The organism is Arthrobacter silvisoli (assembly GCF_003369445.1).
In the GTDB taxonomy this organism is placed as follows: domain Bacteria; phylum Actinomycetota; class Actinomycetes; order Actinomycetales; family Micrococcaceae; genus Arthrobacter; species Arthrobacter silvisoli.
The window spans coordinates 55668-113338 of sequence record NZ_QRCU01000032.1 but is presented as its reverse complement, the minus strand read 5'-3'; the positions used below and the strand labels follow the sequence as shown (position 1 = coordinate 113338).

At 65.1% G+C, this 57671-nt stretch carries 50 protein-coding genes and 2 tRNA genes (2 of these 52 cut by a window edge); 27 read left to right on the top strand and 25 right to left on the bottom strand.

Features of this window, described 5'->3' with window-relative positions:
* Together DWV11_RS08195 and DWV11_RS08190 are read right to left on the bottom strand one after the other, a co-directional pair.
* A protein-coding gene (locus DWV11_RS08195; RefSeq protein WP_115788391.1) for a rhomboid family intramembrane serine protease crosses the window boundary here: on the bottom strand, positions 1-490 show its 5' portion. It extends 386 nt beyond the left edge of the window; 490 of the gene's 876 nt are visible here — the first part of the coding sequence; the start codon lies at positions 488-490; the stop codon falls past the left edge of the window.
* A gap of 21 nt (positions 491-511) precedes the next feature.
* The gene (locus tag DWV11_RS08190) at positions 512-1054 is read right to left on the bottom strand and encodes a peptidylprolyl isomerase (RefSeq protein WP_115788390.1); all 543 of its coding nucleotides are present in this window, start codon (positions 1052-1054) and stop codon (positions 512-514) included.
* A gap of 153 nt (positions 1055-1207) precedes the next feature.
* Here DWV11_RS08190 and DWV11_RS08185 point away from each other — a divergent pair, with 153 nt between their 5' ends.
* The gene (locus tag DWV11_RS08185; protein WP_115788389.1) at positions 1208-2158 is read left to right on the top strand and encodes a hypothetical protein; all 951 of its coding nucleotides are present in this window, start codon (positions 1208-1210) and stop codon (positions 2156-2158) included.
* A 116-nt stretch (positions 2159-2274) separates the two neighbouring features.
* Positions 2275-3150 carry a glycosyltransferase family 2 protein gene (locus DWV11_RS08180; protein WP_115788388.1) on the top strand — a complete coding sequence of 292 codons (876 nt, stop codon included), beginning with the start codon at positions 2275-2277 and terminating at the stop codon, positions 3148-3150.
* Between the two features lie 307 nt (positions 3151-3457).
* Here DWV11_RS08180 and DWV11_RS08175 read toward each other — a convergent pair.
* The 11 genes from DWV11_RS08175 to dnaA form a co-directional block, all read right to left on the bottom strand.
* Positions 3458-3533, bottom strand: a tRNA-Ala gene (locus tag DWV11_RS08175).
* Positions 3534-3605: 72 nt separating this feature from the next.
* Positions 3606-3728, bottom strand: a complete 123-nt coding sequence (locus DWV11_RS20240; protein ID WP_245953502.1) for a DLW-39 family protein — start codon at positions 3726-3728, stop codon at positions 3606-3608.
* A 48-nt stretch (positions 3729-3776) separates the two neighbouring features.
* Positions 3777-3850, bottom strand: a tRNA-Ile gene (locus tag DWV11_RS08170).
* 112 nt (positions 3851-3962) lie between these two features.
* Positions 3963-4613, bottom strand: coding sequence for a DUF3566 domain-containing protein (locus DWV11_RS08165; RefSeq protein WP_115788387.1), 651 nt, complete (start codon positions 4611-4613; stop codon positions 3963-3965).
* Positions 4606-7290 carry a DNA gyrase subunit A gene (gene gyrA, locus DWV11_RS08160; RefSeq protein WP_115788386.1) on the bottom strand — a complete coding sequence of 895 codons (2685 nt, stop codon included), beginning with the start codon at positions 7288-7290 and terminating at the stop codon, positions 4606-4608. The genes DWV11_RS08165 and gyrA overlap by 8 nt, the downstream gene beginning before the upstream one ends.
* 58 nt (positions 7291-7348) lie before the next feature.
* Complete coding sequence (gene gyrB / locus DWV11_RS08155; RefSeq protein ID WP_115788385.1) at positions 7349-9424, bottom strand: DNA topoisomerase (ATP-hydrolyzing) subunit B; 2076 nt, start codon at positions 9422-9424, stop codon at positions 7349-7351.
* A gap of 400 nt (positions 9425-9824) precedes the next feature.
* Positions 9825-10373 carry a DciA family protein gene (locus DWV11_RS08150; protein ID WP_115788384.1) on the bottom strand — a complete coding sequence of 183 codons (549 nt, stop codon included), beginning with the start codon at positions 10371-10373 and terminating at the stop codon, positions 9825-9827.
* Positions 10360-11553 (bottom strand): DNA replication/repair protein RecF, encoded by a 1194-nt coding sequence (gene recF, locus DWV11_RS08145; RefSeq protein ID WP_115788383.1) that lies wholly within the window; start codon positions 11551-11553, stop codon positions 10360-10362. The genes DWV11_RS08150 and recF overlap by 14 nt, the downstream gene beginning before the upstream one ends.
* A gap of 23 nt (positions 11554-11576) precedes the next feature.
* On the bottom strand, positions 11577-12461 hold the full coding sequence (gene gnd, locus DWV11_RS08140; protein ID WP_115788382.1) for a phosphogluconate dehydrogenase (NAD(+)-dependent, decarboxylating): 885 nt from the start codon (positions 12459-12461) through the stop codon (positions 11577-11579).
* A 79-nt stretch (positions 12462-12540) separates the two neighbouring features.
* Positions 12541-13665, bottom strand: a complete 1125-nt coding sequence (dnaN, locus tag DWV11_RS08135; protein ID WP_115788381.1) for a DNA polymerase III subunit beta — start codon at positions 13663-13665, stop codon at positions 12541-12543.
* Positions 13666-14226: 561 nt separating this feature from the next.
* Positions 14227-15648, bottom strand: a complete 1422-nt coding sequence (gene dnaA, locus DWV11_RS08130) for a chromosomal replication initiator protein DnaA (RefSeq protein ID WP_115788380.1) — start codon at positions 15646-15648, stop codon at positions 14227-14229.
* Between the two features lie 457 nt (positions 15649-16105).
* Between dnaA and rpmH the strand changes: the two genes are divergently transcribed.
* The 8 genes from rpmH (at position 16106) to DWV11_RS08090 (ending at position 21807) form a co-directional block, all read left to right on the top strand.
* The gene (gene rpmH, locus DWV11_RS08125) at positions 16106-16243 is read left to right on the top strand and encodes a 50S ribosomal protein L34 (RefSeq protein WP_074588526.1); all 138 of its coding nucleotides are present in this window, start codon (positions 16106-16108) and stop codon (positions 16241-16243) included.
* Positions 16244-16283: 40 nt separating this feature from the next.
* Positions 16284-16709, top strand: coding sequence for a ribonuclease P protein component (gene rnpA, locus DWV11_RS08120; protein WP_115788379.1), 426 nt, complete (start codon positions 16284-16286; stop codon positions 16707-16709).
* The gene (yidD, locus tag DWV11_RS08115) at positions 16702-17100 is read left to right on the top strand and encodes a membrane protein insertion efficiency factor YidD (protein WP_210725694.1); all 399 of its coding nucleotides are present in this window, start codon (positions 16702-16704) and stop codon (positions 17098-17100) included. Before rnpA ends, yidD begins: the two co-directional genes overlap by 8 nt.
* A gap of 17 nt (positions 17101-17117) precedes the next feature.
* Complete coding sequence (yidC, locus tag DWV11_RS08110; protein WP_115788377.1) at positions 17118-18086, top strand: membrane protein insertase YidC; 969 nt, start codon at positions 17118-17120, stop codon at positions 18084-18086.
* On the top strand, positions 18086-18664 hold the full coding sequence (locus tag DWV11_RS08105) for a Jag family protein (RefSeq protein WP_115788376.1): 579 nt from the start codon (positions 18086-18088) through the stop codon (positions 18662-18664). Before yidC ends, DWV11_RS08105 begins: the two co-directional genes overlap by 1 nt.
* A gap of 6 nt (positions 18665-18670) precedes the next feature.
* Positions 18671-19321, top strand: coding sequence for a 16S rRNA (guanine(527)-N(7))-methyltransferase RsmG (rsmG, locus tag DWV11_RS08100; protein WP_115788375.1), 651 nt, complete (start codon positions 18671-18673; stop codon positions 19319-19321).
* Between the two features lie 96 nt (positions 19322-19417).
* The gene (locus DWV11_RS08095) at positions 19418-20473 is read left to right on the top strand and encodes a ParA family protein (protein ID WP_281269607.1); all 1056 of its coding nucleotides are present in this window, start codon (positions 19418-19420) and stop codon (positions 20471-20473) included.
* A 65-nt stretch (positions 20474-20538) separates the two neighbouring features.
* Positions 20539-21807 carry a ParB/RepB/Spo0J family partition protein gene (locus DWV11_RS08090; RefSeq protein ID WP_115788373.1) on the top strand — a complete coding sequence of 423 codons (1269 nt, stop codon included), beginning with the start codon at positions 20539-20541 and terminating at the stop codon, positions 21805-21807.
* A gap of 6551 nt (positions 21808-28358) precedes the next feature.
* Here DWV11_RS08090 and trxA read toward each other — a convergent pair.
* From trxA to DWV11_RS08060, 5 genes are all read right to left on the bottom strand, one after another.
* On the bottom strand, positions 28359-28685 hold the full coding sequence (gene trxA / locus DWV11_RS08080; protein WP_115788371.1) for a thioredoxin: 327 nt from the start codon (positions 28683-28685) through the stop codon (positions 28359-28361).
* A 40-nt stretch (positions 28686-28725) separates the two neighbouring features.
* Positions 28726-29682, bottom strand: coding sequence for a thioredoxin-disulfide reductase (trxB, locus tag DWV11_RS08075; RefSeq protein ID WP_115788370.1), 957 nt, complete (start codon positions 29680-29682; stop codon positions 28726-28728).
* Between the two features lie 346 nt (positions 29683-30028).
* Positions 30029-31837 carry a discoidin domain-containing protein gene (locus DWV11_RS08070; protein WP_115788369.1) on the bottom strand — a complete coding sequence of 603 codons (1809 nt, stop codon included), beginning with the start codon at positions 31835-31837 and terminating at the stop codon, positions 30029-30031.
* Between the two features lie 142 nt (positions 31838-31979).
* Positions 31980-34019, bottom strand: a complete 2040-nt coding sequence (murJ, locus tag DWV11_RS08065) for a murein biosynthesis integral membrane protein MurJ (protein WP_115788368.1) — start codon at positions 34017-34019, stop codon at positions 31980-31982.
* Between the two features lie 28 nt (positions 34020-34047).
* On the bottom strand, positions 34048-34548 hold the full coding sequence (locus DWV11_RS08060) for an NUDIX hydrolase (protein WP_115788367.1): 501 nt from the start codon (positions 34546-34548) through the stop codon (positions 34048-34050).
* Positions 34549-34755: 207 nt separating this feature from the next.
* Between DWV11_RS08060 and DWV11_RS08055 the strand changes: the two genes are divergently transcribed.
* The 6 genes from DWV11_RS08055 (at position 34756) to DWV11_RS08040 (ending at position 40733) form a co-directional block, all read left to right on the top strand.
* Positions 34756-36270, top strand: a complete 1515-nt coding sequence (locus DWV11_RS08055) for a CCA tRNA nucleotidyltransferase (protein WP_115788366.1) — start codon at positions 34756-34758, stop codon at positions 36268-36270.
* A gap of 42 nt (positions 36271-36312) precedes the next feature.
* Entirely contained in the window at positions 36313-36855 is a 543-nt protein-coding gene (locus tag DWV11_RS08050; RefSeq protein WP_210725698.1) for a histidine phosphatase family protein, read from the top strand.
* Positions 36856-37013: 158 nt separating this feature from the next.
* Positions 37014-37157, top strand: a complete 144-nt coding sequence (locus tag DWV11_RS20075) for a hypothetical protein (protein WP_168404607.1) — start codon at positions 37014-37016, stop codon at positions 37155-37157.
* Positions 37158-37523: 366 nt separating this feature from the next.
* On the top strand, positions 37524-37664 hold the full coding sequence (locus DWV11_RS20070; protein ID WP_168404601.1) for a hypothetical protein: 141 nt from the start codon (positions 37524-37526) through the stop codon (positions 37662-37664).
* Between the two features lie 137 nt (positions 37665-37801).
* Positions 37802-39283: a glycosyltransferase family 87 protein gene (locus tag DWV11_RS08045; protein ID WP_210725693.1), complete on the top strand. Its 1482-nt coding sequence runs from the start codon at positions 37802-37804 to the stop codon at positions 39281-39283.
* Positions 39276-40733, top strand: coding sequence for a phytoene desaturase family protein (locus DWV11_RS08040; protein WP_115788364.1), 1458 nt, complete (start codon positions 39276-39278; stop codon positions 40731-40733). The genes DWV11_RS08045 and DWV11_RS08040 overlap by 8 nt, the downstream gene beginning before the upstream one ends.
* Before the next feature lie 3 nt (positions 40734-40736).
* On the opposite strand, the gene DWV11_RS08035 is transcribed toward DWV11_RS08040, so the two are convergent.
* The gene (locus tag DWV11_RS08035) at positions 40737-41441 is read right to left on the bottom strand and encodes a YceI family protein (protein ID WP_115788363.1); all 705 of its coding nucleotides are present in this window, start codon (positions 41439-41441) and stop codon (positions 40737-40739) included.
* Between the two features lie 84 nt (positions 41442-41525).
* Positions 41526-42131, bottom strand: a complete 606-nt coding sequence (locus tag DWV11_RS08030) for an NAD(P)-dependent oxidoreductase (RefSeq protein ID WP_115788362.1) — start codon at positions 42129-42131, stop codon at positions 41526-41528.
* Positions 42132-42214: 83 nt separating this feature from the next.
* Between DWV11_RS08030 and DWV11_RS08025 the strand changes: the two genes are divergently transcribed.
* A complete protein-coding gene (locus DWV11_RS08025; RefSeq protein WP_245953500.1) occupies positions 42215-42619 on the top strand; it encodes a winged helix-turn-helix transcriptional regulator in 405 nt (134 codons plus the stop codon).
* Positions 42620-42685: 66 nt separating this feature from the next.
* Here DWV11_RS08025 and DWV11_RS08020 read toward each other — a convergent pair whose 3' ends face one another.
* Both DWV11_RS08020 and DWV11_RS08015 read right to left on the bottom strand, forming a co-directional pair.
* Positions 42686-43378 (bottom strand): ABC transporter ATP-binding protein, encoded by a 693-nt coding sequence (locus DWV11_RS08020; protein ID WP_115788361.1) that lies wholly within the window; start codon positions 43376-43378, stop codon positions 42686-42688.
* A gap of 49 nt (positions 43379-43427) precedes the next feature.
* The gene (locus DWV11_RS08015) at positions 43428-44522 is read right to left on the bottom strand and encodes an ABC transporter permease (RefSeq protein WP_210725692.1); all 1095 of its coding nucleotides are present in this window, start codon (positions 44520-44522) and stop codon (positions 43428-43430) included.
* 204 nt (positions 44523-44726) lie between these two features.
* Between DWV11_RS08015 and DWV11_RS08010 the strand changes: the two genes are divergently transcribed.
* The 6 genes from DWV11_RS08010 to DWV11_RS07985 all read left to right on the top strand — a co-directional run bounded on the left by DWV11_RS08010 (position 44727) and on the right by DWV11_RS07985 (position 51140).
* Positions 44727-46052, top strand: coding sequence for a sensor histidine kinase (locus DWV11_RS08010; protein WP_115788359.1), 1326 nt, complete (start codon positions 44727-44729; stop codon positions 46050-46052).
* A complete protein-coding gene (locus DWV11_RS08005) occupies positions 46045-46701 on the top strand; it encodes a response regulator (protein ID WP_115788358.1) in 657 nt (218 codons plus the stop codon). Before DWV11_RS08010 ends, DWV11_RS08005 begins: the two co-directional genes overlap by 8 nt.
* Before the next feature lie 99 nt (positions 46702-46800).
* Positions 46801-47466, top strand: a complete 666-nt coding sequence (locus DWV11_RS08000) for a GntR family transcriptional regulator (RefSeq protein WP_115788357.1) — start codon at positions 46801-46803, stop codon at positions 47464-47466.
* A complete protein-coding gene (locus DWV11_RS07995; protein WP_115788356.1) occupies positions 47463-48641 on the top strand; it encodes an MFS transporter in 1179 nt (392 codons plus the stop codon). The genes DWV11_RS08000 and DWV11_RS07995 overlap by 4 nt, the downstream gene beginning before the upstream one ends.
* A 56-nt stretch (positions 48642-48697) precedes the next feature.
* The gene (locus tag DWV11_RS07990) at positions 48698-50695 is read left to right on the top strand and encodes a penicillin-binding transpeptidase domain-containing protein (RefSeq protein WP_210725691.1); all 1998 of its coding nucleotides are present in this window, start codon (positions 48698-48700) and stop codon (positions 50693-50695) included.
* Positions 50696-50783: 88 nt separating this feature from the next.
* On the top strand, positions 50784-51140 hold the full coding sequence (locus tag DWV11_RS07985) for a hypothetical protein (RefSeq protein ID WP_115788355.1): 357 nt from the start codon (positions 50784-50786) through the stop codon (positions 51138-51140).
* A gap of 36 nt (positions 51141-51176) precedes the next feature.
* On the opposite strand, the gene DWV11_RS07980 is transcribed toward DWV11_RS07985, so the two are convergent.
* The 3 genes from DWV11_RS07980 to DWV11_RS07970 form a co-directional block, all read right to left on the bottom strand.
* Positions 51177-51557: an ArsR/SmtB family transcription factor gene (locus tag DWV11_RS07980; RefSeq protein WP_115788354.1), complete on the bottom strand. Its 381-nt coding sequence runs from the start codon at positions 51555-51557 to the stop codon at positions 51177-51179.
* Between the two features lie 2 nt (positions 51558-51559).
* The gene (locus DWV11_RS07975) at positions 51560-52885 is read right to left on the bottom strand and encodes an MFS transporter (protein ID WP_115788353.1); all 1326 of its coding nucleotides are present in this window, start codon (positions 52883-52885) and stop codon (positions 51560-51562) included.
* Between the two features lie 199 nt (positions 52886-53084).
* The gene (locus tag DWV11_RS07970) at positions 53085-54218 is read right to left on the bottom strand and encodes an epoxide hydrolase family protein (protein WP_115788352.1); all 1134 of its coding nucleotides are present in this window, start codon (positions 54216-54218) and stop codon (positions 53085-53087) included.
* Between the two features lie 105 nt (positions 54219-54323).
* Here DWV11_RS07970 and DWV11_RS07965 point away from each other — a divergent pair, with 105 nt between their 5' ends.
* The 4 genes from DWV11_RS07965 to DWV11_RS07950 all read left to right on the top strand — a co-directional run.
* Positions 54324-55028 (top strand): TetR/AcrR family transcriptional regulator, encoded by a 705-nt coding sequence (locus DWV11_RS07965; protein WP_115788351.1) that lies wholly within the window; start codon positions 54324-54326, stop codon positions 55026-55028.
* Positions 55007-55924 carry a LysR family transcriptional regulator gene (locus DWV11_RS07960; RefSeq protein ID WP_115788350.1) on the top strand — a complete coding sequence of 306 codons (918 nt, stop codon included), beginning with the start codon at positions 55007-55009 and terminating at the stop codon, positions 55922-55924. The genes DWV11_RS07965 and DWV11_RS07960 overlap by 22 nt, the downstream gene beginning before the upstream one ends.
* Before the next feature lie 91 nt (positions 55925-56015).
* Positions 56016-57368, top strand: a complete 1353-nt coding sequence (locus DWV11_RS07955; protein WP_168404605.1) for an MFS transporter — start codon at positions 56016-56018, stop codon at positions 57366-57368.
* Between the two features lie 35 nt (positions 57369-57403).
* Positions 57404-57671, top strand: partial view of a M20 family metallo-hydrolase gene (locus tag DWV11_RS07950; protein WP_115788349.1) — the 5' end (the start) only. 965 nt of this gene lie beyond the right edge of the window; the window shows 268 of its 1233 coding nt (coding positions 1-268); its start codon is at positions 57404-57406; its stop codon lies off the right edge, out of view.

Below are 57671 nucleotides of genomic sequence, written 5' to 3'. Positions count from 1 at the left end.
GGAAACGGATCCGGCCGAGCAAAGGTTCCAGTGCCTGGCCGAAGATCCACAGCGTGTACATATTGAGCACGATGTGGGGCACGAAAGCCTGGGAATGCAGGAAAGCGGAAGTAAGCATCCGCCACGGCTCGTATTGGCCGGCCTCCGGCTGGACGTACCCGGCAGCAAAGGCAAAGTCTCTGGCGATGGCGTCCCCGGGAACAATCCACTGCAGGATGTATACCAGGACGCAGGCGGCGATCAATGCCAGCGTCGCGGTGGGACGGCCGGCAACTGCGGTGCCGCCATAGGCGGAACGTACTGCCGGCGTCGAACGCTTTTGTTCGTTGACGCAATCAACGCATTGGAACCCGACGGCGGCCGCCCGCTGGCATTCCGGGCACGCCGGGCGACCGCACCGCTGGCACCGCACGTACGAGGGTCGGTCGGGATGCCGGGGGCATACCGGAACGCCTGCTGACGGCTCAGCCGCCGGGTATCCAAAGCTCATGTGTTGGTCAGGCTCCGGAAATCAGAGCTGGACGACGTCGATGCTGTTGATGACGACGTCCTCGACCGGGCGGTCGCCCATGCCGGTGCGGACAGCCTCGATGGAGTCGACGACCTTCTTGGACTCGTCGTCGGCCACTTCACCGAAGATGGAGTGCTTGCCGAACAGCCAGTCCGTGTTGACGGTGGTGATGAAGAACTGGGAACCGTTGGTGCCCTTGCCCATCTGGATGCCGGCGTTGGCCATTGCCAGCTTGTACGGGGCGTTGAAGTTCAGTTCCGGGTGGATCTCGTCGTCGAACTTGTAACCCGGGCCGCCGATACCGCGGCCCAGCGGGTCGCCGCCCTGGATCATGAAGTCCTTGATGATGCGGTGGAAGATCGTGCCGTCGTACAGCGGGGTACCGGTCTTGTCTTCGCCGGTTTCCGGGTGGGTCCAGGACTTTTCACCTGTGGCAAGGCCGACGAAGTTGGCCACCGTCTTGGGCGCGTGGTTGCCGAAGAGGTTCACCACGATGTCGCCGAGGCTGGTGTGGATGGTTGCTTTTGCGGTTGCAATGGTCATGGGCCCATTCTTTCATGCAGGGTCAACGAGGAAACGGCCCGGAAGCCGGTTCCGCGCTCGGTGAAATCTCCCGTGAATGCGCCAGATGAATAGCCGGTGCCGGACATGCGACGTAGGCTAACAACAAACGAGCATGTGTATCGGGAGGTAGTTGTGAAGAAGTCAGACCGTATTGCCCGCGACCTTGAGCACTCTGTGGCAGCAGGCGTAGACACCGCCAAAGACTGGGCTGCCCCGCGCGTCGAAGCTGCCGTGAACTGGGCAGTTCCCCGTATCCAGCACGGAATCGATTCCGCCTCACCGAAGATCCAGGAAGGGCTGAAGACCGCGGCCCACAACCTGGCCGACGGCGTCGCAACCGTCACCCCGAAGCTCCAGGAAGGCCTTGCGAACCTCGCACCCAGAATCCACGACGCCGTCGAGGACGCCTCGCCGAAGATCCAGGAAGCGCTGAACAAGGCAACCCCCGCACTGGGCGTTGCCCGCGACAAGGTTGTAGAGGAGTACCTGCCCAAGCTGTCCGAACAGCTCGGCCAGGCGTCCACCGCCGTGCACCATGTCCTCGAGAACGCGCCCGCCCAGGTCGACGCCGTCGCCCAGAAACTGGTGGATTCCGGCGTCGTCCACAACCTCCAGGACCAGGCACAGGCTGCGGGAGCCCAATTCAAAGCGGTTGCGGAAGAGACCGGCAAGGCCGTGGCCGCCGAACTCGGTCGCAAAGAAAAGCCCAAGAAGCGCGGCCTCCTGATCGTCACGGTGATTGCCGCTGCCGTGGCCGCCGGTGTTGCCGCGTGGAAGGCTTCCAAGCCGGTCGAGGACCCGTGGAAGACCCCCGCCCCGGTGACTCCGGCAAACCCCGAGAACTCCGCCCCGATCCCGTTCCCGACGCCGGATCCGGTCAAGGCAGAGGGAGAAGCAGCCGGATCGGTCAAGGAAACCGTCAAGGAAGCGGCTGCGGAGGTCGCGGACAAAGCCGCCGAGGTGGCCGAGGACGCAAAGGACACCGCCGTCAAGGTGGCCACCGACGCCAAGACCGCGGTGAAGAACATCGCCGCGAGCCTGCACAAGGATGAGGACAAGGACAGCAGCAAGACCGAGGGCTGAGCCCGGACAAGGCATTCCATTGAGGGGACTCCGCATGGCGGGGTCCCCTCAATGTTTATCCACACGTCACCGGAAGCTCCCGCTGGGGCGGCAAGGCTGGTGTTAGATTTGTCTGGATGTCAGCCGATAGATCGCCCGAAGAACCCGCACCTTCTGACGCACCCAGGCCGGAAGTCTCCATCGTCATACCGGCGTACAACGAGGAAAGCGTCATCAGGCAGTGCCTCATCGCCGCCATTTACCAGTCTGTCCCGGCCGCCGAGATCATCGTCGTGGACAACATGTCCACGGACCGCACGGCCCTCATTGTTGGCCAGATGCAGCAGGAATACCCTGAAAGCCCCATCCTGCTCCTGAGCCAGGACGAGGCCCAGGGACTCATCCCCACCCGCAACTTCGGGCTCAACCGCGCCACCGGCGACGTGGTGGGACGCATCGACGCCGACTCCGTCCTCGAACCGGACTGGGTGGAACAGGTCCAGGCCGCTTTCATGGACCCGGACGTCCAGGCGGCCACCGGTCCCGTGGTCTACTACGACATGCCCATGCGCCGCTTCGGACTCAAGGCCGACGACAAGATGCGCCAGCTCATGCTCCGGCTGGCCAAGCACCAGTACCACTTCCTTTTCGGATCCAACATGGCATTGCGGCGCACGGCCTGGGAAGCCATCCGTGACGAGGCGTGCCTGGACGAAAAGGATGAGATGCACGAGGACATCGACCTCTCGCTGCATCTGGCCGAGCACGAGATGCGGGTCCAGTACTGGCCGCAGATGGTCTCCGGAATGTCCGCCCGCCGCCTCGAGGATTCACCGCGGGACTACCGCTACTACGTGACCCGCTTCGACCGCACCTACAAGGCACACAACGTCAAGAAGATGGCGTTGAAGGCACCCATGGTCGTCTTCTTCTCGGTGTACTTCCCGGCCAAACTCCTGCGCGCCATCCACACTGCAAGCTCCAGCCAAAGCGTCCGGCGCGGCGGCCAGTAACCGCCCGCTGACGACGACGGCGAGCCCCGCCAGGATGAACCCGGGCCCCGCGTAGGTGCCGCCGGGCAGGGCAAGTGCATCGCCCCACAACGACTCGGGCGAAGACCCACGGAGGTCAGTTGGAGGGAGGTGATGAAGCAGGCGATCAGCGGCTCGGACGCCGAGACTCCGAGGACCCCAAGGCAGCGAAGACGATGTTCATGACCAACCCGGAGTGACTGCGATGCCCGGCTCCGAAGGCAGAGTCTGTGGAACTCCGGGCGAAAACGAAAGAGTCCCGGTCATTCCTGACCGGGACTCTTTCCTATGGTGGAGGCACGGGGACTCGAACCCCGAACCCCCTGCTTGCAAAGCAGGTGCGCTACCAATTGCGCCATGCCCCCATAAGAAGCAACCCATCCATCCTACCGCAGAACGCGCCCCGGCTTTGACCGGTTCCGTTCGGCGGCTCAGGGCTAGTCAACCGTATCGGTTGCCTGGCTCCAGACCGTCTTCCGGGCTTCGGATTCCTGCACCTTCCGGTAAAGCAGGACGCCTGCGATCGCAGCTGCAACAATCAGCAACGTCTTCACATGCACCCCGTTCCGGTCCTTGCGGACCTTTACCGTGGAACCGTGCAGGTTCCGTGGGCGTACCAGGACTTGAACCTGGGACCTCTTCGTTATCAGCGAAGCGCTCTAACCGCCTGAGCTATACGCCCCGATGCCTCATCGGGCCGAGATATGACTCTACAGCACATCCCGGCCCGATCTCAAATCGAGGCATTCCGTCCTGGTTTTCCGCCGGTTTTCCGCGGATTTCCAGGGATTTTGCTAGTCGTCGGTGAGCGTGACGCCAATGCCGCCGACGAGCGTTGCGGAAATGTTATAAAGCACCGCACTCAACATGGACAGGGCGGTGAGCAACACGACATTGACCACGGAAATGATGGTGGCGAAAGACAGCACCTGGCCCAGGGACGCGACTTTCTTCAGTTCGAAGCCGCCGCCTTCGGAGCCGGCCAGGGTGCCCAGGAGGCTGTCCACCTGGTCAAAGATGCCGGTGAGATCCAGGACCGTCCACAGCACCATCGCGGCCACGACGGTGACGATGCCCAGAGCCACGGACAGCAGGAACGCCATCTTGAGCACAGACCAGGGGTCCACCTTGCTGACCAACAGGCGCGCGCGGCGCACCTTGGCCTTGGGAGCAGGCTTCACAAGTCCGGGAGCAGCCGGACGTTGGCCCGGGGCAGCGGGACGAGCGGCCTGCCGGGAACCCGGAGCCCCGGGGCGCTGACCCTGGGATGCAGGACGCGGCGCGGAAGCCGGCGTGCCGGCAGGGCGCTGTGCCGATGCCGGGGCGCCCGCCGGGACAGGCGGTCGGGAACCAGCAGCAGCGCCTGCCTGCGATGCGCCGGAAGGCTGACGAAGTCCGCCGGGGACGTCGGTATTCGGCTTGGGATATGAGTCAGGATTACTCATTCGTTCCTCCGGTAATGTCTTCGTTCAGCTCGGTGCCGGGATCCTGGCTGCTGTCAGCTTCGGGTGTCCCGTCGTGTGGTGCGGCCGCCTGGGCGGCGCCGCTGTCTGCAGCCAAGGTTACGTTATCCGCGGCTCCGGGCTGCTGTTCTTCATCCGTCTCTTCACCGTCGAGGCCGCGTTCGCTGTTGCGCGCCACCTCGATGATGCGGTCGTTCTTGTCCGGCTTGGCAAAGATGACGCCCATCGTATCGCGGCCCTTCGCAGGGACGCCGGAGACGGCGGAACGGACAACCTTACCGCCTTCCATGACAACCAGCACTTCGTCCTCGTCCTGGACGATGAGCGCGCCCACCAGGTCGCCGCGCTCTTCGGCCAGTTTGGCCACCTTGATGCCAAGGCCGCCGCGGCCCTGCAGTCGGTACTCCTCGACGGCGGTGCGCTTGGCGTACCCGCCCTCGGTCACCACAAAGACGTAGGAGCCGTCCTTGATGACGTCCGCCGCCAGCAGTTCGTCGTCTTCTCGGAACTTCATGCCGGTCACGCCGGAGGTGGCACGGCCCATGGGGCGAAGGGCCTCGTCCGTCGCGGTGAAGCGGATCGACTGGCCCTTGCGGGACACCAGGAGGAGGTCGTCGGTTTCGGACACCAGCTGCGCCGAGACAAGCTCGTCCTCATCGCGCAGGTTGATGGCGATCACGCCGGCGCTGCGGTTGGTGTCGTAGTCTTCCAGCCGGGTCTTCTTGACGAGGCCGCTCTTCGTGGCAAGCACCAGGTAGGGTGCCTGTGCGTAATCGCGCAGGTCGAGGACCTGGGCGATGTGCTCGTCGGGCTGGAACGCCAGCAGGTTGGCCACGTGCTGGCCCTTGGCGTCCCGTCCGGCTTCGGCGAGCTCATAGGCCTTGGCCCGGTAGACCCGGCCCAGGTTGGTGAAGAAGAGCAGCCAGTGGTGCGTGGTGGTGACGAAGAAGTGTTCCACGACGTCGTCGCCACGCAGCTGGGCACCCTTGACGCCCTTGCCGCCGCGCTGCTGGGAACGGTAGTTGTCACTGCGGGTGCGCTTGACGTAACCGCCCCGGGTGATGGTGACCACCACTTCTTCTTCGGGGATCAGGTCCTCGATGGACATGTCGCCGTCGAAGCCCATCAGGATGTGGGTCCGGCGGTCGTCGCCATGCTTGGCCACGATCTCGGCGAGTTCGGTGCTGATGATTTCACGCTGCCGCTGCTCGGAGGCGAGGATCGCGTTGTATTCGGCAATCAGCGCTTCGAGTTCGGCGTGGCGGTCCTGGATCTTCTGGCGTTCCAGGGCTGCCAGGCGGCGCAGCTGCATGTCGAGGATGGCGCGGGCCTGCTGCTCATCGATATCCAGAAGCTGGATGAGGCCGTCACGTGCAGCTTCGGTGGTGTTGGAGGCACGGATGAGGGCGATGACCTCGTCCAGCATGTCCAGCGCCTTGAGCAAGGCGCGGAGGATGTGTGCTTCCTCTTCGGCCTTGCGCAGGCGGTACCGGGTGCGGCGGGCGATGACGTCCATCTGGTGCGCCACCCAGTGCCGGATGAAGGCATCCAGCGTCAGGGTGCGCGGCACGCCGTCGACGATCGCCAGCATGTTGGCGGCGAAGTTGTCCTGCAGCTGGGTGTGCTTGTAGAGGTTGTTCAGCACCACCTTGGCCACGGCGTCGCGCTTGAGCACGATCACCAGGCGCTGGCCCGTGCGGCCGGAGGTTTCGTCGCGCAGGTCCGCGATGCCCTGGATCTTGCCGTCCTTGACCAGTTCGGCAATCTTGATGGCCAGGTTGTCCGGGTTTGCCTGGTACGGCAGTTCGGTGACCACCAGGCAGGTACGGCCCTGGATTTCCTCCACGTTCACCACGGCGCGCATGGTGATGGAGCCCCGGCCGGTGCGGTAGGCCTCTTCGATGCCCTTGTGGCCGAGGATGGTCGCACCGGTGGGGAAATCGGGTCCCTTGATGCGCAGCAGCAGCGCTTCAAGCAGTTCCTCGCGGGAGGCCTGCGGGTTCTCGAGGTACCACTGGACACCGTCGGCAACCTCGCGGAGATTGTGCGGCGGGATGTTCGTGGCCATGCCGACGGCAATGCCCGAGGATCCGTTGACCAGCAGGTTCGGGAAACGCGCCGGCAGGATGGTGGGTTCCTGGTTCTTGCCGTCGTAGTTGTCCTGGAAGTCGACGGTTTCCTCGTCGATGTCCCGCACCATCTCCATGGCCAGCTGGGCCATCTTGGTTTCGGTATAACGGGGGGCGGCCGCGCCGTCGTTGCCGGGCGAGCCGAAGTTGCCCTGGCCAAGCGCCAGCGGGTAACGCATGGTCCAGTCCTGGATCAGGCGCACCAGGGCGTCGTAGATGGCCATGTCGCCATGCGGGTGGTACGTACCCATGACGTCGCCGACCACGCGGGCGCACTTGTTGAAAGAGCGGTCCGGGCGGTAGCCGCCGTCGAACATCGCGTACAGCACCCGGCGGTGGACCGGCTTCAGGCCGTCACGGACGTCGGGGAGGGCGCGGCCGACGATGACGGCCATGGCGTAGTCCAGGTAGGAACGCTGCATCTCGGTCTGCAGGTCCACCTGTTCGATGCGGTCAACCAGCACGTCGCCTTCAAGAACGGTTTCCGGGGTGTCCTGCTCTTCGGGGACCTCGGGGGTTTCGTCACTCATAGTTTGTATTCCGTTTCAGGTATATGTCGGTTCAGGAATCTAAGGTGGTGGAAGCCTCTTAGATATCCAGGAACCTGACGTCCTTGGCGTTCTGCTGGATGAAGTTCCTGCGCGACTCCACGTCCTCGCCCATCAGCACGGAGAAGATCTCGTCCGCGGCCGCGGCGTTTTCCATGGTGACCTGGAGCAGGGTGCGGCGGTCAGGATCCATGGTGGTGTCCCAGAGTTCGGTGTAGTCCATTTCGCCGAGGCCCTTGTAGCGCTGGATGCCGTTGTCCTTGGGCAGGCGCTTGTTCATCGCCGTGCCCTTGCGGATGGTTTCGTCGCGTTCACGGTCGCTGTAGACGTAGTCGTGGTTCGCGTTCGACCACTTGATCCGGTACAGCGGGGGCTGGGCAAGGTACACGTAGCCGTTCTCGATGAGCGGACGCATGTAGCGGAACAGCAGGGTCATCAGCAGGGTGGTGATGTGCTGGCCGTCCACGTCGGCATCGGCCATGAGCACAATCTTGTGGTACCGGAGCTTGGAGATGTCGAAGTCCTCGCCGATGCCGGTGCCGAAGGCGGTGATCATGGACTGGACTTCGTTGTTGCCCAGTGCCTTGTCCAGGCGGGCGCGCTCCACGTTGAGGATCTTGCCGCGCAGCGGCAGGATGGCCTGGGTTTCCGGGTTCCGGCCGCGCTTTGCGGAACCGCCTGCGGAGTCACCCTCCACGATGTACACCTCGCAGCGCGAGGGGTCCTTCGAGGAGCAATCCGAAAGCTTGCCGGGCATGCCGAAGGATTCCAGCGGGCTCTTGCGGCGGGCATTGTCGCGGGCCTTGCGCGCGGCCATGCGGGCCTGGGCGGCCTGGATGGCCTTGCGGATGACGTCGCGGGCCGGACCCGGGTTGCGCTCGAGCCAGTCACCCAACTGGTCGGTGACCACGCGCTGCACAAAGCCCTTCACCTCGGAGTTGCCGAGCTTGGTCTTGGTCTGCCCTTCGAACTGCGGTTCGGAGAGTTTCACGGAGATAACAGCGGTCAGGCCTTCACGGATGTCGTCACCGGTGAGGTTGTCGTCCTTCTCCTTGATGATGGCTTTTTCGCGCGCGTAGCGGTTGATCAGCGAGGTCATTGCCGCGCGGAAACCCTCTTCGTGTGTGCCGCCTTCGTGGGTGTTGATGGTGTTTGCGTAGGTGTGGACGCTTTCGGAGTAGGCGGTGGTCCACTGCATGGCGACCTCGACGGCGATGTGCCGCTCGGTGTCTTCGGTTTCGAAGGCGATGACGTCCTCGTGGACGATGTCCACCTTCTTGCTCGAGTTCAGGTGCTTGACATAGTCCAGCAAGCCCTCGTCGTACTGGTAGACCACGGTACGGTGCTCGGCCGGGACTTCGCCTTCGGTGGAGACCGCGTCAAGGTCCAGGTCCTCGCCGTCGGCCTGCTTGACGGGGCGTTCGTCCGTCAGGGTGATCCGCAGGCCCTTGTTGAGGAAGGCCATCTGCTGGAAACGGGCACGGAGGGTCTCGAAGTCGAACTCGGTGGTTTCGAAGATGCTGCCGTCGGGGTAGAACGTCTGGCAGGTACCGGTCTCATCCGTGGCCTCGCCCTTGACCAGTTCGCCCTGTGGCTTTCCGCCGTCGGCGAAGGACATCCGCCAGACGTGGCCCTGGCGCCGGACTTCGGTGTCGACCCGGCGTGAGAGTGCGTTCACCACGGAAATGCCGACGCCGTGCAGGCCACCGGATACCGCGTAGCCACCGCCACCGAACTTGCCGCCAGCGTGCAGGATGGTCATGACCACCTCGACGGTGGGTTTGCCCTCGGTGGGGTGCATATCGACGGGAATGCCGCGGCCGTCGTCGACGACTTTGACGCCGCCATCGGCCTGAAGCGTCACCTCGATATGGCTGCAGTAACCTGCCAAGGCCTCATCGACGGAGTTGTCCACCACTTCATAGACCAAGTGGTGCAAGCCCCGCGGACCAGTGGATCCGATGTACATGCCGGGACGCTTGCGTACTGCCTCAAGGCCTTCAAGCACCGTGATGTCACTGGCGCCGTACTCCCGGGCACCGGCGGACGCATCCGGAATGCTGGCAATGTCCTCTGCGGACTCAGCTGCCAAAATCTCTGCATTGTCGTTAGCCACAGGCGCTTTCGACTCCTCTTGTTCGATGGTCGCCGGCCGTCACCGCACACGAGGGCAGGGGTCCGGGAAGGACACTCACCAAGGATGCGGCGGCCGCCAACAGGGGACGCCACTGATAGCGCCGACGACCCCTTGACTGGCGGATCCGCAGCCAAGGTGCTTTGCTGCGGGGCCAATCAACTGTTCGCCGGCGCCCAGTTGTCTATCCCCGATTCTATCGTGCCGAGGCGTCCAAGCCCGATTTGGCCGGGGCGGTTCGGGATAAACCTGCCTCTGGCAGGCCGCTGGCCCCGTCTGGAACCGCCCCGAACGGCACTAGTCGGGGAGCTATACGGCCATGGTGCGTTCCAAGCCGCTGTGCGCGATTTTCGGGAAGCGTCCGCGGAGAGCGGAAAATCGATCAGCCGTAGGTGTCCCGCGGGCCGCGGCCGTTGACGCTGCGGCCGCCTTTCCGCCAGTTCGGCGCCGTCGGGGCGAGCACATGGATCGCCGTCACCACGCCCTCGCCGAGCTCCTTGCGGAAAAGTTCCAGGAGGCTGGAATTCAGCAGCCGCAGCTGCGTGGCCCAGGCCGTGGAGTCGCAGCGGACATGCAGGGTGGTGTCCGTGAAGCTCTCCGGCGTGCAGTGGGCTGAGATTTCCGGTCCCACCAGGGCATCCCATTCCGCCATGACCGATCCAACGGCCACCGGGGACGTCCAGCCCCGCTCGGCGACCAGGCGGCCGACGACTTTGCCCAGGCCCAGGGGATCCCGGCCGGTGCCATGGAACTGGCTGAAGCCGCGGGTGTCCCGCAGCCCCTTCCGCTTCGGGGCGGCCTTTCCCGGGGCGGCGCGGCGCACTTCGCCGCGGGCTGCAGCAGCCTCGCGCATCCGGTTCAGGGCAGCCTGGGCGGCGTCGATCCGATCGGGGTCGCGGCCGGGTTGCAGTCCGCCGTCATCCTTCACCATCTATGCCTCCGGGGACAACCTTCACCCGCCGTCCGGCCAGCTCTTCGGGGATATCGGCGTCAACGGCGGCCGTTACCAGTACCTGCTCGGCACTGGCGACTATTGCCGCAAGTTTACGCCGCCTTTGCACGTCCAGCTCCGCGAAAACGTCATCAAGGATGAGGATCGGGGCCGATCCGCCGGTCAGCGAGTCATCAAGCATGACGTAGTAGGACGCCAGGCGGAGGGCCAGGCACATCGACCACGTTTCGCCGTGCGACGCGTAGCCCTTTGCCGGGGCCTCACCAAGCAGCAGATCGAGCTCGTCCCGGTGCGGGCCCACCAGGGAAATGCCGCGCTCAAGTTCCTTGCGGCGCGCAGCCGCGAAAGCGTGGACGTACCGCTCAGTGAGCTGCTCGATGCTCAGCTGCCGCAAATCCTCCACCCCGTCGCCGGGCGCCGTCGTCCCGTCGGCCAGGCCGCCGTCGTCGTCCAGGACGCCTTGGAGGGTCGAGCGGTACAGTGCGTTTGCTTCCTTGGACCCGTCCGTGAGCTGGGCATATGCCCGCTGGAGGTGCGGACGGAGCCGTTCCACCAACTCAAGCCGCGCGTGCAGCAGTTCGGCACCGGCCCGGGCCATGTGTTGGTCCCAGACGTCGAGCGTCGCCTCATGCCCGGCGGTGAAGCGGCCGGCGCGGGCGGATTTCAGCAGGGCGTTCCGCTGCTTGAGTACCCGGTCATAGTCGGCGCGGGTGGCAGCGTGCGCCGGAAGGAGGCTGACAAGCATCTCATCCAGGAAGCGGCGGCGGTTGGACGGATCGCCCTTCACCAAGGCCAGGTCCTCGGGGGCGAACAGCACGGTCTGGCAGATGCCCAGGATGTCCCGCGCACGGAGCGGATTTCCACGGTTGATCCGCCCGCGGTTTGCCCGTCCCGCGTTGATTTCGAGTTCGACGACGGTCGCTTGGCTGCCGCGCACGAGTTTCGCCCGGATCATGGCGCGTTCGCTCCCGAACCGGATGAGCGGGGCGTCCGTGCTGACTCGGTGCGAACCCAGGGTGGCCAAGTAGCCGATCGCTTCCATCAGGTTGGTCTTGCCGATCCCGTTGGAGCCGACCAGGACAGTCACTCCCGGGCCGAGTTTCAGGTCAACCTGGGCGTAGCTGCGGAAATCGCTCAGCGAGAGGTGTTCGAGGTACACGCGTGCTGCCGGCCTCCGGCTGCCTAGCTGGACGGACGGGTTGCGTGCCCGCCGAACTGGTGGCGCAGGGCGGACACCATCTTCATGGCCGGGGACGTTTCTTCGCGGGAAGCGAAACGTGCGAAGAGCGCTGCGGTGATGGCCGGGGCGGGAACCGCGTTGGCGATGGCTTCTTCCACGGTCCAACGGCCTTCGCCGGAATCTTCCACGTAGTCGTCGATCGAAGCCAGGCCCGGATCCTCGTCAAGGGCTTTTACCATGAGGTCCAGCAGCCAGGAGCGCACCACGGTACCTTTCTGCCAGGCACGGAATGTGCCTGGCAGGTCATCGATGATGTCCTTCGCCGCGAGCAGCTCGTAGCCTTCGGCGTAAGCCTGCATTAAGCCGTATTCGATGCCGTTGTGCACCATCTTGGCGTAGTGGCCGGCGCCGACGCCACCCACGTGCACGAAGCTGTCGGCCCGTTCTCCTTGGGGGCGGAGGGCATCGAAGACCGGCATGGCGAGTTCGATGTCCTCAGCCGAACCGCCCGCCATGAGACCGTACCCGTTCTGCAGGCCCCAGACACCGCCGGAAACCCCGCAGTCAGCGAAGCGGATGCCCTTTGAGGCGAGGAATTCCGCGTGTTTCTGGTCTTCCGTGAACCGCGAGTTGCCGCCGTCGATCACCATGTCGCCGGTGTTCAGTTTTTCGCCGAGCTCGGTCACCACGGCATCGGTGATCTCACCGGCCGGAACCATCACCCAGACGATCCTGGGGATCGGAAGGGCGGCAATCAGCTCATCGACGGTGGCGACATCGGTGACTTCGGGGTTGCGGTCGAAGCCCGTGACCTGGATGCCGCCGTTCCGCATGCGTTCGCGCATGTTGAAGCCCATTTTTCCAAGGCCGATCAATCCGATGTGCACGGTGTGAACTCTCTTCTGCGTGGGGTGGGTGGCGGAATGCGGAACCGCAGCCTGCTTGCGCGGCGCTTGGTCCGGCGGCTTAGTTGGGCAGGCGGACCGGCATTACGAGGTAGCGGTAGTCATCCTGGTCGTCGCCGTCAGCGTCCGCCTGGGCGGTGATCATGGCCGGCTTGGGTGCACTGGTGAACGAGAAGCGCACGAACTTGCTCTCGATGACGCTCAGTCCCTCGATCAGGTAGTGCGGGTTGAACGCGACGGTGATCTCTTCGCCGGTGAGCTGGGCTTCGAGTTCTTCGGAAGCCTGGGCGTCCTCGCCGGTGCCGGCGTCGAGGGTCAGCTGGCCCGGGGTGAAGGCGAGACGTACCGGGGTGTTGCGTTCGGCCACGAGGGAGACGCGCCGGACGGCTTCGATGAGTTCCTGGGTCTGCACGGTGGCGTGGATCGGCGTGGATTCCGGGAACAGTGAACGGATCTTCGGGTAATCGCCGTCCACCAGCAGCGAGGTGGTGGTGCGGCCGCCGCTTTCGAAGCCGATCAGCCTGCTGTCGTCGTCGGAGAGCGCGAGGTTGATGTCCCCGCTGCCGCCGAGCGTCTTGGCGACTTCGTTGAGGGTCTTGGATTTCACGAGGGCGCTCGTGGAAATGCCCGGGTTGACGGGCTTCCAGGGCACTTCGCGCATGGCGAGCCGGTAGCGGTCCGTGGCCAGGAGGGTGATCAGCTCGTCTTCGATTTCCATCCTGACGCCGGTCAGGATCGGCAGGGTGTCGTCCTTGCTGGCAGCGATGATGACCTGCGACACCGCCTGGGCGAACGCGTCACCGGGCAGGGTGCCGCTGACGGCGGGCAACGCAGGAAGCGGCGGATATTCGGACTCGGGCATGGTCGCGAGGTGGAAGCTGCTTCGGCGGCAGCTCAGGGTCACCTTGCTCCCATCGGTTTCGACGTCGACGGGTGCGGAGGGCAGGCTGCGGCAGATGTCTGCGAGCAGCCTGCCGGACACGAGAATCGTGCCTTCGGTGGTGATGTCCGCTGGAATCTCAAGCCGTGCGGAGGTCTCGTAGTCGAAGCTCGAAAGGCTGACGGTACCGGCTTCTGCTTTGAGCAGGAGGCCGGAGAGAACAGGTACCGGCGGCCGCGGAGACAAGGATCGGGCTGTCCACGTGACGGCTTCTGCCAGGACATCCCGGTCGACTCTGAACTTCACGGAAGGGTGCCGCCTTTCATTGCTGTCGCATACGCGATCGCTACTGCCAATGCTCTGGTGGAAGCTCCGAAGAGCTCCATGGGCCCCTTGGAACGGTTGCTTGTCCGGTATGTACACCGCGAATGACAAGAAATCCGGCCCTGAGGGACACGATGCTGACAGCTTAGCCGGAAGTCCTGGCATTAACCCATCCCTCAAATGGGCTGGCGGGTGCGCAGCACCGCCAGGATCTGCGGGACGGGGCGGTCGGAAGGAGATTGTTGTTTGAGGGATCTGGATTTTTTGGGATTAGTAGTGTTAATAACCCTTGTGGAAACTGTGGATAACCGCATTTTGCCGCGGGGATCCGGGGTTAAGGCTTGTTCACGGCGTGTGGGCAGCCTGGGTTTTAAACAGGGTGTGGACGTGGACAACCCCCAGGGCGGTTTTTAACGATCCACAGGCGCCTTAAGGGTTTTAAGCCCATTAACCGCGGTTCTCCCCTTAACTGTCCACAGGCTTATCCACATGCACCTGTTAATAAGGTATGTAGTGGCGGCGCAGCGCTTCGCGAAGCGGCGCTCAGGAATCGCGCTGCTGCTGCTTGATGCGGTTGGTCAGTTCCGTGACCTGGTTGTAGATGACCCGGCGTTCGGCCATGAGTTCGCGGATCTTGCGGTCAGCGTGGATCACGGTGGTGTGGTCGCGGCCGCCGAGTTCCTGCCCGATCTTCGGCAGGGACATGTCCGTCAGCTCCCGGCACAGGTACATCGCGATCTGCCGTGCGGTCACCAGGGTCCGTGTGCGGGACTTGCTGCAGAGCTCTTCCATGCTGAGCTTGAAGTAGTCCGCCGTCTGCTTCAGGATCTGCTCCGCGGTGATTTCCTGGGCGCCGTCGTCGGTGATCAGGTCCTTCAGGACCATTTCGGCCAGGGCCACGTCCACCGGCTGGCGGTTGAGGCTGGCGAATGCCGTGACGCGGATCAGGGCGCCTTCGAGTTCGCGGATGTTGCTCGAGATCTTGGACGCGATGTACTCCAAGGCGTCATCCGGGGCGGACAGGCCTTCGTTCTGGGCCTTCTTGCGAAGGATCGCGATACGGGTTTCGAGTTCCGGCGGCTGGATGTCGGTGAGCAGGCCCCACTCGAAGCGGGACTTCATGCGGTCTTCGAAACCGGCCAGCTGCTTCGGAGGCAGGTCGGAGGTGATGACAACCTGCTTGTTGTTGTTGTGCAGGGCGTTGAAGGTGTGGAAGAACTCTTCGAGGGTGCGGTCCTTGCCGGCCAGGAACTGGATGTCGTCGATCAACAGGACGTCGACGTTCCGGTAGGTCGTCTTGAAGCTGGCGCCTTCGTCGTCGCGGATCGAGTTGATGAAGTCGTTGGTGAACTCTTCGGAGTTGACGTACCGGACCCGGATCCCGCCGTAGAGCCGGCGGGCGTAGTGGCCGATCGCGTGCAGCAGGTGCGTCTTGCCCAGCCCCGAGTCGCCGTAGATGAACAGTGGGTTGTAGGCCTTCGCCGGCGCTTCGGCCACGGCCACCGCGGCAGCGTGGGCGAATCGGTTGGACGACCCGATCACGAACGTGTCGAAAACGTACTTCGGGTTCAGACGGCCGAATTCGTGGGAGGTGCTGGGCGGGGTCGGTTGCGGCCGCAGTTCCACGGCGTCATCCGCTCCGGCGGAAAGCTCGACGGCGGGAGCCGGCTCTTCGTGGACGGGCACCAGGTCGGTGTCAACGTCGATCGCGCAGCGGATATCGTCCGAGAAGACACTCCGCAGGGCATCGTCGAGGGCGTCCTTGACCTGGGTCTGAAGGACCTCGCGGGTCAGTTCGTTGGGGACGGCCACCAGGAGGGTGGAACCGATGAGGCCCTGGGCCTGGGCCAGGATGACGAAACCACGCTGCCGGGGGCTGACCCGCTCGTCCTGTTCAAGCAGGCTCAGGACCCGGCGCCAGGAACTTCCGACAGTATTGGCATGGTTGGTCTCGTCTACCGTCATCAAGTGGTTCCTCTGGTCCGTGTGTGCCTGAATTGCCGGCAGCCGAAAAGTCCGAACCAAGGGTGGATTCCAACCGAATCCACAGAGTTATGCACAGTCCGTGGAAAATCGGCTACTGAGACACTCTAGGGGATGGATTCCCCAGAAGATAGCTGGGGAGTTGCTTGTGGATAATTACATCGTTGTGGTTCTCCAAACGGCCCTGTGAGCCACTTCATCCACAGGCTGCCGGCCCGACTTTGGCACAGCTGGGGATAGCCTGGAGGAGGCCTCCCGGTTTGACCCGCGGCGTGTTCTTGCCCTAACGTTGTGAAGTCCTATGTGTCCGCTTTCGGCCACCTGTATCTCCGGCACCGTCCGGCGTTGGGTGGGCGCGGACGCACAAAAAACTTAGCGTCGGCCAGTTCTTCCCCTTTTGATCGGGTGGGCGCACCTTTGATCCACTGGAGTAACTAACGTGAGCAAGCGGACTTTTCAGCCGAATAACCGCCGTCGGGCCAAGAAGCACGGCTTCCGCCTTCGTATGCGCACCCGTGCCGGCCGCGCCATCCTGGCTGCCCGCCGCAGCAAGGGCCGCGTCGAGCTGTCGGCGTAATAACTGACTCGTCGGTCTACCTTCCCAAGCGAGTCAAGCGGTGCTTGCCACCCCTCATCGTCTGCGGACTTCAACCGACTTTTCAACAACAGTACGTTCCGGCGTCCGCAATGGACGCCGGAACTTAGTGTTATATACGGCAACTATCGCTGCCGATGAACCGAGCCGGTTCGGCTTCATAGTTTCCAAAACTGTCGGGAACGCTGTCACCAGGAACCTCGTTAAGAGGAGACTGAGGGAGGCTGCTGCGCTGGCGTTGAAAAACCAGGGAACCGGACTCGCCGTAGTTGTCCGGGCCTTGCCGGCGTCGGCTTCCGCGGATTGGGAACAGCTGCTGGGCGATTTCAACGCAGCTCTGGCAGCAAACAGGAAGCGGCTTGGCGGAATGGTTCCGCCGCCGTTGCCGGACCGTACGGGCAACTACCCCGACGGCAGCACTAGACAGGAAGGGACACCGCGTGCATGAGCTAGGCTCCGCCGTCGTCCGCTTCCTTGCCCTAACCTCAAGGACCATTGCTTCTGTCCTCTGGGACCTGCCCCGCAACATCCTCATCCTGCTGCTGAAGACCTACCGGCGGATCGTTTCGCCGTTGTACGGCCAGGTATGCCGCTTCTTTCCTTCCTGCTCCGCGTACGCGCTGGAAGCAGTCACGGTCCATGGCGCCGTCAAGGGCAGCTGGCTTGCCGCCAAGCGCCTCGCCCGCTGCCATCCCTGGAATGCCGGCGGCGTGGACCACGTCCCCGCCGGCCACCGCCACTGGCCCGAAGGCCAGACGCCCACAATTGTTGTACTGAACAACCCGGACCTGTTCCTGGCTGCTCAGGCTGATGAAGACGGCCGCCGGGAAGCGGCTTGAGGAAATAGGGATAACGTATGGACTTCTTTGGAACCATCATGGCTCCGTTCAAATGGTTGGTCTCAGTCATCATGGTTGGTTTCCATGAGGGATTGAGCTTCATCGGGCTGCCCGCCGCCAGCGGGTGGACGTGGACGCTGTCCATCATCGGCCTCGTGCTGGTCCTTCGGGCCGCCCTGATCCCGGTCTTCGTCAAGCAGATCAAGGCGCAGCGCGGCATGCAGCTGCTGCAGCCGGACCTGAAGAAGCTGCAGGATAAGTACAAGGGCAAGACCGACCAGCTGTCCCGCCAGGCCATGGCGCAGGAACAGATGTCGCTGTACAAGAAGCACGGCACCAACCCGTTCTCGGCCTGCCTGCCCATGCTGATCCAGATGCCGTTCTTCTTCGCCCTGTTCCAGGTGCTCTCCGGTATCTCGCAGGCCAAGGACCAGGGCGCCGGCATCGGTGCGATGAGCCACGACCAAGTGGTGCAGTTCGACCAGTCGAAGATCTTCGGAGCTCCCCTGTCTGCTTCCCTCCTGCACGGCGGTGGCGGCGGCGACCAGGTGGTTGTGTGGATTCTATCGATCGTGATGATCCTCGCCATGACGGCCTCGCAGTTCATCACCCAGAAGCAGATCATGGCCAAGAACATGTCTGAAGAGGCCATGGCCAGCCCCTTTATGCGCCAGCAGAAAATGATGCTCTACATCCTGCCGGTCGTCTTCGGTGTGGGTGGCATCAACTTCCCGATCGGTGTGCTCATCTACTGGACCACCACCAACCTGTGGACCATGGGCCAGCAGTTCTTCGTCATCCGCCGCATGCCGACTCCCGGCTCCCCTGCCGCGAAGGCCCTTGCCGAGCGCCGTGCCGCCAAGGGCTTGCCGGCGCTGCCGATCCTCGGCGGAAAGAAGGCCGAGGAGACCCCGGCGGAGGCCGAGCCCGAGAAGCCCAAGGGCCAGCGCATCCAGCCACAACGCAAGAACAGGAAGAAGAAGTAATGTCGGTTGATAGCACTGAAGAGACGAAGGCTGAAGGCGTGAACGAAGAGCTGGCCACCGAGTCCCTGTCATCCCAGGCAGAAGAGAAGCCCGCCGGCAAGGCAAGTGCAGCCAGCCGCCTTGAAGAAGAGGGCGACGTCGCCGCGGACTACCTTGAGGAGCTCCTGGATATCGCCGACATCGACGGCGATATCGACATTGAGGTGCGCAACGGCCGAACCTACATTTCCATCGCCGCGGAGGAACCTTCCGAGGGCCTCGAGAGCCTGGTCGGCCGCGACGGCGAAGTCCTCGAAGCTCTCCAGGAACTGGCTCGCCTTTCCGTGCTTTCCGCTACGGAAACCCGTTCCCGCCTGGTGCTGGACATCAACGGCTACCGCAAGGAACGCGCCGGTGAGTTGCAGCAGATCGCCGAGGACGCCGTCGCGAAGGTCAAGGAGAGCGGCGCCGCCGTCGCCCTGGCGCCGATGAGCGCTTACGAACGGAAGATCGTACACGACGCCGTTGCCGACCTCGGCTTCGTCTCGGAGTCCGAGGGCGAAGGCGCCAACCGCCACATCGTGGTTTCGGCCGACTAGGGGATCATGGCGGACATCACTGCAGCGGACCTGTCGGCCGCAGAGAAAATCTTCGGCGACCGCCTGGATCTGGCCCGCCGGTACGTCGGGCACCTCGAGACGTCGGGGATCGAACGCGGGCTTATCGGCCCGCGGGAGATTCCCCGCCTGTGGGGACGCCACGTGCTTAACTGCGCGGTTATCGAATCGGAGATCGCGCACGGCAGTCACGTGGCCGACGTCGGATCCGGCGCCGGGCTGCCCGGGCTCTGCCTGGCGATTGCCCGTCCGGACCTTGAACTGACCCTGATCGAGCCGTTGGAGCGGCGGGTGATCTGGCTACAGGAAGTCGTGGACGACCTCGGACTCACGAACGTCACCGTGATGCGTAGCCGTGCGGAGCTCGCGGTGGGCCTGGTGAAGGCCGATGTCGTCACGGCCCGCGCGGTGTCTGCCCTGAGTAAGCTCGCCGGTCTGACCATCCCCCTGCTGGACGGCAAGGGTGAACTGGTGGCCATCAAGGGACGCAGCGCAGAAGAGGAAATCGAGAAGGCCGCCAAGGTCATCCGGAAGCTTGGCGGAGTCGAAACCAGCGTTGTGGTGTGCGGTGAGGAACTGCTTGCGGAACCCACCACGGTGGTCAAGGTCCTGGTCGACAAGACAGGTAAATCCGCGTAGTTTCCCCCGGCCTTTCCGCGCTGTGTCCGGCGTGTCTTAGGCGAAGCCGTTAGGCTAGAGAACGGCAGCCAACGCCAAATGAGAGTGAGTGTGACAGTGGCCAGTAGCGAAACCTCCACGCATCGGATCCCCCCGTTTATGTCCTTGGGGTCCGCACGTGCAGTCTCTGCGCCCTCCACGCTGGGACTCATGGGTCAGATGAGCCCGAATTTGGTTGATAACTCGATAGTTTCACGTGAAACAACCGTTAGCGGTGGAGGGAATGTGATGGACTTGATCGACGACTCCAGCCCCATTGCCCGCCAGTTGGCCAACGAGACCCGCCGCAGGGAACGCCTGCTTGACCGGGAGCTGCCGAAACCGGAGAAGACGCGCATCTTCACCGTCTCCAACCAGAAGGGTGGCGTCGGCAAGACCACCACTACGGTCAACCTCGCTGCAGCCCTGGCTTCGGCAGGCTTGAACGTCCTGGTAATCGACATCGACCCCCAGGGTAACGCCTCCACCGCGCTCGGCATCGAGCACCATGCCGACGTCGACAGCATCTACGATGTGTTGATCAACGACTTGCCCTTGGGCGAAGTTGTCGCGCCTTGCCCTGACGTCCCCAACCTCATCTGCGCTCCGGCCACGATCCATCTGGCCGGAGCGGAAATCGAACTGGTTTCCCTGGTGGCCCGCGAGCAGCGCCTCCGCAGGGCCATCGACGTCTACGCGAAGGAACGCGAGAAGAGCGGCGAACCCCGGCTCGACTTCATCTTCATCGACTGCCCGCCGAGCCTTGGCCTGCTTACCGTCAATGCTTTCTGCGCCGCCAGTGAAGTCCTGATCCCGATCCAGTGCGAATACTATGCACTCGAGGGGCTCAGCCAACTGCTCAAGAACATCGAGATGATCCAGAAGCACCTGAACGGTGACCTCGTGGTCTCGACGATCCTCCTGACGATGTACGACGGCCGCACCAACCTGGCTGCCCAGGTGGCCACCGAAGTGCGTGAACACTTCCCGGAACAGGTGCTCAGTGCTGTGGTTCCCCGCTCGGTCCGCATTTCCGAGGCCCCGAGCTACCAGCAAACCGTGATGACCTACGATTCCTCGTCGAGCGGAGCCCTTTCTTATATGGAAGCCGCGGCAGAAATCGCTGAACGCTAGACTTCTCTAAACACTGCAACAGCCTTGGCGGGTCTTCCCTGCCGTTCCTTTGGAGGGATACATACATGAGCGAAAAGCGACGGGGTTTGGGCAGGGGTCTTGGTGCCCTTATTCCCAGCTCGGCTTCGGCTGGTGTTGCAGGCAACGGCGCCGGGGGCACCTCCCGCCCGGTGGACCTGTTCTTCCCGGAAGCGCGGAAGGCCGCACCTGCGCCTTCCGTTTCCGAGACTGAAGCGACGACGGCGGATGCCCCGGTAACGCCTCCCGCTAAGTCAGTGCCACGGACTTCCTCCAAGCCGGCTTCGGGCGCAAGTGCTTCTGAGCCAGGGGCTTCGGAGTCAGCCGCTTCTGCTCCGCGCGCCAAGGACGAAAAGGGCGGCGCCGCGAAGACTGCCGCTGCTAAGTCCTCTTCCGCGAAGGATGCGGCGAAGGCCACGACCACGGCCAAGCCTGCGCGGAGTACTGCCGCAAACGCGGCTTCCGCTCCTGAAGAACCGGAGGTTGAACTCGTTGAGGTCCCCGGTGCGCGGTTCGCTGAAATCCCGGTGCAGGACATCCATCCGAACCGGAAGCAACCCCGCAGCGTCTTCGATGAGGACGACATGGCGGAGCTTATTCACTCCGTTAAGGAAATCGGGGTTCTCCAGCCAATTGTTGTACGTACTTCAACCGAAAAGGGTGGAGAACCGTATGAGTTGGTCATGGGTGAGCGCAGGTGGCGTGCAGTCCAGGCTGCCGGGCTGGAAACCATCCCCGCGATCGTGCGTGACACGAACGATGATGACCTTCTTCGTGATGCGCTGCTTGAGAACCTCCACCGCAGCCAGCTGAACCCTCTGGAAGAGGCAGCAGCCTACCAGCAGCTCCTCGAGGACTTCGGCACCACGCACGAGGAGCTCGCCGACCGTATTGGCCGTTCCCGTCCGCAGGTCTCGAACACTCTCCGGCTCCTGAAGTTGCCGCCGTTGGTTCAGCGCAGGGTCGCAGCCAGCGTTCTTTCTGCTGGCCACGCACGTGCATTGCTTGCCCTTCCGGATGCCGCGGCTATGGAGCGCCTGGCGCAAAAGATCGTCGCCGAAGGCATGTCCGTGCGTGCCACCGAGGAAGCCGTCGCGCTGTACCAGGAGCCTGCAGCGCCGGCAAAGAACAACATTCCGCGCCCCAACGCTCGCCATGAGCGACTGGATTACCTGGCATCCTCCCTCTCCGATCGCTTGGACACCAACGTGAAGATCACCCTTGGTGCTCGCAAGGGACGCGTGAGCATTGAATTCGCGAGCGTGGAGGATCTGAACCGCATCATGGACGTTTTGTCTCCGGGTGCAGAGTCATAGAGGCTCCGAGGCCAGAAGGGCGCTTCTCCACTTTGGAGGGGCGCTCTTTTGCTTTAGGTGGTGCCTTTTCCAAGGGGTTTGCGTGGTCTTACGCGGATGCGTTTCACGTGAAACGTCCTGTGGCTGGGTGATTCTGTGTCCCCCGGAGTGTGTTCTGATTCCTGCATGGTCTACGGATTGTGCGGTTCCTGGATCGGCTTGGCGTCGGAGGCTATCTGTTCGTTGCATCCAACGATGCTTGAAAGGCTCGGACGAGAACGGCCGTAGAGTCCTCCCCTGCGGTTTCGGGTTGTCATTGGGACGCGTCCCCTTCCCGTGAAAGCACGGCTTCGAAGCCTTCGCTACTTCCATGGCCTGCCCCTGCGGTTGTGCGGGAAACGCTCGGCTATCCCGCCGCGCCTCTTACGACCCGATTGGGGTACTGGATAGTGCAGTGCCATGCCGGAACTTGTCTCCGCCGGATTGTCCGCACTTCCTATTTGAGCCAGCCCGAGGCTTCTAGTTCCCCAATTCGGGTCACCGCCGGCTCGGACTGGGGGAGCTTCCTTCAAACGAGAACAGCCTGATTCGCTGACCAGCTGCCCGTGTGCTGGCAGGTACTTGCCCGCATTGTTTGCGTTCGAGCGCTGTGCCTTCTGGATGATCCCCGCGGCAAGGTCGCTGTGGCTCCGGCTGCGCCCTCCACGGGCTTTCCTGGCAGCCAGAAGGCTCCCTGGCAATCTGGGCCCCTAAGTGGCTGTGAATCCGGCGGAGAGGTCGCCAAGGGCTGTTGCCGGAGCCTGACATATCCTCTCCCGCAAACCCCAGCGCGCTGCTGGAGGGCCGAGCGCGCTTCGCATAGGACGGGGCGCGTAGGTAGAGCTTCTCGTACGGTGTTTTAGGTACCTAGTGCGCGAAATAGTGGGCGCTGGAGCTGCTGGGCTCGGCCGGCATCCACGTGCCGCTTGAAGTAGCTGTCGCGTTCTCTGCTGGCCGGCGCGTTTCACGTGAAACATGCTGCTTACCGTTGAGGGCCCTATTGCGAGCTTCCGTCCTGTCTTTGTCCCCGCGCAATCCACAGGCCTGTTGGCCCCAAGGCTCCCTGGTGTTTGGGACCAAGCTCGTGCTCTCGGGCATTTCAGTCGCGAGCCAAGGGAGTTTGGCGACTTTCGAGCTTCGCCCTTATGTCCGCATCCGAAGTCCAGCCATAGACGGCAATAGCCGTGTCGGTCCTTCTTGCGCGGTTGACGTTGCGCGAACGGGCCTGTTTCACGTGAAACATCAGCGCTCAATCGCCGAGTTCGATTCCTGTCGAGTTGGCGTGTATCCGGCTGTATTCGTGCGCGGCTATTGTAGTTCTGCTTGGTTTCAGCTCGCGTCCGCCTGGAAGCCTGTTGGCCGCCTTGTCGCTTGCGTTGACCGAATACGGCCAGCTTCGACACGACTGAGTCACATCATTGATAGGCAGCTGGTTTCACGTGAAACATAGTGTCTGGACAAACGCCCCCACGCGTTCGATTTGGGGTAGCGGTCGTTCTGATTCGGCTATTCCTGAGCGTGCTGGCGAGCCGCACAATGACTCCGCGGACAGTTTGAGGGCGTGTTCAGATCACGTGGGAACCTCGAAGCTGATTCGCTCTCCACAGTAATGCGCGGACTTCATCTCCTCCTGACCGGAGGGCCCTGATAGGAGGTCGAGACATCAACGGGACTAGGCTGTCCGCCCAGCTCCCATCAGAGGGCAGGTCGCTCCCCCGAGGTTTTCCCCTGCCTGATTCCAGTTTGCCCGCCCTTCCAATTGCCCGCGAAGAGCCATGCACCATTGGACGACGACGTGCCGCTAGTACCGGTAAGGATCGAGGCTGCCTTGGGCACCCACCGTGCTCGATGGGGCCAGGCAAGCCGATTGGGACCCCGGGTAGCCACCGAGCGATGCAGTACGCGGTTCCCCGTGCCGCACTGCCAAATGGTCCCCAGCCGGAGGCTTTGGCGCCTCCAAAGGGGCGGCTGGGGTCCCTCCAAACTGAATGGCGCGCTGGAAATGGTATGCATTGTTAGGACTTCGGCGGACAACTGGCATCGCGGCTTCGATGTTACTCAGTCTGCTGACGATCTGGAGGCGCCAACTCCCTTCGGGATCAACCGAGTTTGACCAGGTAGTCGAACGCCTCCCCTCCTCCCGGTCCTAATACCGCAGAGTCATCGACGATGTGTTTGATCTAGCCGTCCGACTAGCCTTGCAGTTGGATCAGCCCTTCAGCAGATGCGGTGGCTGGATCCGCGCGCAAGGGCTGACAATCTCCTATCGCTGCGCGTACACGGCCATGGACGGGGCTGAGCGATGCACCGCGCCTGTCGTCGTCAGGCGGGCTCCGAAGAACAAGGCAAAACTTCCATGCGGTCAATCAGATCGGGCGAGCACAGCTGGCTCGTGAACGCGGCCACTTCCGAAGGCGGTGTACGTCCGTAGCGGTACGGGCTAAGTGAGCCGTACTGGTAAGGCCAAGCTCGAAGATGCGATGAGATGACCGGCCTCGCAACGCCCGGCTGGCCGGCCCCTGTCTTAACTGTCCCTCTGTCCCATAGCTATGCGTGCGGGTGATAGGTACTACGAAGCTGCACCGGTGCACCTTTGGCTGTTCTCTCGTTGGGAGATTACGTCACACGGTCATCCCCAGTAGGCGGTTCTGCCGCATGAGAGTCGGGCTACCGAACAGATGTTTGGGCCCGACGGGTATCCCCAGACATCCTGTTGAAAACAGGTCAGGGGTACGTGGATATTGCTGTGGATAACTTTGTGGATGGCTTGCGGGGTGCGACAGTCCTGAACCATATACCGCTCGGTCGACGAAGCTTCGAATCCAGCCGGTGATTCCGACCTCGCGCCAGTTTGCATTGTGTTTCACGTGAAACCTAGTTGATCGCGCCAAAACTCACCCGCAATGCGCGTTCTGGTGGAGTTTTCGACCAATTTTTGGCTCAGACAGGCAAGCTATGCCCATGACGATTTCGACTAGCCATCCACACGAGCCAAAGGGTGATCATGGTCGCCCTGCGCGGGAACTCGAGGGGCAATTGTGGAGATCCGGTCGGCTGTGGATTTCACTGTGGATAACGCTGTGTATAACTCGGGCAGGCTCGGTGGATAACTCTTCTGTGGCGCGGGTCATGTTCATGCGGTTCCGGTCGCTCACCGGGGCTTGATCGGATGTCTCAGATGCACGTTTGGAACGGGCGCTCTCATGCAGCTGCCGCCAAATCGGCCTGACGCAGGCGGTGTCGGGGGGTTGGTTGCCACGGACTCGCGCAGCGTCTACCACTATGCATACCTAAGGCCTGCGTGTCACTTCCTGTTGGGTGAGCTCTTTGGGCACCTGCTCGTTTGGACGTTGGGACGACCCACGTGGGCAGCTGCCGTGCTGTGCTTTGGCTGTGGAGAACAGCAAGCAGAGCGGCTGCACTGATTCGACGCCCGCCATAGGATGGCCTGCAAACCGCGAGCACGTATGTGTGTACCGCTGGGAACCAAGTCGGTGACCCAATGCTCACATGCTTCGAGGCCTATCGGTGGAAGTCGCGCCCACAAGCTCCGAGGGCAGTGGCTGGCTGCTGCCCCCCGGTGTTGCGGGCGATAGCGGTACTCCTCGGCATGCGACTGAAAGGGGTACGGCGGGTCCGGGTGGGTGTGCACAGGGAATCAGCGTGTAAGTACCGCCCCCAACTAGTGGCGCGCTCCGGGAAGCCGCGACGGGCGAGCTGCGGCAGCTCGTGATGCTCCCTGTTCGGGTGAGGTGTGTCTTGATCTGTATATGAGGGCCGGCCTTCGTGTAGGCCTGTCGTTCAAAAGTCGCGCCCCGGATTGCCTTGCTCTCGATGTCGCTGGACTCGCCATTGCCTACTGTGCGGTGCTTGCGCAGAAGCGACATCTTGGCGGCCGGTCAAGACATGGGGATCGCCGCCAGGGATGCGATGGCACCTGCGTTACTGGGTCCAAGGCTGCGGTGCCGGTTTCACGTGAAACATATTTTGTGCGTGAACCGATGTGTGGGACGGCTCATCTCGAAAAGGGGCTACTCGCCGGGGCGAAGACTGCGAGGTCCGGTTACCGGCGGGGTGGAGCATTGCGCGACTGAGTCGTCTGGCGGCGCACGCACGGATACTCCAGCCAGCCCGGCCTGTCAGTGGTGAGAGGGGGTGGTCATCGCGGGACTGCAGCTGGTCGTCATCCAGGAAATGCAGGGCTGTAGGTCATTGGCGAGCGGACCAGTCACGAAGATGAGCGGTGCCAGCTAAGCCAAGCCTCTTCGCTGTTGTCATCTGATCCGCCTGCCTACGAGCCTCTGGCAGGATCGTCCGTGACGGTTGCCGGGGCGCGTGGAAGTACGGTGGGCAGGCAGCAAGGGGGCCGGTCCCGGTCCACGGACGCGGTCTGAGGAATCGTCGGTGATGCCAAGACCGCCAGGGTTGAGCGTGGACCTTTCCAACAATGTTTCACGTGAAACAGCATCGGGCCCCTCTACCCAGGCGCTGGACTAGTGCCGAGGCCTCGGGTGACGCCTCCTTCTCGTGGAATGCCCCTTTGGACTGCGTGTCCCGTCAACGCACCTACCCTTTGCTCGTAGCTGCCAATGCCGTATGCCGCTCGAGCTGGAGTGATCTCTGTAGTATTCCGTTTGCGCGGTGGGCTCTTGCCTTTGACCGAGGCAGTGGAGAGGGGGCAGTAGTTCCCGTGGCGCTGCAACACGGGTCTTGAGTAAGCCAAGAGTTCCGCGCGCACTTCCCTGTCGGCGACTCCGAGTAGCCTTTGACGGTAAACGGACAGGCATGGTCAACGCATTGTAGGTGGACCAGGAGCCCCGGAGAGTTGCCCGAGTGCCGGTGGGCCCACCGAATGGCATTTAGCCATGGGGGCGAGGAGTGCAATTACCAAGACCTTGATGCGCACGCAGCTAGTTGAAGTCCGCACAAGGAGCTTGGGGTTGAAAGTGATGGCCGGCAGGACGGTCGGCCGTTGGAGTGACGTCGACGCGGCGAATCGGACTGTATGAGGCGCGTGACAGGCACGGAGCAGTAGCAACTGCCCAGCCCGGTCCCAAGAGGTCTCCCATTCTGGGTGGCGGAAAGTACATGCCGGACGACGCAAGTGGCGTCCCGGCGATTGGCAGGTCCGTGTTTAGGTCTGCCGCCGCTCATTGATCACCGCACATTGAAGGCGGATGACCAGGGACCTTGCGGAATCAGCTTCGACTGCTTGGATCCCCACTGGAGTCTGGCCGTGCCTTCGAGCGTATCCCGGAGTCGGCTGGCTGGGCACTGTCCAGTAACGCGGTGAGCTCGAGACCGGCCATCAGACGCCTTCGAACCACGCCGGCCTTCGAGTGACTTCGGGTTCGATGAGAAGCCATCCGTGTGCCTACCATGAGCGCCGCGCATCTCCTGGGGCACGGGACCCTGCCTGGTTCCCGTAGTCCGCAGTGGTCCGCAAAGCTGCCCTGCTTCTACCTGCCGACATTAGAGGCCTACCTTGGCGAGGGCCGAACTGTCCGTGGAACCCGCAGTCGCTTTCGCGAACTGGCCGAACGTTTGCCGTGGATGGTTTCCAGCTTTGGTCTGGCGGCCTGGCGGGTCCCCTACATGCCACCCTTGAGGGCGACGCGTAAGATTTCTTGGATATGCGCGTTTCCTGCGTCCTCGCGACAATTCGGCCATCGCACTCACAGGCGGTTCCGGACGGCACGGAGGACCACGGCGGTCTCTTTATGCTTCGGGGCAGCGCTAGGGATTCCGAGAATGCCAGGTGCGTGGTGGAAAGCCTCCACGCACCGGCGCGCAACAGGATGCCGAATGCAGGAGTCTGTACTGGCCCTCCCCTTCGACACGGTCAAACTCACCACCTTCATGACGATGGTTGGCCGATCAATGGCATCGTTATCGAGCTCAGCAGCCACGAAGACCACCTGCCATTGAGTTACCGCCAATCACTCTGGATTCCTTCGAGCTGCGGGCCAGGTATGGCAGGCGCTGGGGTGGCCAATGCGGCTGGGTGGTGGCGATCCGTACCTGCTGGAGGACATAGAGGGGAATTGTGCCAGTGTGGAGCAGGCAGCTGGCGCGGTAGGAAAAAGCTGGCCAGACAGGCCTTCGGGTCCCCCCAAGGTCTCGAACTGTGAGGGGCCTGGGTGCTGCCGGACCGCCCAAGCGCTCCGAGATCCCACTGGCATCGGGAAAGCCAGTAGACGGGACTTCATGCGAATCCATGTTTCACGTGAAACCTGCAGCGGGGCTTTGGGCAATACACGGACCGCGATGTCCTGGTGCTGAGATCGAGTTCCAATTGCGGGCTGAGTCCAGGACTTGCGGCGCTTGGACGCTCCCATGCATTCTGAGTGGCGCATGAAACGACGGACGGTTTATTCGCGAAGTCACGGGCCCGCGGCGCGGATAGGTAGAGGCAGCTGCACCCAGTAAGCACGAAAAAAGCCGGCGGCTGCTGCTCTGTGAGCAACAGCCGCCGGCTTCAAAGGTTCGGAGGCAGTAAATCCTGCCGATGTTCCGACCCCGGGTAAGGCGTCCTAGGAGAGGACCGCTTCGAATTCCTTCTCGAAGAACTGCTTCGGCTTTGCACCGATGACGGTGTTCTTCACTTCTCCCCCGCTGAAGAGGTACACGGCGGGGATGGAGGTGATGCCGTACTCGGCGGCGATGGCCGGGTTGTCGTCAACGTTGACCTTGACGACGTCCACCTTGTCACCGTACTCGACCGAGATCTCGTCGAGGATCGGGCCCAGCTTGCGGCAAGGACCGCACCACTCTGCCCAGAAGTCCACGATGACCGGCTTTTCGGCGTTCAGAACGTCGATGCCAAAGCTGGCGTCAGTAACGTCTTTTGCGTTGCTCATTCTTTCATTCCCTTCGTATGGGCTTTGCCGGCTGCTCAGCTCAGCCGTGCAGATCTGCGAGGTAGTGTTCGACGTCGAGTGCTGCAACGCAACCGGAACCGGATGCGGTGATGGCTTGACGGTATGTCGGGTCGATGACATCGCCGGCCGCGAACACACCATTGATGCTGGTCTTGGAGCTTCGGCCCTGGACTGCGATGGTGCCTTCGGCAGTCAGCTCGAGCTTATCCTTGACGAGTTCGGTACGCGGGTCGTTGCCGATCGCCACGAAGACGCCGGTGACGGGCAGCTCGGAAACGGTGCCGTCAACCAGGTTCTTCAGCTTCAGGCCCGTGACCTTGTCCCCACCAATGACGTCCTCAACGGCGGTGTTCCACACGAAATTGATCTTGTCGTGGGCCTGGGCGCGGTCGCCCATGATCTTGGAAGCCTTGAGGGTGTCGCGGCGGTGGACAACAGTAACCGACTTGGCGAACTTCGTGAGGAAGAGGGCTTCCTCCATGGCGGAGTCGCCGCCGCCGATCACGGCGATGTCCTGGTCCTTGAAGAAGAAACCGTCACAGGTTGCACACCAGCTGACACCGTGGCCGGAAAGACGCTTTTCGTTCTCCAAGCCAAGCTCGCGGTACGCCGAGCCAGTGGAAAGGATGATGGAACGGGCCCGGAAGGTCTCCCCCGTGGCGATCGTGACCGTCTTGATGTCGCCCTCGAGCTCCAGCGCGGTGACATCCTCGAACTGGATCTCGGTGCCGAAACGGGCGGCCTGCTTTTCGAAGTTCTCCATCAGATCCGGGCCCATGATGCCGTCCGGGAAGCCCGGGTAGTTTTCGACGTCAGTGGTGTTCATCAGTTCTCCACCGGCCGTGACCGAACCGGCGATGAGCAGCGGCTTCAGGTTGGCACGGGCCGTGTAGACAGCCGCCGTGTAACCAGCCGGACCGGAGCCTACGATGATGACATCACGTACTTGGGACGCGGTGTTTTCTGCGTTGCTCACTGTTGGGTGAACCTCTTCCTTAGTCGATGCACCGGTCTCGAACCCGGCCACATGGCACAACCCCGTGGCGCCGTTGAATATTCCGGTGGTTCCGGGGACCTATATCCACCATATTCAGGGTACCGTCTGCCTTTGCCGCCCAAGGCAGCCGCACTCTCCTGCCGTAACACGACTGCAGGTGTCGGACGAAAGCCGGCGACGGCGTCGGGCAGTTGGGCATGTTGGCGGAGGGAAGGAGGACGGATGGCGGAGGGAACCGCCGTCGTCGTCAAACGCGTCAGCGCCGGACACACTGACGGTGACCGGCGCCGACGAGGCGACTGAAAAGGCCCTACTGGACGCTGCGCTACTGGACTTTGATCTCCGCAAGCCGGAGACCGAATCCGTACTGGGTCTTCGGAGCGGCAAGCTTGGGCAGGGTCTTGATGTTGATGATCACGTACTGCGCCGTGGTGGGCGAGCTGAGCGGAATGGTCAGCTCGGGTGAGGTGAAGCTGTTCGTCCCCACCAGCTTGGCGCCGTCCATGGACGGTCGGTCGTTGGTGTAGACGCTGATGCTTCCGCCGGAGGCACCCAGCTGGCTGAGAGTGATCGAGTTTATCTCGGCCGGCTCCTTGAGCTTCACGGCCAGCGGGACGCCGTCGGGAGCAAGTCCACCCCAGTTGGCCGTGGCGAATTCCATGTTGGACCAGAAGCTTGCTGCGTTGCCGTCGAAGGTCTTGGCGAGGTCCTTGTCATAAGTGCCTGCGAAGTCGAAGTCGCCCTGGCGGGTGACTCCCTCGATGGCCGGCGTAGCCCCGGCGGGCGGCGCGCTGGTATTGCTTCCGGACGTCTCCGTGCCGCCATTGCCGGCAGTGGTGGGTGCGGTGCTCTGCTTCGCCGCCGGCGGGTTGCTGTTGTTGCCCAGCAGACCGCCGAGGGTGTTGACGGCGAGGATCAGGCCGACCACCAGGACGGCGGCGAGAATGCCGCCAACCAGCCAACGCATGGAGCGGGGCTCCCGAGCCGGCTCATCGTCCTCGTAGTAGTCCTCTTCCTCGTAATCGTTGGACTGCGCACGCGCCGAGGCCGGGAAGTTGCTGGCACCGCGATCGTAGCTGGCGGAGGCTCCGGTCCCAGTGCCCGCACCGGCGCCAACACCCGAGCCGGCAAGCTCGTCGTCGGACCAAAGGGAAACCTTGGGTGCCTGAGCCGGTTCCGCGGCGGGGGCCTGCTGCGGAACCGCTGCCGGGGCGGGCGGCGTAGCCGGCGCGGCGGGGACTGCCTGGGTGGCCGGAGGCTGCGGCGCCGCGCTGGCAGCTGCCGCCGAAGCGGGTGGGGCCGCAGGCGCCGCCGGAGCCGGGGCCGGTGTTGCTGCCGGGGCCGGTGTCACAGGGGCCGGAGCAGTGTCGGGTGCTGCCGGTGCAGTCGGCGTAGCAGCCGTCGGGGAAGGTTCCGCAGGCGCCTGCGCGGGGGCCGACGTCGGGCGTGCAGCATCCGCGGGGCCGTCGGGAGCCGGGCTGCCGGCGTCGTCGTGGGCGGGTTCCGTGCCGGTCTTGCCGGCCGCGTTCTTCACGGCGGCTGCAGCCGCAGCGGCGGCCGCTCCTGCCCCGGCTGCCGCGGCAGCGATCCGCGAACCGATGCCGCCGGCGGACGCGGGCCTCGACGCAGGCATGGGCGGAACGGCCGGCGCGGGACTCTCAGCGGGCGCCGCGGTGTAGTTTCCGGGGTCGTCGTAGTTGATGTACGCGGCCTCGTGCTCGTCGTCGTCGTACAGGCCGTCATAGGTCTCGGGTTCGTGCGAACGCGCCTGGCCGAAGATCTCGCTGCCGAGGGTGTCGGTGAAGAACGGCTCCACATAGGGAGGATTGGTGGCCACCACAAGGTCCAGCAGGTCCGGAGCCGTGCTGTGGTTGGCGATCAGGTAGGTGGTGCTTTCGCTGACGCCGAGGTCCAGGATCTGCACATTGCCCGGGCGCTCTCCGGTGGCCACTTCGCGGGCGCTCTGGGCGAGCTGTTCGGCGTTCCCGGGGCCGGCGACGAGGATGCTCACCGGCCGGTTGAGGACCTGGTCGACGCCATCGAGCACCAGATCGTGGTCGTGCGAGGTCAACACGGTGGCGGTGACCTTGTAGCGGCCGCCAAGTACTGATCCGACGTCGATCGGTTGGGACACGGGCTCCTCCTAGGCTGTCCGGCAGCTGCGTTGCCCTTCCCCGGGGCTCCCGGTCAGCCGGTGGACCCGTGGCCTGCAACTACCTCTCAGCTTCTGATCCTAGCGGATTGAGCTGGACCGACCTTGTGTTGAAAGGGCCACGTCACTCCCGGCGGCCGCGTTTGCGGCCTCGATGGGAAGGTCCTCCGGCGGGGTGCTGGCGGGTCCGCCTGCCGGGCAAGGGAACGCCTCGGCGGAGCGGGGAACCCTTGAACAAGGACCGCGCGCCCGCAGGCTGCTCCTCCTCGGGAAGGTAGCTCCGGGCAGGCCGGGTCCAGCCGGTGTAGTCATCGTGCGGTTCTTCCGGTCCGCCGCCGGGACCGAACGAGGAAAGGTCCGGGCCGGCCCGGAAGGACGCGGCATCGAACTCGCCTGAGATGCGCGGAATCAGGCCGGTGTCGTCGGAGACCGTGGCGCGTGGCGCCGTCGGGCTTTCCGAAGAAGCGGCCGGTGCGGCCCCCCGGCCGAGGCGGCCCAGCAGCGGGCGGAGGAGATCGCGCAGTTCGGTGACGCGGAAGAGCCGGAGCAGCAGCAGGTAGGCGAGCAGCATGACGGGCCCGACGACGACGACCGTCACCAAGGCGGCCGGCCGGCTGCTCCACGCGAAACCGTCCGCCCGGTAACTGCCGAGCAGCCACAGTGCCAGGGTTCCTGCGATGGCCGAACCGAGCGCCGCGTAGCCCATCCGGATGTAGGAATTGGTGATCCGCGGCCCGTCCACATGCCCCAGGAGACGGCGCAGGAACGAAACGCTGATCACCACGGAGAGGATGTTTCCGAGGGTGTACAGCACGGCGATCGCGAAGATGATCCGGTCCACCGGGAGGAACTGGATGACGAACGCGCCCACCACGTTCACGCCGGCCAGGATCACCTGGATGAAGAACGGCGTGCGGGCGTCCTCGTTGGCGTAGAAGACCCGCGACATCATGAAGTTGGCGCTCATGAACGGCGTGCTCAGGGCCAGGATGGTCAGGGTCTGGGCGAGCATCACGCCGTCCTGCGGCTTGCCGCCGGAGAAGAACATGCCCAGCGGCCCGGCGAGGGCGAACAGGGCCAGGGCGCCGAAGACCGTGGCCACGGCCATGGTCCGCAGGCCGTGCGAGAGGGCCTCGCGCAGTTCGGAGCGGTTGCCTGCCTGCGAGGCGTGGGTCATCCGGTTGAAGAGCACGGTGGCCAGGGACAGGGCGATGATTGAGTGCGGCAGGAGGTACAGCTGGCTGGCGACCTCCAGCACGGCATTGCCGGGAAGGGTAGCCGCGGCTTCGGCCTGGCCCGCGTGCTCCAGGCGGAGCCGTTCGGCGCCGGGGATCGTGGCGATCTTCATGACATACAGGAACGCAAGCTGCCCGACGGCGGCGGTCAGCAGCGTCCAGACGCTCAGCTTTGCGGCTTGGCCCAGTCCCACGCCCCGCCAGCCGAAGCGCGGCCGCAGGCCCAGCCGCAGTCGCAGCACGGGAATGAAGAGGACGGCTGTCTGGGCGATGACGCCGATGGTCGAGAAGCCGGCGATGAGGAAGGTCTGGAACGGTCCCCAGTTGTCCAAGGTGTGCGGGTGATACAGGTTGGCGCCCAGGATCCAGATGAACATGCCCAGGCCGGCGATGGCGAGCACGTTGTTCACGATGGGCGCCCACATGGCGGGCCCGAAGGCGCCGTTGGCGTTGAGGATCTGGGTCAGCAGGGCGTAGAGGCCGTAGAAGAAGATCTGCGGCAGGCAATAGAAGGCGAAGGTGACGGCCAGGGCCTTCTGCTCCGGCGAATAGCCTTGGGTGGTGAGGTCGATGACCACGGGCGCTGCGAGGGTGACGGCCAGGGTCAGGCCCAGCAGCACGAGCACCGCGAGGGTCAGGAGTCGGCTGATGTAGTCCGCCCCTCTGTCCGGACCCCTGCTGGCCTTGATGATCTGCGGAACCAGCACTGCATTGAAGACGCCGCCCGCCACCAGCAGGAAGATCAGGTTTGGCAGGTTGTTGGCATTGATGAAGGTGTCGTTGACCGTGGAACCGAGGCCGAGGGCGACCGCGAGCATCCAGGTCTTAGCGAAGCCGAGGAAGCGCGAAACAAGGGTCCCAGCGGCCATGATGGCGCTCGACCGGGCTTCTCCGGACTGGACGGACTGGGAGTTCTTCGCAGCAGACATTGCCCTAATCGTCCCATGAGCCATGTGCTCAGAGGTGTTCCGGCAGCACTTCCTTGGCCAGATCCGCTATGCGGCGCTCGTTGGGGAAGGACAGCTTGCGGGCCAGTTCGTGCAGCGGAACCCAGGCGGCGTCAATGGCTTCCTGGTCGGGATCATTCTCGATGGTCAGCTCGCCGCCGGTGGCCCGGAGCAGGAAATGGTGCACGGTCTTGTGGACCCGGTGCCCGCTGACGGTGAACCAGTAGTCGATGCTGCCGAGGGGCGCCAGGACGTTGCCCTCGATGCCGGTTTCCTCGGCGATTTCGCGGACCGCAGCCTGTTCGTTGTTTTCCTTGCCCTCCGGGTGGCCCTTGGGCAGGCACCACTCGAGCCGGCCACCCCTGTTAAGGCGGGCGATGATCGCAACCCGGAGTTCGCCGTCGGAGGTGTCCACGACAACGCCGCCGGCTGACACTTCCTCCACCGTGGGAAGGGAGGCCTGGACCGGGTGCGGGGCAGGCGCGACATGCGCACCGATTGCCGACGGCAACGGTGCGTTGGTCCTCCTGCCAGGAGCACTCGGGATCGGGTTGGCCATGAAGTCCACTCTAACGACTCTTGCCCGGACTTGATGACCGGGACATGGACTCGTGGTTGCCTGCCGGTGACGCGCCGCGGTCTTCACCGGGCCCATGCCCGGACCGGGTGCGATGGGCTGTGTGATGGGGCGGCGAAAATCTGACAAGCTTAAGGGACTATGGCGCAGGTATTGGACAGTTCTTCAGTTAACTTCAAGCTCGACCCGGTGGTGCTGGACCTCGGGCAGCGCTTCGTTGACGCCGGATTCGAACTGTCCCTGGTGGGCGGCCCCGTGCGCGATCTCTTCCTGGGCCGGACCTCGCCGGACCTTGACTTCACCACCGACGCCACGCCCGAGCAGACTCTTTCCGTCATCAAGAAGTGGGCCGACAACTTCTGGGACATCGGCCGCGCGTTCGGCACGATCGGCATGAAGAAGGCCGGCTTCCAGATCGAGATCACCACCTACCGGGCCGAGGCCTACGATCCGGATTCCCGCAAGCCCGTGGTGGCCTTCGGTTCCTCGCTCGAGGACGACCTGCTGCGCCGTGACTTCACCATCAACGCCATGGCCCTGCGCCTGCCCTCCCTGGAGCTCGTGGACCCCTTCGGCGGCGTGCGCGACCTCCACGCAGCGGAACTGGCCACCCCCGGCGCCCCCGAGGCCTCCTTCTCCGACGACCCCCTCCGCATGATGCGTGCCGCCCGCTTTGCGTCCCAGCTGGGCGTCTCAGTACACGACGACGTCCGCCTGGCCATGTCGGAAATGGCGGACCGCATCAAGATCATCTCCGCCGAACGCGTCCGCGAGGAACTGGTGAAGACGATCAACGGTGCCCACCCGCGCATCGGCATCGACCTCCTGGTGGACACGGGCCTGGCCGAATACGTGCTGCCCGAGGTTTCGGCCCTGCGCCTGGAATCGGACGAGCACCACCGGCACAAGGACGTCTACCAGCACTCACTTCAGGTCCTGGAGCAGGCTGCCGCCTTGGAGACCGGCCCGGACGGCCCCGTGCCGGGCCCGGACTTCGTGCTGCGCTTCGCCGCATTGATGCACGACGTCGGGAAGCCGGCTACGCGCCGCTTCGAAGCGGGCGGCTCAGTGAGCTTCCGTCACCATGACGTGGTGGGTGCCAAGCTGACCGCCAAGCGCATGAGGGCGCTGCGCTTCGACAACGACAGCATCAAAGCCGTGGCGCGCCTGGTGGAACTGCACATGCGCTTCTACGGCTATGGCGATGCCGGCTGGACCGACTCGGCCGTGCGCCGCTACGTGGCCGACGCCGGTCCCTTGCTGGAACGCCTGCACCGACTGACCCGTTCGGACGTCACCACGCGGAACCAGCGCAAGGCGGACCAGCTGTCCTTCGCCTACGACGACCTTGAACAGCGGATCGCCGCCCTGGCCGAGCAGGAGTCCCTCAACGCGATCCGCCCTGACCTGGACGGCGGCCAGATCATGGAGCTCCTCGGACTCAAGCCCGGCCCGGTCGTCGGGCGCGCCTACAAGTTCCTCCTGGACCAGCGGATGGAATACGGCCCGCTGGAGTACGACGACGCCGTGGCCAAACTCAAGGCGTGGTGGGCTGGGCAGCCCGAGTCCGCCGTCGAGCCTTCAGCCACTGAACCGTCCGCCGTCGAGCCTTCCAGTGAAGACCCTTCGAACGACACCCCCGCAGAGGAGTCCTAAGTGATTGACCCGGCAAAGCTTTCCCGCCCGCAGCTGTGGATCATGCGCCACGGTGAGACCGAATGGTCCAAGAGCGGGCAGTACACCGGCCTGACGGACCTTCCCCTGACCGTCGAAGGTGAGCAGCAGGCCGTGGAGGCCCGCAAGGTCCTGGAAGGGATCGAGTTCGACCTTGTGCTCACCTCGCCGCTGCGCCGTGCCCGCCGCACGGCCGAGCTGGCCGGTTTCCCCGACGCCGTCCATGAACCCCTGGCGGTCGAATGGGACTACGGCGACTACGAGGGCATCAGCTCGGACCTGATCCGCAAGGACAACCCGGATTACCTGATCTGGTTCGACGGGGTGCCCAATGGCGAAACCCTGGACTCAGTGGCGGCCCGTGCGGACAAGCTCATCGCGCGCGTCCTGGAGTCCGGCATGGACAACGTCCTGGTCGTGGCACACGGCCACTTCTCCCGGATCCTCACCGCCCGCTGGCTCGAATTGGACGCCCGGGAAGGCCGGCACTTCCTCCTTGGAACCGCAAAGGTGTGCACCCTCGGCTGGGACAAGAAGACGCCGGCGATTATCCGTTGGGGCCTCTAGGAAATTATTTTTTGAATTAACCATGAATTAGCTGGTCAATCCGCGTATTCATGGTGTAGCTTTATTCCTGTTCCCAGAGCGACCCGCCGGGAACGAGGTGCGCGTTGGGCCGGTTAGTCGACCGGTGCGGCGTCTGAGGTGAAAAGGAGGTTGGGAGAATGATTACTTTGACTAGCGGATGGAAGATGACCGTCTCTGCTGCTGCCCCGACCTTCGCTGCCCGGCGCCCGGATTCAGGAATGCGCCCGGATTCCGCGATGCGGACGGGAAACCGCCACATCGGGAACCACTTTTCCGCCTGACGCTTTTCGCGGCCTGCCCCAACCTCTGACCAGTATCCTCGCGTAGGTGCCTGACTTTCAGGGGTCGAAGTACGCCGCGAACCGCGTAGGCGGGAGCCTGAAAGCGGAACTCCTTGGGCGGACCACGCTATCGCCGTGGCAAACAGAGTCCTCATAGTTCGGAACCAGCTTCTTGTTGGGGACGTCTGTCCATTTTCCCCGGAATCCCCGGGATTCCGCCGGATTTCCGCAATCCCGCCGTTTACCCGCATTTAGCCTGGCATTTTTTGTGCCAATAAGGTCCGCTGTTTTCTCTGAATTCAAGGGCCTTAATTGTCGCGCCCAATTCCAGCTAACCCGGATTACACCCCTGAAAGGAGGTGAACCGTGGTCAAGCGACTCATGCAGCTGTTGGCTCTCAACGCCAAGCCTGCAGTCAAAGACAGGACGGTCTTCAACGGCCAACTTCTCGACCAGCGCCGCGAAGACGTCTTCGTCGTCCTGCACCAGATGGGAGTCATCCGCTGAGTGCCCTCATGAGCCCCAACAGTCAGTAATCAGGAGGGACTGATGGCACACATCGGACCGTTTGCACCGGTTGCCCACGCGGCTACGCGTGGGCAATCGCCTTTTAAGGCCACACCCCCGGCGGTATGCTCGAAGCCATGCAGGAGACCAAGCCGCACCGCAAACAGAAGCGTGCGCGCTTTGTGATTCCCTCCCGCAGTGATTCCTTCCTCGCGAAGTTCACCGAAGTGGCCGGCGGACCGTTGGGAAGCCACAGTGCGCCAGGAGCGGTCTCCCCCGGCTTCTTCACCGTGGAACGCGTGCTGGTTATCTTCACGGTCCTCGCCGCGTTGCTCGGAATCCTCATCAAGGGCTACTGCCGGGTCAACGGCTGGGAAACCCCCACACACTTCTATGCCACCTGCTACTCGGACTTCCCCGAGCTGTTCCGCAGCCGCGGCCTGGGCGAAGGCGTGATCCCCTTCTTCGACCGGGAAAGCCTCTTCGAATATCCCGTGATCATGGGCCTGATCGCCGGAGCCACCGCGTTGCTGGTTCCAGGCTCGGGCCTGGACCTGGAACGGATCCGCGGTTACTTCGACCTCAACGCGACCCTGGTGGTGGCCGTCTGGATCGCCACGGTCCTCGCAACGGCCCGGATCAACCGCCGCAGGCCCTGGGACGCGGCCATGGTGGCACTGGCACCGGGAATCGTCCTCTCCGGCTTCATCAACTGGGACATGTGGGCCGTGGCCATGCTCGCCGTGGGCATGTATTTCTTCGCACGCAAAAGGCCCGCGCTGGCCGGTGTGTTCATCGGCCTGGGAACCGCCACCAAGCTCTACCCGGTGCTCATCCTGGGCGCGGTACTCGTGCTGGCCATCCGCAGCGGCAGGTTCCGCACGTTCTTTGTGACCGCGGGAGCCGCGGCGGCCAGTTGGCTGGTGGTCAACCTGCCCATCGCGATCATGAACCCGCCGGGCTGGCGCTACTTCTTCGAATTCACCCAGGACCGGCCGGCCGGCTTCAGCTCGTTGTGGTTCGCCTACAACCTGGTGGCCGAGCGGCTGCACTGGATGCAGATGGGGGCCGCCACCATCAACTCCCTGGCCCTCTACCTCTTCGTCACGGCGTGCGCGCTCATAGCGCTTTTGGGACTCGCCGCCCCGCGACGGCCCCGCCTGGCGCAGCTGGCGTTCCTGATCGTGGCGGCGTTCATCCTCACCAACAAGGTGTACTCCCCGCAGTTCGTGCTGTGGCTGGTGCCCCTGCTTGCCTTGGCCCGGCCGCGATGGCGCGATTTCCTGCTGTGGCAGGCTGCCGAAGCGCTGCACTGGGTGGCCGTGTGGATGTTCCTGGGCCAGTACACCAGCGGTGGAGCCCCGCAACACAACCTGGATATGCCGTACTACGTACTCGCCGTGCTGCTGCACATGGCCGCAACGGCATATTTGATGGCCCGGGTTGCCCTGGACATCTGGGACCCTCGGCAGGACCCGATCCGTACCAAGCGCATCGACGATCCGCACGGCGGCGCCTTCGACCGTGCCCGGGACTGGCTCCGGCTGGACCTTGCCCGCCCCAGCGCCTCCCTGCTCCCCTGGCAGCGCACCATGACGGAGTCCGGACGCGATGGCTGACGTCGCCGTCGTCGGGTCCGGACCGAACGGCCTCGCCGCCGCGGTGGTGATGGCCCGCGCAGGGCTGGGCGTCCGGGTCTACGAGGCTGCGGAGACGCTTGGCGGCGGCGCCCGGACGGCGGAACTGCTGGAGCCGGGGCACATCTATGACGTGTGCTCGGCCGTGCACCCGATGGCGCTGGCCTCGCGCTTCTTCCGTGACTTCGGGCTGGAGCAGCGCGTGGAACTGCGGCTGCCGAAGGTCCAGTACGGCACACCGCTCGACGGCGGCCGAGCGGCCCTCGCGTACCGCTCGCTGGAGCAGACCATCGACGGGCTCGGGGCGGACGGACCCGCGTTCGGCCGGTTGATGAGGCCGCTCGTGGAGCACGTGGAGGGCATGCTGGACGTGTCCCAGAACCAGCTGCTGAGGATCCCCGCCGATCCGGTGGCCGCAGTGCGCCTGGGCCTGGCCACGCTGTCCCAGGGCGGACGGTGGTGGAACCGGCATTTCCAGGAAGACGCCGCCCCCGCCCTGCTGACTGGAGTGGCCGCCCACGCGGTGGGTGCCCTGCCGTCGCTGGTTCCCGCAGGCGCCGGGCTCATGCTGAGCACCCTGGCCCATGTGGGCGGCTGGCCGGTGCCTGTGGGCGGGTCCGGGGCGATCGTGGACGCCATGGTGCGCGACATCGAGGCGCACGGCGGCGTGTTCGAGACGGGCGTGCGCGTCCGCTCACTTGAGGACCTTAAGCCTGCCCGCGCCGTCTTGCTGGACGTGGCCCCGCCCGAGGTGCTTGGCATCGCGGGTGACGCACTGGCCGGGGCCTCGGGTGCACGCTACCGGCGCGCGCTGGAAACATTCCGTTTCGGGAATGCAGCCTGCAAGGTGGACTTCATCCTCTCCGGCCCAGTGCCCTGGGCGGCCGGCGAACTGCGCGACGCCGGGACCGTGCACGTGGGAGGGACGCGTGCGGAGATGGCGGCCGCGGAGAACGAGGTGGCCGCGGGCCGCCACCCTTCCCGGCCGTATGTCCTGGTGGCCCAGCCCTCCGTGGTGGACCCGGGCCGCGCACCGGCAGGACGGCACATCCTGTGGAGCTACTGCCATGTGCCCAAGGACTCAACGGTGGATATGTCCGCGGCCGTGATGGAGCGGATCGAGACTTACGCGCCGGGTTTCCGCGAGCTGGTGGTGGCTTGGAAGACGACGACGGCGGCGGGGCTCGCCGAGTACAACCCGAACTACGTGGGCGGTGACTTCGGGGCCGGCATCATGAACGTACGGGGCCTGCTGCGGCGCCCGGTGGTGTCAACCACTCCGTGGCGGACGCCGCTGCCCGGCGTGTACCTGTGCTCCTCCTCGACGCCGCCAGGACCAGGGGTTACCGGCATGCCGGGCTACCACGCGGCAACGCATGCCCTGAAGGACGTGTTCGGGTTGCCGGTACCGGAACTGGGGCTGTCCGGCTAGGGCCTACGCCTTGTCCAGGTGCACCAGGAACTCGACGCTTCCCGTGTTCTCCACCTTGACGAAGCCGAGGTCCGGGGCCGTGATGCCGAAGTCAGCCAGGACGAGGTCGATCGTGCCCGAGACCGAGACTTGCGCGCCGTCCCGTACCACCTGCAGCTTGGCGGTGACATCGCGCTTCTGGCCGGCGAGCTCCAGGGTTCCCTTTACCTCGACGGCGGCAGGGGCTGAGCTGAGCGCCGGGATGCTGACCGGCGAGCCGAGGGTGAAGGTCGCCGTCGGGAAGGTGTCCGCCTTCATGACGTTCCCGCGGAAGTAGTTGTCGCGGTTACCGCTGTCGGTGGCGATGCTGGCGACCTCGACATCGATCTTGGCCGCCGTCAGCTGGGTGCCGGACACGGTGGCCGAACCGGTGACCCTTTCTGTCCGGCCGACGACGGTGACATCGGCGCCGTTGAGGACCTCCTTGATCCGGTAGCCGGCTTGGGAGGCGGAGGCCACGTTCCAGGTGCCGTCGTCGCTGGAGTCGCTTGCGGCAGGGCTCGAGGTTGCGCCGGATGCGGTGGAAGAGGAACCGGCCACGGAGAGCGGCGCGGGCGCCGGGCCCTGGGACCGGGCGTAGAGCTGCGGGCCGAAGATGGCCGCGAGGGCGGCAAGGACCGCGACGGCGGCTACGGTGACCAGGATCCAGGGTCGCTTCTTTCCGGCCATGGGTGTTCCTCTCGATGTACTTGAATGTTCACGTAAACCACGACGCCGCGGCCCGGAAAGTTCCCCGGACCGCGGCGGTGTGATCTAGTTGGCAGCCGTGAAGCGTGCCCGGCGGTGCGCCGGGGCCTCGATCTCGTCCAGCATGGCCACGGCGTAATCCTGGGTGGAGATGCTGGAGCCCGCCGGGGAATCCGTGGCGGTGGAGTACTTGCCCGTGCGTTCTCCGGGCTGGATCACGGGTGCCGGCGCCAGGACGGTCCAGTCCACGGTGTCCGGGGTCTGCCGGACCAGTTCGAGTGCCTTGGCGGCGGTGGTGGCCTCAGCGCGGTAGGCCTCGGGGAACTCCGGGGAATCGAGCAGGCGGACTCCGTCGATGGTCAGGGTCCCGGCGCCGCCGACGATCATCAGGCGCGTGCCTTCGGTGTTGCTGTAGGCGGTGGCCATGGCGTCCAGCCACTCCCCGTGGTCGCCGCCGGTGCGGCTGGGGCCCGTCGCCAGCACGACGACGTCGTGGTCCTTCGCGACTGCGGCGAACGCCTGGGCGTCTGCCTGGTCCGCTGCGAGGGAGCGGGCGCCCTGGACCTCCGCACCCTTGCGGGAGATGGCCGTGACCTCGTGGCCGCGGTTGAGGGACTCGTTGACGATCTGGCTGCCGACCATGCCGCTTGCACCATATACTGCGATTTTCATGTCTCTCCTCGGGGTTGCTAATCTTGCAATGGAAAGACGGTATCTATTTGATACTGATAGCTTCAAAGGAACTGAGTTACCCTGTGGATACCAACCCGAGCGACACCACCGGCCTGCCCGCCAACGTCCTGGACCCCGACTGCCCGTCGCGCGTGATCTTCCAGCGCATCGGCGACAAGTGGGCCTCCCTGGTGGTCCAGGTCCTCGCTGACCGCCCCGTGCGGTTCTCCGAGCTGCGCAAGATGGTCAGCGTCGTCACGCCGAAGGTCCTTACGCAGACCCTGCGCTCCCTCGAACGCGACGGCCTGGTGACCCGCACGGTCCACGCGCAGGTGCCCCCACGCGTGGACTACGAACTGACGGACCTCGGCCGTTCCCTCCTTGAACCCCTCGCGCAGTTGCGGAAGTGGGCGGAAGGCAATGTGCCCGCCATCCTCGCTGCCCGGGACGCCTACGATGACGCGCAGGACGAGGCGCTGCTGGGCTGAGCCGATGTCCTGAGCTGCTGTCCTGAGCTGCTGTCCTGAGGGGGGGTGGTCCCTGGGCTGCGTTTTCTAGGCCGCGGTGCGCACCGGCGCGCCCAGCCGGCCGTCCCGCATGGTGACCACGGAATCGGTCAGCGGCAGGAACTCGGTGTCGTGCGTGACCATGAGGGTCGCCGTCGAGAACTCGTCGGTGACTTGGCGCAGCAGCCGCACGATTGCCTCGCTGCGCTCCATGTCGAGGGCCGCCGTCGGCTCGTCGACCAGCAGCACCCGCGGACTCCCCATGAGCGCCCGGGCGATGTTCACCCGCTGGCGCTGCCCGCCGGAGAGCTGGTGTGGCCGTTTGTTGAGCTCGCCGGCCAGCCCGACGACGTCGAGCAGTTCCGCCGCCCTCTGGCGTGCAGCGCGCAGCGGCTTGCCGCGCAGGTGCTCGCCGATGAGGAGCTGCTCGACGGAGGTCAGCGAGGGCAGCAGGTTGGGCTGCTGGAAGATGATGCCCACCGTGTCCCGGCGCAGGGCCGTGCGCTCCTTTGCCCCGAGCGCGCTGGCATCCCGCCCGTCGATGAGCACCAGCCCGGAGGTGGGGTTGATGAGGCTGGCCGCTACCGCCAGCAGCGACGATTTTCCGGAGCCGGAGGGCCCCACGAGCGAAAGGAATTCGCCGGCGCCGGCGGTGAGGTTGACGGCATCCAGGGCCTTGACGGTGGAGCCGCCGTCAGGGTAGTCGAGGGTGACATTGACGAGGCTGAGCGGGATGGTCACGGTATATGCCTTTCGAGGAATCTATGGGGTGACGGATCTGGTTGCGGGCCTAGTTGCCGCCGAGGGCCAGGAGCGGGTCCACCTTGGTGACACCGCGGACAGCGAGGACGGCACCTGCCAGGCCCAGGACCACCACTCCCGCGACAGGCAGGATGCTGGTCAGCGGCGTGATAAGGAACGGCGCCGCCTGGGCCGCGAAGAAACCGCCGATCGCGCCGACTACTCCGCCTGCCGCGGCGCCGGCGAGGAGGACGACTGCGGCCTGCACCAGGGCGTCGCGCAGCACGTATCCGATGGAGCCGCCGAGGGCCCTGAGCACGGCGATGTCGCGGGTGCGCTGCACGGTCCAGACCGTCAGGAAGGCCACGATGACAAGGGCGGAGATGCCGTAAAGGAATGCCTGCATCAGCATGAGGGAGCCGTTCTCGCTCTTGTAGGAACCCAGGGCTTGGAAGGAACCGGTGGGCGTGGCGCTGACGGTTCCTGCAGCGGCGTCGGCGGCGTCAGTGTCCACGGAGGCTCCGGCGTCGAACGTCACGGCCAGGACGGTGGCCTCGCCGGAGCCAGCATGGGAGATCTTGCGCCAGGTCTCCAGGGTGGTCCAGACGACGCCGGTGTGCGAGTACCACTGGTCCGGCACCACGGCGGAGACCGTCAGTGTGTTGCCGGCGACGGCGACGCTGCTGCCCGCGGACAAGCTGAGCTCCTTGCCGAGGGTTTCGCCGATGGCCACGGTGCCGACCGTGAGCCCGGCAGCATCCGGTGTGGGCGCGGCGCCGTCCGTGCCGAACACGGCCACGTTCGCGGTGCCGCGGGCAGCGCCGTCGCTGCCGAGGGACTGGAAGCGGGCCTGGTTGATGCCCAAGGCGCCGACAGAAGCTACCCCCGGTTGTGTCCGCCAGCTCGCCAGCTGTTCCGGCGTGACCTCGGATTCCGTGTACGAGGCTTTGGCCTCGCCGCCCGGCGGGGCGCCAAAGACGATCCGGTCCGCCGGCAGGCCGGCGATGGCCGAGGTGGACTGGTTGCCGAGGCCGGCGGTCAGTCCGGACAGCATGACCAGCAGGAGGGTGATCAGGGCAACCACGCTGCCCATGAGGGCAAAGCGGCCCTTGGCAAAGCGGAGATCGCGGAGCGCGAGGAACATCGGAATCCTTCGTTCGTGCCCCGGACTGCGGGGCGGTTTTCCTTCTGTTTCCACTCTCTCCGCGACGGGACCGGGGAACATCGCGCACGGGGTTGATCCGGCAGGGCCATGGGGTTGAGCCCCGGATCAACCGATTGGTTGATCCGGCCGCCCCGGCGCCGGAAGAGGCACCTTTCTGTCAGCGCCGGTGGCTAGTCTGGACGCATGGAGGAACGGAAGGAGCCCCGGAGCCCGCACGGCGAAGGAGGACAGAACCAGGGCGGCACGGCGCTGATCCTGCGCGTCCTTCGGGTGAGCCTGCACGTCGGCTTCGCCGCGCTGCTGCTGGTGGCGGTGGTCCGGCTGCTGGTCGCTCCCGCCCCGCCCGTGGCCTTGGTGACGGGCCTGCTCCTTTCGCTGCTGCTTGCGGCCGTGTATCTCGCGGGCACCATCCTCGAAAAACGCCATGCCTCGGACGCTGCCCGATTCGACCCGAATCCCTTTGCGCTGCGCTGGCTGGGCGCCGTGACCCTGCTGTGGCTGCTCTTGTTGCTGGTCAGTTCCGATTTCGCCTGGGTGGCCTTTCCGCTGTTTTTCCTGCAGTTGCACCTGCTCCCCCTGCGCTGGGCGCTGTCCGCCATCGGCGCCAGCACGGCCCTGCTGGTGGGGGCGCTGTGGTTCCACAGCCGCGGTGCCAGCGGCACCGGCGACGGCGGCCTGCAGCTCGCGATGGTCCTGGGGCCCGTGTTCGGGGCGGCATTCGCCGTCGTCACCGGCCTCGCCTACCGGGCGCTGTACGCCGAAGCCGAGAACCAGCGGCGTGCCGCCGAGGAACTGCGCCGCACCCGCGCCGAGCTCGCCAGGAGCCAGCACGACGCCGGAGTCCTGGCCGAGCGTGAACGGCTCGCCCGCGAAATCCACGACACCCTGGCCCAGGGTTTCTCCAGCATCGTCCTCATGGGCCGGTCTGCTGCGAAAGCGCTCGAAGCCGGGGACCAGGAGACCGTGCGCAGCCGGCTGCAGACCGTGCAGGAGACCGCGGCCGCCAACCTTGACGAGGCCCGTCACTTCGTCCGCGGACTCCGGCCGCCGGCCCTTGAGCAGTTGACCCTTGCCGACACCCTGCGGCGGTTGTGCGCCAAGACCGAAAGCGAGGCCGCGGCCCGGGGTACCCCGCTGCGTTGCCGCTTCGAGCTCGACGGCACCCCCATCGAGCTGCCCAACGCCTACCAGGCAACCCTGCTGCGGGCGGCGCAGTCTTCGCTCGCGAACGTCTGGTCCCATGCCAGGGCGCGGACCGCCGTCGTCACCCTGTCCTTCCTGGACGCCGAGGTGACCATGGACGTCTACGACGACGGCGTGGGCTTCGACCCCGCCACCGTGCTGCCCGCCGCGGCAGCGCGGGGTGACGGAAACGGCGTCGGGATCAAGAGCCTGCGCGAGCGGTTGTCCGCCCTGGGCGGCACCCTTGACGTCGAATCCGCCCCGGGGGAAGGAACCGTGGTGGCCCTCCGGCTGCCGCTGCGGGAAGGGAGTGCGGACGATGCCTGACATCCGCGTGCTGCTGGTGGACGACCATCCGGTGGTGCGGGCCGGACTCCGTGCCATGCTGGCCGACTTCGACGGTGTCACCGTGGTGTCCGAGGCGGCCGACGGCGGTGCCGCCCTGGCCGAACTCTCCCGCCTGAACGCGCTGGGCGAACCCGTGGACCTGGTCCTGATGGACCTGCAAATGGGTCGTGGGATGGACGGTGCCACTGCCACCGGCCGGATCAAGGCCGGCGCCGCCGGAACCCCGCCGCCGCCCGTGCTGATCCTCACCACCTACGACACCGACGCCGATATCCTGGCCGCCGTCGAAGCCGGCGCCGCGGGCTACATGCTCAAGGACGCCCCGCCCGAGCAGATCCGCCAGGCCGTGCTTTCCGCCGCGGCCGGCCAGACGGCCCTGGCGCCCGGGGTGGCGGCGCGGCTCATGGGGCACATCCGCAATCCGGAAACGGCCTTGAGTCCCCGGGAACTGCAGATCCTGGAACTCCTTGCCACCGGCCTCGGCAACCGGGCCATCGCCCGGCAACTCTTCATTTCCGAGGCCACCGTGAAGACCCACCTGGTGCACATTTACGCCAAGCTTGGCGTGGACAACCGCACCGCCGCCATCGCCGTGGCGCGGCAGCGGCGGATCATCCGCGACTCCTGAACGCCCTGCGGAGGGGGCCGGCCGCCGTCGGGGCTGTTTATGCCGTCCGGGGCCTGTGATTGTATAGATGTATACAAGTATTTGGAGCCGGAGGCCACGATGGCGGAACCACACGCCCGGAACACCGGGGCACATTTTGTCTATGCCGAGCTGAAACGACGGATCCTCAGCCTCGAACTGGAGCCGGGAGAGCGGATCTACGAACCTGCAATGGCCGCAGCCCTGCACGTCAGCCGGACACCGTTGCGGGAGGCCATCAGGCGGCTTATCTCTGAAAGCCTCCTGGAGCAGCAGCCCACGGGTGGGGTGGTGGTGCCGGTGCTGGACGACGCGGCCGTTTCCGAACTGTACGACGTCCGCGCTGCGCTCGAGTCACTGATGGCCAGGGAAGCCTGCGCGAAGGCCACGGCCGCGGACATCGAACGCCTCCAAGGCATCCTCGAGCGCAATGCGGCCAACGTGGCGTTCGCCGATGAAGCCATGAAGTACGGCGAGGCGCTGCATGCGGCGATTGCGGGGATCGCCGGAAATTCCTGGGCATGGCGCTTCCACGAGCAGGTGTCCAGCCACATGCAGCGTTACCGCCACTACACCAACAACACCCAGGAACGCCGCGACCAGGCCCTCGCCGACCACCGGGTCCTCGTGGACGCCGTGGCTTCGGGCACACCGGATGAAGCAGCCAGGATAGCCTTCGACCACGTGATCGGTGCCCGTAATGAAGCGCTGCGCGCCACCTCGGGCGGCACGCCCGCCACCACATGATCGGCGAGCTCGGCCGCCGCTCGGTCACCGCACTCCTGGTCAACTCGACACTGATCCAAGCCATCACGTTCCTGGTCCGGCCGGCCGCAACGTACCGGGCGCTGGAATTGGACGTTCCCGGTTACGCCTTGGGCCTGCTGGCCGCCAGCTACGCCGTCTTTCCCCTGATCCTGGCCGTTCCCACCGGCGGGCTCGTGGACCGGCTGGGAGAGCGCCGGCTCATGGCCATCGGCGCGTCCGTCGTCCTTGCATCTTCGGCCTTCCTCCTGCTGTGGGGGTCCTCGATCGTGGCGCTGGTCATCGGAACGGCCCTCCTTGGCGCCGGGCAGATGGCCTGCGTCGTGGGGCAGCAGGCGGTGGTGGCCAATAATGCCACCTCATCCCGGCTGGATTCTGCCTTCGGATACCTGACGTTCGCCGCCTCGTTGGGCCAGGCCCTTGGCCCTTTCGCCATCTCGCTTGTCGGGGGCTCCGCTGTCCGTCCCGACACCCAGGCGATCTTCCTCCTGGCTACCGGCATGGGACTGGTGATGCTGGTGACCACCTTCGCCATCTCCGCCGGTGTCAGCGGCAGGAAGAGAAAGGCTGTTGTCGGCGACGGCAGCAACGGAGGGGCTGTTTCACTGCTCAGGGCACCCGGAGTTGCCCGTGCCCTGGCCACCAGCGCCACGGTGCTCGCCGTCGTCGACCTGACCGTGGTCTACCTACCGGCGCTCGGTTCGAAACGTGGGATCTCCGCGGCGACAGTCGGCCTGATGCTCACCATCCGCGCGGTGTTCTCGATGGCGTCGCGGATTGGCCTGGGACGGATCTCCCGGAAGCTGGGGCGCATGAAGCTGTTGGTCATCAGCCTTGCCCTCTCCACCGTGACCCTGGGCGTCGCGGCGATTCCGATGCCGGTGTGGCTCCTGTTCGTGGTGATGGCGCTGCTGGGACTCGGCCTTGGCATCGGGCAGCCGTTGACCATGTCCTGGTTGTCCGCCCAGGCGCCGGCGGGGCAACGCGGCAAGGCGCTGGCCCTGAGGCTCGCCGGAAACAGGGTTGGCCAGCTGGTGTTGCCCAGTGCCATCGGCGCCGTGGCTGCCGGTCTCGGCCCGGCAGGGGTGTTCCTGGCATCGGCGGCGGTGGTCGGAGCGACGCTCGTGATGCTGCGTGGCGTGCGGCTGGACGACTAGCGGCAGCCTGGCCGGCCGGCGCCGGCTTCCGGTTCCAGTCGGCAGGACACGGCATAATGGCGCGGGTGGGGAAAACAACAGAGTTTCTGGTAACTGGACTTTCGGCCCTGATGCTGGCCGGATCGCTGGCCGCGTGCGACGACGGCCGTGCCGGGGCGGAGGGCGCCGCGAAGCAGCTCGCGTTCTCGCTCGCCGCGCTCGACGTCGGACCGCTGTCCCTGGAGGGGACGGACACCGCCGCTGCGAACGAACAGCTCAAGGCCGTGTTCGCTGACCTCGGCGACATCAAGCCGGCCGTGGCGGCCGGTGAGCTGAAGCTCGACGGCAGCAAGGCCACCGTGCCGCTGAACTACAGCTGGAAGCTGGGCACCGCCGAATGGAAGTACAGCTCCCAGGCTGAGCTGAAGAAGTCCGGGGACAAATGGTCCGTGCAGTGGAGCCCTGCGCTGCTCGCCCCGGAACTCAAGGACGGCGAAGTCTTGGATGTGACCACGGCCAGGGCAAAGCGCGGCGGTATCCTCGGCGCCGGAGACACCCCGATCGTCCAGGACCGCAAGGTAATCCGCGTGGGCCTGGACAAGACCAGGGTGGACGCCGCCAAGGTGGATTCCTCCGCCCGCGCACTGGCCGCGCTGGTGGGTCTGGACGTGGCGGAATACGCGAAGCAGGCCGCGGCCTCGGGCCCGCAGGCCTTCGTGGAGGCGATTGTGCTGCGTGGCTTCACCGCGGAGATCACCGAGGCCAAGCTGAAGGCCATCCCGGGAGCGGTAGCCCTGGCCGACACCATGCCGCTGGCACCGAGCCGCACCTTCGCCCGCCCCGTCCTGGGTGCCGTGGGCCAGGCCAGCGCCGAACAGATCGAAAAGTCCAAAGGCGCGCTCAAGGCCGGGGACATCGTCGGCACCGGCGGCCTGCAGGAAAAGTACGACTCGCTGCTGCGCGGCAAGGACGGCCTGGTGGTGGCGGCCGTGCCCGCTTCCGGACAGGACGCGCCGGCCGAAGGCACCACCCCGGAACCGCGCACCCTGTTCGAAGTCCCGGCCACGGACGGCACCTCGCTGAAGACCACGCTGGACGTGAAGCTGCAGCAGCTGGCCGAGACCACCCTGGCGGACATCGGCCCGGCGTCGGCCATTGTGGCGATCCGGCCCTCCACGGGGGCCGTGCTCGCCGCCGCGTCCGGCCCAGGCAGCAACGGCTACAACACCGCCATGCTGGGCCAGTATGCTCCCGGCTCCACGTTCAAGATCGTCGATTCCCTGGCGATGTTCCGCGACGGCATGACCCCCGACTCCAAGGTCGAGTGCACGCCCACCCTCACCGTTGACGGCCGGACCTTCAAGAACGCCGAGGGCTACCCCGCGTCGTCGCTGGGATCGGTCCCGCTCCGGGAGGCCTTCGCGCACTCCTGCAACACGGCCTTCATTTCCGCCCGGGACAAGGTCAGCCAGCAGCAGCTCGAATCCGCGGCCACGTCCCTCGGAGTGGCCGTCGAAGCGCCCAAGCTGGGCGCCGACGCCTTCCTCGGCTCCGTCCCCGGCACCGCCGAAGGCACCGAGCACGCCGCGTCCATGATCGGCCAGGGCAAGGTGCTGCTCTCGCCGCTCGCAGCGGCGGTGATGGCTGCTTCCGTGGGGCACGGCGCTCCCGTGTCGCCGCAGTTGGTCCTTAACAGCGGCGCCCAAGGCGGCGACGGCGGTGCGTCCGACGGCGGCGCCTCGCCCTCGGCGGGTTCCTCGCCGTCGTCGTCGGCTTCCGCTACGGCTCCGGCGATCGCGAAACCGGTGACGAAGGCCGAAGCGGCAGCCCTCAGCGACATGATGCGCGCCGTGGTGACCTCCGGCCATGCCGGCTTCCTGGCGCAGGTGCCCGGTGCCCCGGTTGGCGCCAAGACAGGGACCGCGGAGTTCGGCAAGGACAACCCGCCCAAGACCCACGCCTGGATCGTGGCCGTGCACGGCGACCTGGCCGTGGCGGTGTTCGTGGAGGACGGGGGCCTCGGCGCCACCACCAGCGGACCGCTGCTCAAGGAATTCCTGACCGCGGCGGGGTAGTGCCTGCTTGCGGCCAGGACATATCCTCAGCCTGTCACGGGATCTTCAGTGAGGCCCGCACCGGAAAGCAAGCATCGAGGGGGAACGCATGACCACACCACCGCCGGGTCTCCAGCCCGGATACCCGCAGCCCGACCAGACGCCGGTCACCCAGGGCCAGCTGCGCTGGTATCTCGAAGGCATGAAGCATGCCCGGTTAGCCGCCGTGTTCGGGGTGCTCGGGATCGTGTCCATAGGCGTGGTTTTCGGTCCGCTGGCGATCATGCAATCCAAGAAGGCCGAGGCCTACGGAGTCCCTGCCCAGGACGGAAGGATCATGGGCTGGGTGGGGATCGGCCTGTTCATCGCAGCGTGCCTGTTTTTCATCGCGTACTTCATCTTCATTGTGAGCATCATTTCGCAGCTGCCGCACATCATCAGGACGCCGCTACCGAACCGGTACTGACCGGGACGCGGACCGGGCCGCCTCAGCGTGGCCGCGTCAGCCGTGGGACGGTTCGCCGGTGAGCTGGTGGTCGGCGTGGTTCAGGGTTTCGCGGATGAGCCGGACCAGGTGGCCGTCGTGCAGGGAGTAGATGACGTGCCGGCCGTCCTTGCGGGTGTCCACGAGGCCGCTGAGCCGCAGCTTCGCCAGATGCTGGCTGACCACGGTACGCGGAACGTCGGCCACTTCGGTGAGTTCGGTGACTGACTTGGGACCCGACGTCAGCTGCCAGAGCAGGTGCAGCCGGGTGGGTTCGGCGAGCATCCGCAGCGTCCCGGCGGCCGCGTCCAGCAGCCCGGCGTCGGGCGTGACCTCGTGGACCAGCGACGGCGCGGGGTCTTGCCGCTTCGTGGTGGCACTGCTGGTGGCGTTGGCCATGCTCAAAGGCCTGCTCCTATTCCTTGAGTTCCGCGGCTTCCCCGTTGGCCGGGCGGGGTCCGGAGGCGGTCCCCGCGCCTGCGCGGCCAGGAGAGGAATGCGCCCGTACCGCCAATCATCGCAACAAAAGCCAGCGCGAGGGCAGCCGGGCCGAGTCCCGCCGCGGCACCCAGCCAGCCCGCCAGCGGATAGGTGAGGATGTAGCAGGCGTGCGACAGCGAAAACTGGGCGGTGAACACATAGGGCCCCGTCACCTCATCCGAGGCTTCACGCAGCAGACGGGCCGACGGCGTCAGGACCGTCGAGTTGCCGGCGCCAAGGAGGAGCCACAGGCCCAGCATCCACCACCAGGCAGCCCCCGAACTGGCAGCTGAAGAAGTGCGGCCGCGCTCCGCAAGGAATGTCAGGGCCGTGGCACCGGCCATGACCACGGGGATGACGGCCGCACCGGTGAGCATGACCGCACGGTCCCCGAAGCGCTCGAGCAGGCGGGGCGCACCGAGCGCCACCGTCATGGAACCCACCCCGAAACAGGCCAGGGCCAAGGCAAGGTCCGTCTCCGGCCGGTGCAGCACCTCCCGGACATAGACAACCGTGTTCACCAGGACCAGCGCCGTGGGTGCGGCAACCACCAGGTTCAGGGCCAGCAGCGAACGCAGTTTGGGGGTCCGCCAGAAGATCCTGGCACCAAGGGTGGTGCGGTGCCACAACGACGCCGGAGCCTCCTTGCCGTGCGGTCTCCCCGAAGCGCCGGCCCCGCTTGCGGGCAAAGCGGAGCGGACCACCAGGAATGCCGAGAGCAGGAAACCCGCCACCGTGCCGAGGAACACCTTGTTGTAGCTCAGCACGGTCAGCAGCAGGGCCGCGATCGCCGGGCTGGCCAGCGCCTCCAGGTCGTAGGCCAGCCGGGAAAGGGAAAGGGCGCGGGTGTAGTCCCGCTCCGCCGGGAGGACCACCGGGATCAACGACTGGAACGCCGGGGTGAACGTCGCCGAGGCGGACTGCAGCAGGAAGATCACCACGTAGATCTGCCACGCCTCGGTGATGAAAGGCAGGCACAAGGCCATCGCTGCGCGCAGCAGATCGGCCCCGATGAGCACCGGCTTCTTCGGTGCATGGGCCAAGAGGGCGTTGATCACCGGAGCGAAGCCCACGTAGGCGGCCATCTTGATGGTCAGGGCCGTGCCGAGGACGGCACCGGCCTCCTTTCCGGCCAGGTCAAAGGCCAGCAGGCCGAGGGCAACAGTGAGCAGCCCCGTACCCAGGAGAGCCACGATCTGGGCGGAGAACAGCAGCCGGTAGGTACTGTTCCGCAGCACCGACAGCATCAGTTCCCCTCAATTAAGTGCATATGTGCATCATAGTGCACTTATTGGCGGCGGAGACCGCGGCGTCTTCACTTTCTGGGCGGTCCCCCATGGCCCGAGCCGCCGGCCCGGCAGAAGTGGAGATTCCCTGGACAGCGGCCTGTCCAGGGAATCTGCCTCAGTGGTTTGCCGAGCTTCGGACCGGAGCTTTGGGAGCAAACTACGCGTCCTGCGAGGGGGCAGCGAGCCCGCCATAAAAACGGACGATGTCGGCGGCGATGGCCTCCGGCGCTTCGTGGGCCGCGTAATGGCCGTGCTCCGGATAGACCGTCCAGGCTGCGATGTTGTTGTGGTCGCGCTTGGCGAAGCGCCGGATGGACTGGAAATCCCGCCCTCCCGCCGCGAGGGCAATGGGCACCACGGTTGGTCCTGCCGGGCGTTCCTGGGACTTGGCCATCTCGTAGTAGAAGCGCACGGACGAGGCCATGGTCCGGGTGAACCAGTAGACGGCGACATTGGCCACGATGAAGTCGGCGTCAAGATCGTCCCCGAAGAGCTGGCTGTTCCAGCCAAGAAGGCCTGCAGGCGAATCGGCCAAAGCATGGGCCAAGGTCTGGGGAGACTGCGACTGCAGCTGGTTGAAAGCACCCATGTTCTGCCAGAACCAGGTCAAGTGCTCGATCGCAGCTTCTTCCTCGGGTGTCAGCTCTGCCAGCTCCGTTGGATCACCGGTGGGGAAGGAGAACAGCTGGGTGACGTGGACACCAATGACGTGGGTGGGGTCCAAGCGCCCGACCTCCGGGGAGATGATGGACCCGCCGTCATTCCCGACGGCCCCGTAGCGTTCGTACCCAAGCCGCGACATCAGTTCCACCCAAGCCTTGGCCACCCGGTACTGGTCCCAGCCCCGCTCGCTTGTGGGGCCCGAAAAACCAAAGCCGGGCGTTGAAGGAACCACCACGTCGTAGCCGGCGGCAACCAGAGGGTCGATGAGGTCGAGGTATTCCACGATGGAACCCGGCCAGCCGTGGGTGAGAATGAGCCCTGTTGCGTCCGCCTTGCCGCTCCGGACGTGCAGGAAATGAATCTTCTGCCCATCGATCTCGGTAATGAACTGCGGGTAACTGTTTATCCTGGCCTCGAAGGCGCGCCAGTCAAAGCCATGGCGCCAGTGGGCCAGGAGTCGCCGGACCCTGTCCACGGGAACGCCGTACTCCGAGCCTGAGTCCGGAAGTTGGTCCGCCCATAGGGTTCGGTCCAGCCTTTCATGAAGATCATCGAGCTCTGCTTGGGGAACGCTTATCCGAAACTGGTGGATGCTGCTGGTGCTGACTTCCGCTGCTGTCGTTTCCATGACTAATCTCCCGGTGAGTACCGCTGGCGGCAAACGGAACGGTTTATTCCGTTCTGCTTTAATCGTAGCGGAACGAAGCATTCCGTTCAATGCTATTCTTGAAAAATGAGCACTCCCCGCGACCTCAGGGATCCAGGCGCCTACGCCGGCCCTCTCAGCGGCCGGCGGGCCCAGGCCGCGCGTAACGACCATGCGATCCTCTCTGCGGCGCGAACCGTTTTCCTGCAGAACCCGCACGCACCCGTTGCCGCCGTGGCCACGGCGGCGGGCGTGGGCATTTCAGCCCTGTACAGGCGCTATCCGGGGAAGGAACAGCTTCTTCAACAACTCTGCGCTGATGGACTCAGGACGTTCATCGCAGTGGCGGAGCAGCATTCGGATGCACAGCCCGATCCCTTCACAGCGCTCAAAGAGTTCGTCCGGGGCATTGTTGACGCAGATGTGCACGCCCTCACCGTCAAGCTCGCGGGAACCTTCGCGCCTACCCCGGAACTTGGCGAACTAGCGGCCCGCGCCGGCACGCTCGCCCAGGAAATATTCAACCGGGCATTCGAGGCGGGAGCGTTGCGTGCAGATGCCGACGCCAACGACATACCCATGATCTTTGAACAGCTCACTGCCATCCGCCTTCGTGACGAGGCGCGCACTGCAGCCCTCCGCCACCGTTACCTGGATGTCCTGATGGACGGCCTCCGCTCCAAGCAGGGCGCCGAGGCCCTCCCGGGACCTCCTCCGAGCAGCGAAGAACTTGGCGAGCGGTGGATAGTACCGGATGCCATCATGGACGGATGGCCAAGCCCTTCACCCTGACCCAGCTGCGGTACTTCGCCGTCGTGGCCGAGCTTGAGAACATGACGGCCGCTGCCAGCGTCCTGAAGGTCACGCAGCCCGCACTCTCCACCGCCATGGCACAGCTCGAAGCCAGCCTCGCGACGCAGCTCTTCGTGCGGCAACGGACCAGGGGAATCCGCCTGACGCCAAGCGGCAAGCAGTTCGCCCAGGACATCAAGTCCTTCCTGGAACATGCCGATTCGCTGTATGAGTCCGCGCGGGGCATGGCCGCCTCATTGTCCGGTGAGCTCAAGGTGGGGGTCTTCGCGCCCCTGGCCCCGTTCCGCCTGCCGGCCATCCTGCAGACCTTTGAGGCCAAGCATCCGGGCGTCGACGTTTCCATCGTGGAAGCCGACCTCGCCCGGCTGCAGGAAGTGCTTCTGGACGGGCAATGCGACGTCGCCCTGATGTACGGGCTCGGCCTGGCCCGCGGATTCAGTTACACGGTCCTTGAGCGCATTCCGCCGCACGTCCTCGTCCACGAGGGGCATCCGCTGGCGGTCAGTGGCAGGCGGGAGATCGCCCTCCGCGAGCTTGAAGGCGAGCCGTCCGTGGTCCTTGACTTGCCGCATAGCCGCGAGTATTACGAACACCTCTATGCCATGGCAGGCGTCGTGCCGAACGTCCGGCACCGCTTTTCCGGTTACGAAACCGTGCGTTCCTTCGTGGCCAAGGGACACGGCTACGCGGTCCTTAACCAGCGGCTGCGAAGCGACCTGACCTACTCCGGCGGCCGGGTGGTGCCGCTGACCCTAACGGACACCTTCCCGCCGATCGAGGTGATGGTGGTCCGCCCGGAAGGCGTCCAGGCCACGCGCCGCGTCCTTGCCTTCGAAGAAACCTGCCGGCTCCTGTACGGGGCCGGAGAAGCATAAACGGAATCTATCGGCCTGCTAAAAACAATCAATTAGACAGATGTGATGACCGTCACGGATCGTTGAAGCCAACCTCTTCAAAGGAGATCCAATGGTCCTGAAGTACGTCGAAGATGTCAGCGGAACCTCGCCCGAAAGCTCCACCGTGAAGGCAAGCACCGCGGCGCCGTCCAAAACCACCGCGATGCAGAAACGGGTCCTGGCTGGCGGCAGCGTCGGCCAGTTCATCGAGTTCTACGATTTCACGCTCTACGGCCTCACCGCGGTGATCTTTTCCCAGTTGTTCTTCCCGGGCGGTAACCCGCTCACCGCCATGCTGGCGACCTTCGCTACCTTCGGCGTCGCCTTTGTGGTCCGCCCGCTCGGCGGCCTCTTCTTCGGGGCGCTCGGCGACCGGATCGGCCGACGCCGGGTCCTCACCATCACCCTCATGGCGATCGGCGGCGCCACTGCCCTGATGGGCCTGTTGCCCAGCTACGCCCAGATCGGCGCCTGGGCTCCGGTCTTGCTGGTGCTCTGCCGCCTCATCCAGGGTTTCTCGGCCGGCGGCGAATCCGTGGGCGCGCCCTCCTTCGTCTTCGAGCACGCCCCCGTCAACCGGCGCGGCTTCTGGCTCAACATCACCATCGCGGCCACGGCCCTGCCCTCCGTGGTGGCCGGCACCATGATCCTGATCCTCAGCCAGTCCATGTCCAACGAGATGTTCACCGGCTGGGGCTGGCGGCTGCCGTTCCTGCTGGCCCTTCCGCTGGCCATGGTCGGGGTCTGGATCCGCAGCCGCACGGAGGAAAGCGAAGCCTTCAAGGATGCCCAAGCCGGGCGGGAAAAGGAATTCAGCCCGGTCCGCGAAGCCTTCCGCGCGAACAAGCTCCGCATGGTGCAGGTCATCTTCGTCATGGGACTCACCGCCATGGGGTTCTACTTCCTGTCCGCCTACTTCGTCTCCTATGTGCAGACCACCGGGCACCTGAGCCGCGAACAGTCGCTGATGGTGAACGCTGCGGCGCTGGCCCTCTACGCCGTCCTCCTGCCGATCGGCGGACGGCTGGGCGACCGCTTCGGCCGCAAGCCGATGCTCATCGCCGGTTCCGCGGTGCTCGCCGTGCTGTCCGTGCCGAGCTTCATGCTGGTCACCAGCGGGAACCTGGGGCTCGCATTGCTGGGCCAGTCCCTCTTCGTTCTGGCGCTCTGCGTCTACGGCGGTGGCTGCTACACCTTCTTCGTCGAAATCTTCACTACCAAGACCCGCTTCACCTCCGCGGCCGTCAGCTACAACGCGGCCTACGCCATCTTCGGCGGCACCGCACCGTTCGTCGGCACCGCCCTGGTCGGGGCAAGCGGCGTCCCGCACATGCCAGGCGTCTACATGGCGGCTGCTGCCGCCGTCGTACTCCTCCTGGTCACCCTCACCAAGGTGCCCGAGACCCGCGGCCGCCTCGGCTAAGACTTTCCCACCCCGCTCCAGCAAAGGATTCCACCATGAGCGCAACAGCCTTCCTCCAGGACTTCCACCACGTGGCGACCATCGGCGCCACCGCCCACAACGGCGTCGAGCGCCAGGCGGCCACCGCCGAGGACGGCCGCACCCGTGACTGGTTCGCCGCCTTTGTGCACGACGCCGGGTGGCAGCTCCAGGTGGACGGCATCGGCAACATGTTCGGGCTGCTGGAGTGGACGCCGGGCGCCCCGTACATCCTGATCGGCTCGCACCTGGACAGCCAGCCGCTCGCGGGACGGTTCGACGGCG

Coding starts and splice junctions, on each gene's coding strand:
- DWV11_RS08190 (WP_115788390.1), bottom strand. CDS start 1,054: ATGACCATTGCAACCGCAAAAGCAACCATCCACACCAGCCTCGGCGAC.
- DWV11_RS08180 (WP_115788388.1), top strand. CDS start 2,275: ATGTCAGCCGATAGATCGCCCGAAGAACCCGCACCTTCTGACGCACCC.
- DWV11_RS08165 (WP_115788387.1), bottom strand. CDS start 4,613: ATGAGTAATCCTGACTCATATCCCAAGCCGAATACCGACGTCCCCGGC.
- gyrA (WP_115788386.1), bottom strand. CDS start 7,290: ATGAGTGACGAAACCCCCGAGGTCCCCGAAGAGCAGGACACCCCGGAA.
- DWV11_RS08150 (WP_115788384.1), bottom strand. CDS start 10,373: ATGGTGAAGGATGACGGCGGACTGCAACCCGGCCGCGACCCCGATCGG.
- dnaA (WP_115788380.1), bottom strand. CDS start 15,648: ATGACGGTAGACGAGACCAACCATGCCAATACTGTCGGAAGTTCCTGG.
- yidC (WP_115788377.1), top strand. CDS start 17,118: ATGGACTTCTTTGGAACCATCATGGCTCCGTTCAAATGGTTGGTCTCA.
- DWV11_RS08105 (WP_115788376.1), top strand. CDS start 18,086: ATGTCGGTTGATAGCACTGAAGAGACGAAGGCTGAAGGCGTGAACGAA.
- rsmG (WP_115788375.1), top strand. CDS start 18,671: ATGGCGGACATCACTGCAGCGGACCTGTCGGCCGCAGAGAAAATCTTC.
- DWV11_RS08090 (WP_115788373.1), top strand. CDS start 20,539: ATGAGCGAAAAGCGACGGGGTTTGGGCAGGGGTCTTGGTGCCCTTATT.
- trxA (WP_115788371.1), bottom strand. CDS start 28,685: ATGAGCAACGCAAAAGACGTTACTGACGCCAGCTTTGGCATCGACGTT.
- murJ (WP_115788368.1), bottom strand. CDS start 34,019: ATGTCTGCTGCGAAGAACTCCCAGTCCGTCCAGTCCGGAGAAGCCCGG.
- DWV11_RS08055 (WP_115788366.1), top strand. CDS start 34,756: ATGGCGCAGGTATTGGACAGTTCTTCAGTTAACTTCAAGCTCGACCCG.
- DWV11_RS08050 (WP_210725698.1), top strand. CDS start 36,313: ATGCGCCACGGTGAGACCGAATGGTCCAAGAGCGGGCAGTACACCGGC.
- DWV11_RS20075 (WP_168404607.1), top strand. CDS start 37,014: ATGATTACTTTGACTAGCGGATGGAAGATGACCGTCTCTGCTGCTGCC.
- DWV11_RS08045 (WP_210725693.1), top strand. CDS start 37,802: ATGCAGGAGACCAAGCCGCACCGCAAACAGAAGCGTGCGCGCTTTGTG.
- DWV11_RS08040 (WP_115788364.1), top strand. CDS start 39,276: ATGGCTGACGTCGCCGTCGTCGGGTCCGGACCGAACGGCCTCGCCGCC.
- DWV11_RS08035 (WP_115788363.1), bottom strand. CDS start 41,441: ATGGCCGGAAAGAAGCGACCCTGGATCCTGGTCACCGTAGCCGCCGTC.
- DWV11_RS08030 (WP_115788362.1), bottom strand. CDS start 42,131: ATGAAAATCGCAGTATATGGTGCAAGCGGCATGGTCGGCAGCCAGATC.
- DWV11_RS08015 (WP_210725692.1), bottom strand. CDS start 44,522: ATGTTCCTCGCGCTCCGCGATCTCCGCTTTGCCAAGGGCCGCTTTGCC.
- DWV11_RS08010 (WP_115788359.1), top strand. CDS start 44,727: ATGGAGGAACGGAAGGAGCCCCGGAGCCCGCACGGCGAAGGAGGACAG.
- DWV11_RS08005 (WP_115788358.1), top strand. CDS start 46,045: ATGCCTGACATCCGCGTGCTGCTGGTGGACGACCATCCGGTGGTGCGG.
- DWV11_RS08000 (WP_115788357.1), top strand. CDS start 46,801: ATGGCGGAACCACACGCCCGGAACACCGGGGCACATTTTGTCTATGCC.
- DWV11_RS07995 (WP_115788356.1), top strand. CDS start 47,463: ATGATCGGCGAGCTCGGCCGCCGCTCGGTCACCGCACTCCTGGTCAAC.
- DWV11_RS07990 (WP_210725691.1), top strand. CDS start 48,698: ATGGCGCGGGTGGGGAAAACAACAGAGTTTCTGGTAACTGGACTTTCG.
- DWV11_RS07985 (WP_115788355.1), top strand. CDS start 50,784: ATGACCACACCACCGCCGGGTCTCCAGCCCGGATACCCGCAGCCCGAC.
- DWV11_RS07980 (WP_115788354.1), bottom strand. CDS start 51,557: ATGGCCAACGCCACCAGCAGTGCCACCACGAAGCGGCAAGACCCCGCG.
- DWV11_RS07975 (WP_115788353.1), bottom strand. CDS start 52,885: ATGCTGTCGGTGCTGCGGAACAGTACCTACCGGCTGCTGTTCTCCGCC.
- DWV11_RS07970 (WP_115788352.1), bottom strand. CDS start 54,218: ATGGAAACGACAGCAGCGGAAGTCAGCACCAGCAGCATCCACCAGTTT.
- DWV11_RS07965 (WP_115788351.1), top strand. CDS start 54,324: ATGAGCACTCCCCGCGACCTCAGGGATCCAGGCGCCTACGCCGGCCCT.
- DWV11_RS07960 (WP_115788350.1), top strand. CDS start 55,007: ATGGCCAAGCCCTTCACCCTGACCCAGCTGCGGTACTTCGCCGTCGTG.
- DWV11_RS07955 (WP_168404605.1), top strand. CDS start 56,016: ATGGTCCTGAAGTACGTCGAAGATGTCAGCGGAACCTCGCCCGAAAGC.